The sequence below is a fragment of the Mycobacterium gordonae genome (assembly GCF_001417955.2).
Taxonomy (GTDB): domain Bacteria; phylum Actinomycetota; class Actinomycetes; order Mycobacteriales; family Mycobacteriaceae; genus Mycobacterium; species Mycobacterium gordonae_B.
This window is the reverse complement of record NZ_LKTM01000293.1, coordinates 1-50987: the sequence shown is the minus strand read 5'-3', so window position 1 is coordinate 50987 and position 50987 is coordinate 1. Positions and strand designations below refer to the sequence as shown.

At 67.9% G+C, this 50987-nt stretch carries 41 protein-coding genes and 1 pseudogene; 26 read left to right on the top strand and 16 right to left on the bottom strand.

Features of this window, described 5'->3' with window-relative positions; translation table 11 throughout:
• Nucleotides 1-275: 275 nt before the first annotated feature.
• Entirely contained in the window at nt 276-1070 is a 795-nt protein-coding gene (locus AO501_RS19765; protein ID WP_055579314.1) for a DUF2470 domain-containing protein, read from the bottom strand.
• 83 nt (nt 1071-1153) lie between these two features.
• On the opposite strand from AO501_RS19765, the gene pheA reads away from it, so the two are divergent.
• Together pheA and AO501_RS19755 are read left to right on the top strand one after the other, a co-directional pair.
• Nucleotides 1154-2083: a prephenate dehydratase gene (pheA, locus tag AO501_RS19760; RefSeq protein ID WP_055579317.1), complete on the top strand. Its 930-nt coding sequence runs from the start codon at nt 1154-1156 to the stop codon at nt 2081-2083.
• Complete coding sequence (locus AO501_RS19755) at nt 2080-2784, top strand: histidine phosphatase family protein (protein WP_055579313.1); 705 nt, start codon at nt 2080-2082, stop codon at nt 2782-2784. The genes pheA and AO501_RS19755 overlap by 4 nt, the downstream gene beginning before the upstream one ends.
• On the opposite strand, the gene AO501_RS39525 is transcribed toward AO501_RS19755, so the two are convergent.
• From AO501_RS39525 to AO501_RS19745, 3 genes and pseudogenes are all read right to left on the bottom strand, one after another.
• Nucleotides 2761-2976, bottom strand: coding sequence for a hypothetical protein (locus AO501_RS39525; protein WP_082658733.1), 216 nt, complete (start codon nt 2974-2976; stop codon nt 2761-2763). The two genes, AO501_RS19755 and AO501_RS39525, sit on opposite strands and share 24 nt — an antisense overlap.
• A pseudogene (locus tag AO501_RS19750) lies at nt 2973-3400 on the bottom strand (metallopeptidase family protein). The gene AO501_RS39525 and the pseudogene AO501_RS19750 overlap by 4 nt, the downstream one beginning before the upstream one ends.
• Nucleotides 3401-3403: 3 nt before the next feature.
• Nucleotides 3404-4786: a septum formation family protein gene (locus AO501_RS19745; protein WP_156452689.1), complete on the bottom strand. Its 1383-nt coding sequence runs from the start codon at nt 4784-4786 to the stop codon at nt 3404-3406.
• A gap of 89 nt (nt 4787-4875) precedes the next feature.
• Between AO501_RS19745 and serS the strand changes: the two genes are divergently transcribed.
• Nucleotides 4876-6135, top strand: coding sequence for a serine--tRNA ligase (serS, locus tag AO501_RS19740; protein WP_055579310.1), 1260 nt, complete (start codon nt 4876-4878; stop codon nt 6133-6135).
• Nucleotides 6136-6240: 105 nt separating this feature from the next.
• Entirely contained in the window at nt 6241-7338 is a 1098-nt protein-coding gene (locus AO501_RS19735; protein WP_063892896.1) for a sensor domain-containing diguanylate cyclase, read from the top strand.
• A gap of 18 nt (nt 7339-7356) precedes the next feature.
• Here the strand turns inward: AO501_RS19735 and AO501_RS19730 are convergent, their stop codons facing one another.
• Nucleotides 7357-7854: a DUF2834 domain-containing protein gene (locus tag AO501_RS19730; protein WP_055579308.1), complete on the bottom strand. Its 498-nt coding sequence runs from the start codon at nt 7852-7854 to the stop codon at nt 7357-7359.
• 80 nt (nt 7855-7934) lie between these two features.
• Here AO501_RS19730 and AO501_RS19725 point away from each other — a divergent pair, with 80 nt between their 5' ends.
• Nucleotides 7935-8570 carry a TetR/AcrR family transcriptional regulator gene (locus tag AO501_RS19725; RefSeq protein WP_055579307.1) on the top strand — a complete coding sequence of 212 codons (636 nt, stop codon included), beginning with the start codon at nt 7935-7937 and terminating at the stop codon, nt 8568-8570.
• 47 nt (nt 8571-8617) lie between these two features.
• Entirely contained in the window at nt 8618-10186 is a 1569-nt protein-coding gene (locus AO501_RS19720; protein ID WP_055579306.1) for a phytoene desaturase family protein, read from the top strand.
• Between the two features lie 80 nt (nt 10187-10266).
• On the opposite strand, the gene AO501_RS19715 is transcribed toward AO501_RS19720, so the two are convergent.
• Genes AO501_RS19715 through AO501_RS19705 form a run of 3 tightly spaced genes read right to left on the bottom strand, consistent with a single transcriptional unit; the run spans nt 10267 to nt 12925 of the window.
• Entirely contained in the window at nt 10267-10605 is a 339-nt protein-coding gene (locus AO501_RS19715) for a hypothetical protein (RefSeq protein WP_055579305.1), read from the bottom strand.
• The gene (locus AO501_RS19710) at nt 10602-12152 is read right to left on the bottom strand and encodes an MBL fold metallo-hydrolase (RefSeq protein ID WP_055579304.1); all 1551 of its coding nucleotides are present in this window, start codon (nt 12150-12152) and stop codon (nt 10602-10604) included. Before AO501_RS19710 ends, AO501_RS19715 begins: the two co-directional genes overlap by 4 nt.
• Nucleotides 12153-12199: 47 nt before the next feature.
• Nucleotides 12200-12925 carry a phosphotransferase gene (locus AO501_RS19705; protein ID WP_055579303.1) on the bottom strand — a complete coding sequence of 242 codons (726 nt, stop codon included), beginning with the start codon at nt 12923-12925 and terminating at the stop codon, nt 12200-12202.
• 49 nt (nt 12926-12974) lie between these two features.
• On the opposite strand from AO501_RS19705, the gene AO501_RS19700 reads away from it, so the two are divergent.
• The 7 genes from AO501_RS19700 (at nt 12975) to AO501_RS19670 (ending at nt 18621) form a co-directional block, all read left to right on the top strand.
• The gene (locus AO501_RS19700; RefSeq protein WP_055579302.1) at nt 12975-13754 is read left to right on the top strand and encodes a lysophospholipid acyltransferase family protein; all 780 of its coding nucleotides are present in this window, start codon (nt 12975-12977) and stop codon (nt 13752-13754) included.
• Between the two features lie 3 nt (nt 13755-13757).
• A complete protein-coding gene (locus AO501_RS19695) occupies nt 13758-14513 on the top strand; it encodes a lysophospholipid acyltransferase family protein (protein ID WP_055579301.1) in 756 nt (251 codons plus the stop codon).
• A gap of 19 nt (nt 14514-14532) precedes the next feature.
• A complete protein-coding gene (locus tag AO501_RS19690) occupies nt 14533-15336 on the top strand; it encodes a lysophospholipid acyltransferase family protein (protein WP_055579300.1) in 804 nt (267 codons plus the stop codon).
• A gap of 23 nt (nt 15337-15359) precedes the next feature.
• Nucleotides 15360-16202: a Cof-type HAD-IIB family hydrolase gene (locus AO501_RS19685; protein WP_055579299.1), complete on the top strand. Its 843-nt coding sequence runs from the start codon at nt 15360-15362 to the stop codon at nt 16200-16202.
• 70 nt (nt 16203-16272) lie between these two features.
• On the top strand, nt 16273-16965 hold the full coding sequence (locus AO501_RS19680) for a hypothetical protein (protein WP_055579298.1): 693 nt from the start codon (nt 16273-16275) through the stop codon (nt 16963-16965).
• Nucleotides 16962-18128: a glutathionylspermidine synthase family protein gene (locus tag AO501_RS19675; RefSeq protein ID WP_055579297.1), complete on the top strand. Its 1167-nt coding sequence runs from the start codon at nt 16962-16964 to the stop codon at nt 18126-18128. The genes AO501_RS19680 and AO501_RS19675 overlap by 4 nt, the downstream gene beginning before the upstream one ends.
• A 34-nt stretch (nt 18129-18162) precedes the next feature.
• On the top strand, nt 18163-18621 hold the full coding sequence (locus AO501_RS19670; RefSeq protein ID WP_055579296.1) for a DUF350 domain-containing protein: 459 nt from the start codon (nt 18163-18165) through the stop codon (nt 18619-18621).
• A gap of 98 nt (nt 18622-18719) precedes the next feature.
• Here the strand turns inward: AO501_RS19670 and AO501_RS19665 are convergent, their stop codons facing one another.
• Nucleotides 18720-20195 (bottom strand): PE family protein, encoded by a 1476-nt coding sequence (locus AO501_RS19665; RefSeq protein WP_055579316.1) that lies wholly within the window; start codon nt 20193-20195, stop codon nt 18720-18722.
• Nucleotides 20196-20275: 80 nt separating this feature from the next.
• Nucleotides 20276-21589 carry a cytochrome P450 gene (locus AO501_RS19660; RefSeq protein ID WP_055579295.1) on the bottom strand — a complete coding sequence of 438 codons (1314 nt, stop codon included), beginning with the start codon at nt 21587-21589 and terminating at the stop codon, nt 20276-20278.
• Nucleotides 21590-21661: 72 nt separating this feature from the next.
• Here AO501_RS19660 and AO501_RS19655 point away from each other — a divergent pair, with 72 nt between their 5' ends.
• Both AO501_RS19655 and AO501_RS36135 read left to right on the top strand, forming a co-directional pair.
• Nucleotides 21662-22681: an AraC family transcriptional regulator gene (locus AO501_RS19655; RefSeq protein WP_055579294.1), complete on the top strand. Its 1020-nt coding sequence runs from the start codon at nt 21662-21664 to the stop codon at nt 22679-22681.
• Between the two features lie 47 nt (nt 22682-22728).
• On the top strand, nt 22729-23361 hold the full coding sequence (locus tag AO501_RS36135; protein WP_082658732.1) for a hypothetical protein: 633 nt from the start codon (nt 22729-22731) through the stop codon (nt 23359-23361).
• On the opposite strand, the gene AO501_RS40290 is transcribed toward AO501_RS36135, so the two are convergent.
• From AO501_RS40290 to AO501_RS19640, 3 genes are all read right to left on the bottom strand, one after another.
• Nucleotides 23248-25278, bottom strand: a complete 2031-nt coding sequence (locus tag AO501_RS40290; RefSeq protein ID WP_063892895.1) for an alanine racemase — start codon at nt 25276-25278, stop codon at nt 23248-23250. The genes AO501_RS36135 and AO501_RS40290 overlap by 114 nt on opposite strands.
• A gap of 9 nt (nt 25279-25287) precedes the next feature.
• Nucleotides 25288-26904, bottom strand: a complete 1617-nt coding sequence (locus AO501_RS19645; protein WP_197419905.1) for an LGFP repeat-containing protein — start codon at nt 26902-26904, stop codon at nt 25288-25290.
• A 236-nt stretch (nt 26905-27140) separates the two neighbouring features.
• Complete coding sequence (locus AO501_RS19640; protein ID WP_197419903.1) at nt 27141-28091, bottom strand: hypothetical protein; 951 nt, start codon at nt 28089-28091, stop codon at nt 27141-27143.
• 234 nt (nt 28092-28325) lie between these two features.
• On the opposite strand from AO501_RS19640, the gene glf reads away from it, so the two are divergent.
• The 11 genes from glf to AO501_RS19585 all read left to right on the top strand — a co-directional run bounded on the left by glf (nt 28326) and on the right by AO501_RS19585 (nt 47764).
• A complete protein-coding gene (gene glf, locus AO501_RS19635; RefSeq protein WP_055579291.1) occupies nt 28326-29519 on the top strand; it encodes a UDP-galactopyranose mutase in 1194 nt (397 codons plus the stop codon).
• Nucleotides 29516-31420, top strand: a complete 1905-nt coding sequence (locus tag AO501_RS19630; protein ID WP_055579290.1) for a glycosyltransferase — start codon at nt 29516-29518, stop codon at nt 31418-31420. The genes glf and AO501_RS19630 overlap by 4 nt, the downstream gene beginning before the upstream one ends.
• Nucleotides 31413-31952: a phosphatase PAP2 family protein gene (locus AO501_RS19625; RefSeq protein WP_055579289.1), complete on the top strand. Its 540-nt coding sequence runs from the start codon at nt 31413-31415 to the stop codon at nt 31950-31952. Before AO501_RS19630 ends, AO501_RS19625 begins: the two co-directional genes overlap by 8 nt.
• 11 nt (nt 31953-31963) lie before the next feature.
• Entirely contained in the window at nt 31964-32899 is a 936-nt protein-coding gene (locus AO501_RS19620; protein WP_371935028.1) for a decaprenyl-phosphate phosphoribosyltransferase, read from the top strand.
• A complete protein-coding gene (aftB, locus tag AO501_RS19615; protein WP_371934987.1) occupies nt 32886-34865 on the top strand; it encodes a terminal beta-(1->2)-arabinofuranosyltransferase in 1980 nt (659 codons plus the stop codon). The genes AO501_RS19620 and aftB overlap by 14 nt, the downstream gene beginning before the upstream one ends.
• A gap of 391 nt (nt 34866-35256) precedes the next feature.
• Nucleotides 35257-36300 carry a diacylglycerol acyltransferase/mycolyltransferase Ag85A gene (ag85A, locus tag AO501_RS19610; RefSeq protein ID WP_055579286.1) on the top strand — a complete coding sequence of 348 codons (1044 nt, stop codon included), beginning with the start codon at nt 35257-35259 and terminating at the stop codon, nt 36298-36300.
• A gap of 168 nt (nt 36301-36468) precedes the next feature.
• Nucleotides 36469-37374, top strand: a complete 906-nt coding sequence (locus AO501_RS19605; protein WP_055579285.1) for an alpha/beta hydrolase-fold protein — start codon at nt 36469-36471, stop codon at nt 37372-37374.
• A 180-nt stretch (nt 37375-37554) separates the two neighbouring features.
• The gene (locus AO501_RS19600) at nt 37555-38568 is read left to right on the top strand and encodes a cutinase family protein (RefSeq protein ID WP_055579284.1); all 1014 of its coding nucleotides are present in this window, start codon (nt 37555-37557) and stop codon (nt 38566-38568) included.
• Nucleotides 38569-38957: 389 nt separating this feature from the next.
• Nucleotides 38958-40847, top strand: a complete 1890-nt coding sequence (gene fadD32, locus AO501_RS19595) for a long-chain-fatty-acid--AMP ligase FadD32 (RefSeq protein WP_055579283.1) — start codon at nt 38958-38960, stop codon at nt 40845-40847.
• Nucleotides 40848-40867: 20 nt separating this feature from the next.
• Entirely contained in the window at nt 40868-46180 is a 5313-nt protein-coding gene (gene pks13, locus AO501_RS19590; protein ID WP_055579282.1) for a polyketide synthase Pks13, read from the top strand.
• A complete protein-coding gene (locus AO501_RS19585; protein WP_055579281.1) occupies nt 46181-47764 on the top strand; it encodes an acyl-CoA carboxylase subunit beta in 1584 nt (527 codons plus the stop codon). It abuts the gene before it with no gap.
• A 30-nt stretch (nt 47765-47794) separates the two neighbouring features.
• On the opposite strand, the gene AO501_RS19580 is transcribed toward AO501_RS19585, so the two are convergent.
• The 3 genes from AO501_RS19580 to AO501_RS19570 form a co-directional block, all read right to left on the bottom strand.
• On the bottom strand, nt 47795-48241 hold the full coding sequence (locus tag AO501_RS19580; RefSeq protein WP_082658731.1) for an FHA domain-containing protein: 447 nt from the start codon (nt 48239-48241) through the stop codon (nt 47795-47797).
• A gap of 207 nt (nt 48242-48448) precedes the next feature.
• Entirely contained in the window at nt 48449-50236 is a 1788-nt protein-coding gene (locus tag AO501_RS19575) for an acyl-CoA dehydrogenase family protein (protein ID WP_055579280.1), read from the bottom strand.
• A 29-nt stretch (nt 50237-50265) separates the two neighbouring features.
• Nucleotides 50266-50766, bottom strand: a complete 501-nt coding sequence (locus AO501_RS19570; RefSeq protein WP_055579279.1) for a hypothetical protein — start codon at nt 50764-50766, stop codon at nt 50266-50268.
• Nucleotides 50767-50987 lie beyond the last annotated feature (221 nt).

The window sequence follows — 50987 nt, the reverse complement described above, 5'->3', positions numbered from 1 at the left end:
CAATCAACGGCAGTTCATGTCGGCGCTGCTGCACCGGGCCGGCAGCCCGGCGGTGTGGCTCAACCCGTGGCGTTGGTGTGGGGCGGGGCGGCGGTTGGGCGGCGGCTCGTTGTGGTGTGCGTGATCCGCGTGGTGGCGGTGCGACCCGGCGAATGACCTGAGACGGTTCCGGCGGGACCGCCTGCCCCGGCGGGGGCTGGCTCGGCCGGCGCAATCGGGGCGGTTCGGGTGGTCGATCGCCGTTCACCCGGCTAACTTACGTCGCCGGCGGCGCTTTATCGGCGTGCGCGCAGTCCATTGACGAACGGACATCCCATCAGAACGCGGATGGCCTGGCGCAGGCCGTTCATGTCATCGACCGGCTTGTGGAACGGCAGCCGGATGTCGCGGTCGCCGTCGTTGCCCTCTACGCGGAAGCGCACGCCGTAGCGGTCCAGCCCGAGGGGGCGTACGTGACCGCGGCGCAGCGGCGTGGGCAGCCGGGACACCAGCCGGGCGATCACGTCGTCGTGCGCGGTGGCGAGGTGCCACAGCAACGTCGACTCAATTTCGCAGAACGGGTCGGGCCGAGCGGCGAGCAGGTCGCGGACCGAAACCGGCTCGGCGCCGGTCGCGTCGGTCACCACCACGGAGTCGATGATGAGGCGCAACAGGGTGTAGCGAGGTTCATCGACATCCGACGGCGTAGAACTGGGTCTGTCCACCTGGAGCAGCGTCGGGTCCGGGTCCTCGGTGGCGATCAGGTCCAGTATTTTGGCCACCGCGCCACGGGGAATCCGGTGCAGCCGACCGCGCACCCACACCAGCGAACGAACGGGTTCGCGCACCGGAAGCGGCGCGTAGTCGGTCAATTCCAGCAAACTCTGAGTCCCGCACTCCAGACCATCGGCGCCGGCGCGGGGGACGGCCACCGCGAAGGAGCCGTCGTACAGCAGGTGGTGCACGGGCGTGGCCACCGGCTCCCGGCCCTCGATCGCCAGCAGGGCGCCGTCGGCGCGTGAGCAGGCGCTGCGTATGCGCTCTGCGGTGGTGGGTGTCGGATGTGCGACTGCGAGCACCGGTACCTCCATGCTAGTTAGGTAAGCCTAAGATAACTTAGCGCGGCGGTCGGAGCAAGGGCGGGTGACGCGGCCGCGCCGTTAGGGTTGTGGGCGTGGCCCGCATCGCTTACCTCGGTCCGGAGGGGACGTTCACCGAGGCTGCACTGCTGAAGATGACCGCCGACGGGCTCGTCCCCGACCATGACCCGCAGCCGCTGCAGCCGTTGCCGGTGGACAGCACGCCCGCGGCCCTGGATGCCGTGCGCGACGGAAGTGCGGATTACGCCTGCGCACCGATCGAGAACTCGATCGACGGGTCGCTGGCACCCACCCTGGACAGCCTCGCCATCGGCTCACCGCTGCAGATCTACGCCGAGACAACCCTGGATGTGGCGTTCGACATCGTCGTCCGGCCCGGCCGCACCGCCGCAGACGTGCACACGCTGGCCGCCATCGGCGTGGCTGCGGCGCAGGTCCGCCGCTGGCTCACCGCCAATCTGCCCGGCGCCGAACTCAAGCCGGCCTACTCCAACGCCGACGCCGCGCAACAGGTGGCCGACGGACTGGTCGATGCCGCCGTCACCTCGCCGCTGGCCGCGGCCCAGCGCGGCCTGCAGGCGATCGCCGCGGGTGTGGTCGACGAATCCAACGCACGCACCCGGTTCGTGCTGATCGGCCGCCCCGGCCCGCCGCCGGCGCGCACCGGCGCCGATCGCACGGCAGCGGTGCTGCGGATCGAGAATGTCCCCGGCGCGCTGCTGCAGGCGCTGACCGAGTTCGCCATGCGCGGCATCGACCTGACCCGCATCGAGTCCCGGCCCACCCGAACCGGGCTGGGCACCTACATGTTCTTCGTGGACTGCGTCGGCCATGTCGACGACGATGCCGTCGCCCAGGCACTCATGGCGCTGCACCGACGTTGTGCCGATGTGCGTTACTTGGGTTCCTGGCCGACGGGCCAGGCTGCGGGGGTACTGCCGCCGTCGGCGGACGAGGCGTCGAGCTGGCTGGCGGGGCTGCGAAACGGGGAGATACAGCGATGAGCGGCCGGTTGGTGTTGGTGCGGCACGGGCAGTCCTTCGGCAACGTCGAACGCCGGTTGGACACCCTGCCGCCCGGAGCGGCCCTGACGCCGCTGGGTCGTGATCAGGCACGGGCGTTCGCCCGGGGCGGGCACAGTCGCCCGACCATCCTGGCGCACTCAGTGGCCGTCCGCGCGTCGCAAACGGCGGCCGTCATCGCCACGGAACTCGATCTGGCGGCGCAGGAGGTGGCCGGCATCCACGAGGTGCAGGTCGGTGAGCTGGAAAACCGCAACGACGACGAGGCGGTCGCCGAGTTTCAGTCCATCTACAAGCGGTGGCATCTCGGCGAAAGGGACGTGGCGCTACCCGGCGGTGAGACCGCCAACGACGTCTTGGAGCGGTACGTGCCCGTGCTCACCGAGCTGCGCATGCGCTACCTGGACGACGATCGCTTCGACGGCGACATCGTGGTGGTCAGCCACGGCGCTGCGATCCGGCTTGCGGCGGCGGTGCTGGCGGGAGTGGACGGTGCCTTCGTGCTGGACAACCCCTTGGACAACGCCGAATCGGTGGCGCTGGCGCCGATCACCGACGGACGGTGGAGTTGTGTGCGCTGGGGTGCGTTGACGCCGCCGTTCTACCCGGAACCCGGGCCCATGGACCTGGCGAAGGACGCCGGGAAAGACCCAGTCGCGTCAAGCACCGATCCCATGCGCTGACCTGATCACCTCGCCGGACGATTCCGCGCAGGCGCAACCGATCACGTCGCAGTCGACGACGAACTCGTGGGTGAACAACTCCGGGGCGACGCAGTCCGGGTCGGTGCATTCCGGCCTGCCCAGCCAGTGACGAATAACAGTGCCGTGGCAGTGATCTAAGCCTGCCCGGCAGTCGCGGCAGCCTGTGCTCATAAGCCGTTCATAGCACCGGGCGCCGACAGAACAGGGTTGCCGCGCCTGGTTCAGGCCCGGTAAAAGCCGGCGATCACGCCCAGCCCAGCTCGTCGAGCCGGTCGTCGTCGATGCCGAAGTGATGCGCGATCTCGTGGATCACCGTGATCGCGACCTGCTCGACCACGTCGGTGTCGGACTCGCAGACATCCAGCAGGGCGTCTCGGTAGATGGTGATGGTGTCCGGCAGTGCTCCGGCGTAGTCGGAGTCGCGCTCGGTCAGCGCCACCCCTTCGTAGAGCCCGAGCAGGTCGTCCTCGTGGGCATGACGGTCGGCGACCAGCACCACGACGTTGTCCATGGCGGCCGTCAGTTCCATCGGGATCAGGTCCAGTGCGTCGGAGACCAACTCGTCGAACCGCCGCGGGTCCATCCGCACGGCCACGGGCTAACCCGGTGGTGGCTCGTTGGCCGGTGCACCTTCGGGCGCCTGCGCCGGTGCCGGGGCACCGCCGTCAGCCGGTGGCGGCGCCTGGGCCGGCTGGGTTGCCGAAGGCGCCTGGCTCGCCGGGGACGACGGTGCGCGCGGGGGCGTCACCACCGGCTGTTGGTTGGGCAGGTGCTGATCGCCGGGCGGGGTCGCCGGCGTCTGCTGCTGAGGTTGTTGCTGCTGCGGCTGCTGGGCGGGCAGCTGCACCGGGATCTGCGGGAGCGTGAGCCGCTCCTGCGGGATGTCAGGTGGGGGGACCGGCGCCTGGCCGTTGATCAGCAACGGCCCCTTGGCGCTGTTGAGCAGCGTGGCCCAGCCCCCGTTGCCCAGAGTGGCGCCGATGTTGCATGCGACCTCGCGGCTGCCCGCCGACCAACTGGGCAGCGAGATCGTGGGGTAGATCAGGGTCAGCGTGGTCGTCCGCAGCTTGATGGGCGCGAGGTAGGCGTCCGTCATCTTCGTGCAGGCATCCTTGATGAAACCGTCCTGCTCGGCCTCCGGGGGCAGCGCGTTGGGGAACTTCTCGGCCAGGTTGACCGTGCCGGTGACCTCCATGGCATGCGGGGCCGAGCAGTCCACCGGCACGTCGACCGGCTGGTTGGTGGTCGGATCGATGCCCAGGCAGGTGCCCGCCGGCCAGACTTTGGACTGGTCGATGTCGGCGATCTTGCCCTTGAAGGCCACCTGTTCGTTGTTGGGGCCGGGCAACTGCAGGCCGCAGAGCATGCGGCGCTCGCCGTTCTGGCGCCAGGCCCGGTCGCCCGACCACAGCATGCTGACGGTGAACTTGCTGTTGGGGTCGAACTTCGGGCCGAGATATCGGCGCACGGCCGGATCGCACTGCTCGGCGTTGATCTGCTGGATGCGGGCCGGTGACGGGGGCGCGGCACTGGGGCCGTACTCCGAGCCGGGGAAGGTGCGCATGTCGACGGACTCGGCGACCTCGAAGCGGTGGTCGTCGGCGCAGTTCACGATGCTGGCCGACTCCGGCGTGCCGTCCGGCCAGTTCAGGCAGTCGCCGCTGGTGGCGCGGGCGAACGCGGCGTTGCCCTTGCTTCCGGTGCTGGGCACCGGGTTGCTGTCGATGAAGCCGGCCAACCGTCCGGGGCCGGTACCCACGGCGGGCAGCGCGGTCACCAGGCCGGCGATCAGCAGGCCACCCAGAGCGGTGAGCAGCAGGCCACGCCTGGTTGCGGAGGCCTGCAGAGAGCGCGGCCAGCGGAAACCCTCCGGCGACGGCTCGGACGCGTCGGCCGCCTGCGGTTCCTCGGCAGCCGACGACTCTGCCGCTTCGTCGGCGGCAGGCTCGGGTGCCGGTTCTTTCTCGGGCGCGTCCAACATCGGGTCCATTCTGACAGGACCGACTGTGAGGCGTGAAAATCGTTGCGCATGTGAGATCGGGCGGAGACCCGGGAAGTAGTCTTGCGGCCGTGATCGACCTCAAGCTCCTCCGGGAGGAGCCCGATGCCGTACGACGCTCGCAACTCAGCCGCGGTGAGGACCCGGCCCTGGTAGACGCGTTGTTGACCGCGGACACGGCGCGCCGCGCGGCGATCTCGGCCGCCGATTCGCTGCGTGCCGAACAGAAGACCGCGAGCAAGAGCGTGGGCAAGGCCTCCCCGGAGGAACGCCCGGCGCTGTTGCAGCGCGCCAAGGACCTCGCCGAGCAGGTCAAAGCCGCCGAGGCGGACCAGGCCGCGGCCGAGGCGGCGTTCACCGCGGCGCACATGGCGATCTCCAACGTCATCATCGAGGGGGTCCCGGCCGGGGGAGAGGACGACTACGCCGTCCTGGAAATCGTCGGTGAGCCGCCGACGCTTGCCGACCCGAAGGACCACCTGGAGCTCGGCGAATCGCTGGGCTTGATCGACATGCAGCGCGGCGCCAAGGTGTCGGGTTCCCGGTTCTACTTTCTGACCGGCCGCGGTGCGCTCCTGCAGTTGGGACTGCTGCAACTGGCGCTGCGGGTGGCCGTGGAGAACGGTTTCATCCCGATGATCCCGCCGGTCCTGGTGCGCCCCGAGGTGATGGCGGGCACCGGCTTCCTGGGCGCTCACGCCGACGAGGTGTACCGGCTCGAGGCGGACGACCTGTATCTGGTCGGCACTTCGGAGGTGCCGCTCGCCGGCTATCACTCGGGCGAAATCCTGGACCTGGCGGGCGGGCCGCTGCGGTACGCCGGCTGGTCGTCGTGCTTCCGTCGCGAAGCGGGCAGTTACGGCAAGGACACCCGCGGGATCATCCGGGTGCACCAGTTCGACAAGGTGGAGGGCTTCGTCTACAGCCGGCCGGAAGAGGCCGAGGCCGAACACCAGCGGCTGCTGGGCTGGCAGCGCGAAATGCTGGGGCTGATCGAGGTGCCGTACCGGGTGATCGATGTGGCCGCGGGCGATCTCGGCTCGTCGGCCGCGCGCAAGTTCGACTGCGAAGCCTGGGTGCCGACCCAGGCGACGTATCGCGAGCTGACCTCGACGTCGAATTGCACCACCTTCCAGGCACGCCGGCTGGCCACGCGCTACCGGGACGCCAACGGCAAGCCGCAGACCGCAGCCACGCTGAACGGCACGCTGGGCACCACGCGATGGCTGGTGTCGATCTTGGAGAACCACCAACAGCCCGACGGCAGCGTGCGCGTTCCGGCGGCGTTGGCGCCGTTCGTGGGCACCGAGTTACTGGAACCGGCCGGCTGAGCAATAACAAATGGCAAATTTGGGCATTCTGTCCCGACTGTCATTTGCTGAACCGGGCCGGCGGCGGCGCTGCGACTCCCCGGAGCCTTCAGTGGGGGGAGCGCGATGGGGAGGCTCGGCGTGTGGTGGCGGCAGCCTGATCACTTCGATCACCTGGCGTCACTGTTGCAGTCCCGCGGTATGGCAGGCCGGACCCGCGCCACGATCGCGCTGATCGGCGCCTCGCTGGCCGTCCTCATCCTGGCGACGATCTGGAGTCAGACCGGACCTCGCGGGCCTGCGCAGCTGGTCTGTGCGCTCGCCGCGGCCGCCGGAGCCGCGCTGGGCGCGCTGCTGTGGACGCTGCGCTGGCCCACCCGCGCGCAGGCCGTGGGGTTCTCGGTGCTCTCCTCGTCCAGCATCGGGCTGGCCGCGATGGCGCAGAGCGATCCCCTGGTGGCCATCCTCGCGTGCACGATCCTGGCAACGATGGCCGGATACATCGCGGTGTTCCACGGGCCGCCGCTGATGCTCTTCAACCTCGCCATCGCCGCACTGGCGGGAGCGGTACAGGCCATGCGCATCTCGGTCGGATCGGGCGTGGTCAGCGCGCTCTGCGCCTACACCGTGGTCCTGACGCTGAACCTGTCGGTGCCGTTCGGCATCCAGGCGGTGGCCCAGATGCTCGGCGTCGACGCCATGCGGGCCGAGCGGGACCAGCTCACCGGGTTGCTCAACCGTCGGGCCTTCCACCGGCGCGCATCGCGGCATCTGCAGCGCGACCCGGCCTTGCGGGATCAACTGGTGGTGACGGTGATCGATCTCGATCGCTTCAAGCAGCTCAACGATCGGCACGGCCATAGCACCGGCGACGCCGCGCTGGTGGCGGTTGCGCGGGCGCTGCGGGAGTGCACCGACGACACCGCACTGCTGGCCCGGGTGGGTGGGGAGGAGTTCGTCATCGCCGACGTCTGCGACCCCGACGAGGTCCGTCTGCGGGCGCAGCGGCTGTGCGACGCCATCGCCGCGCTGCCGTTCGACCTCACGGCCAGCGTCGGCACCGCCGTGATCGATCGGCAGCCGGGCTTTGCACTCGACGCTCGCACCTCACTCGACGAGCTGATCTGCGCGGCCGACGCCGCGATGTACGTCGCGAAACGCCGCGGCGGCAACCAGACCTGGCACCACGAGAGCGATTACCGCAGCGACGGCGTCAGCGCCTAGCTGTACCTAGCCGGTCGCTCAGGCCGCAACCTTCGGCGCCCTCACGGTGGCGGCCCGTTCGTGCCGGTGCTGGCGCTCGATGGTGGCGAAGTAGAACGCGAACGCGAACGCGAAGCTGGTGAACAGGCTGCTGACGAAGAACAGCCACGGCCGCTTGAAACCGCGCCGATAGCCGTCGGTGATGGAGAACAGCGGCAACAGGATCACGTTGGCGATCGTGTAGTCCTGGCTGGCCGAGCCGGCGGCCGGGTTGGTGAACATCAGCTGGATGTACTGCGTCCAGCTACCCGGACCCCAGAGTGGGTTGTGTACGCCCATGTGGGCGTACTCCTGCACGAAGCGGATGTTGAAGTACCAGCCGAGCGCGATCGACGCGATGCCGACGACGTAGTACACGACTTCCAGCGGTGAGAACGCCGGCCCGACGGCCGGCCGCGCATAGACCTGCCGGTTGGAGGAGACAATCCAGAAGACGACGGCGATACCGAGGACGGCGTGCGCGATGAGAGACACCATGGCCGCAGTCTGGTCCGGCAAGCGAAGTTTTGTCAATATTGTCATAACTAATTCTTGAGTTGCTGCGGTACCTTACTGCCATGGTCAGGCCGGCTCAGACGGCGCGCAGCGAACGCACGCGGGAGGCGCTGCGTCAGGCGGCGGTGGTGCGATTCCTGGCCCAGGGTGTGGAGGACACGTCGGCCGAGCAGATCGCTGCCGATGCCGGAGTTTCGCTGCGGACCTTCTACCGCCACTTCAGCTCCAAGCACGACCTGTTGTTCGCCGACTACACCGGATTGAACTGGTTCCGGGCCGCGCTGGACGCCCGTCCCGTCGACGAGGCGGTGATCGACTCGGTGCAGGCGGCGGTCTTCGCCTTCCCCTACGACGTCGAAGCCGTCACCAAGATCGCGACCTTGCGCGGCGGCGAACTGGATCCCGGCCGCATCGTCCGGCATATCCGCGACGTCCAGGCCGACCTGGCGGACGCCATCCAGGAACAGCTACTCCGTCGCGGCTGCACCAATGGCCATACGGGTGATGCGAGATTGCGCAGCACGGTGATCGCCCGGTGTATCGCGGCGGCGATCTTCGGGGCGATGGAGGCCTGGATGCTGGGTGCCGACCGGTCGCTCGGCGAGCTGGCGAGGATGAGTCACGTGGCTCTGGAGTCGCTGCGGTCCGGACTGAGCGATTGCTGGGCCACCTGGGCAACGGGTCAAGTTTCGTCATAATTGACAAAACTTCGCGAGCGTGCCAGCCTCCCACTCAGGAGGTCGGCATGTCTGAAACTGGGAACGAGTTCGACGCGATCGTCATCGGAGCGGGCCACAACGGGTTGACCGCGGCGGTGCTGCTGCAACGGGCGGGGCTGCGGACCGTCTGCCTGGACGGCAAGCTCTACGCGGGCGGCATGGCCTCCACCGTGGAACTGTTCGACGGCTACCACTTCGAGATCGCCGGCTCGGTGCAGTTCCCCACCTCGGCGGAGGTCATCAGCGAACTCGGCCTGGACGCGCTGCCGACGGTGGACCTCGAGGTGATGTCGGTGGCGCTGCGCGGAGTCGGCGACGATCCGCTGGTCCAGTACAGCGACCCGATGAAGATGTTCGCCCACCTCAACGAGGTGCACGGCGCCGATGCGGTGGCCGGGATGGGCGGTCTGCTGATGTGGGCCCAGGCACCCACCCGAGCGCTGGGCCGCTTCGAGGCGGGGACGCCGCCCAAGACCTTCGACGAGATGTATGCCTGCGCCACCAACGAATTCGAGCGCTCCGCGATCGACGACATGCTGTTCGGCTCGGTCACCGACGTGCTGGACCGCTACTTCCCGGACCGCGACAAGCACGGCGCGATACGGGGATCGATGACGGTGCTGGCCGTCAACACCCTCTACCGCGGTCCGTCCACGCCCGGTAGCGCCGCCGCGCTGGCGTTCGGGCTCGGCATCCCCGAAGGCGACTTCGTCCAGATGAAGAAGCTGCGCGGCGGCATCGGCGCGCTGACCGCACATCTGGCTCAGGTGCTGGAGGACAACGGCGGTGAGGTGCGGTTGCGGTCCAAGGTCACCGAGATCCTGGTGGCTGACGGCAAGGTGGCCGGGGTGCGCACCGAGGGCGGGGAGACCCTGACCGCACCGATCGTCGTCTCCTCCGTGGCACCCGACGTCACGGTCAACGACCTGATCGATCCGTCGGTGTTGCCCGCCGAGATCCGGGAACGCTACGGCCGCATCGACCACCGCGGCAGCTACCTGCAGATGCACTTCGCGCTGGAGGAGGCGCCGCAGTTCAGCGCTCCCTACGAGGCGCTCAACGACCCGACCATGCAGGCGTCGATCGGCATCTTCTGCACACCGGAGGAAGTCCAGCAGCAGTGGGAGGACTGCCGCCGCGGCATCGTGCCGGCGGACCCGACGCTGGTGCTGCAGATCCCGTCGGTGCACGATCCGGACCTCGCGCCCGAGGGCAAGCACGCCGCATCAGCGTTCGCGCTGTGGTTCCCCATCGAAGGGGGCGCCGACTACGGTCAGGCCAAAGTCGAGATGGGGCAACGGGTCATCGACAAGATCACCCGGCTGGCACCGAATTTCGAGCGCAGCATCATCCGGCACACCACCTTCACGCCCAAGCACATGGGCGTGATGTTCGGCGCCCCCGGCGGTGACTACTGCCACGGCCTGCTCAGCTCCGATCAGATCGGGCAGAATCGGCCGGGCCCCAAAGGCTATATCGGACAGCCGATTCCGGTGCAGGGTCTGTATCTGGGCAGCGCCGGATGTCACGGCGGCCCGGGAATCACGTTCACCCCGGGTTACAACGCCGGGCGCGCGGCGCTGGAAGACCGCTAGCCGTTCAGCCGTCGCGCCGAGCGTGAAGCTGGCCGCACGTTCGGCGACGAGCGTGAAGCTGGCCGCGCGTTCGGCGAAGGTCAGCCGCGCTTGTCGAGCAGTTCGTCCAGGCAGGCGAGGAACTCGTCGGGACGCGCCGGGGTGAAGGCGGGCTGCGAGCCCGGTATGTCGAGGGTGATCAACGTCGACTTCAGCGGCCGGTAGAGATCCAGCGGCAGCCAGCGGCGCAGGTCCGGGCTGCCCCAGACATTGAACCGGACGGTGAGCAGGCCGAGCGGCTCGGCCTTGTATCCGCGGATCTGGTCCAGCCCGATGACTTTCGCGGTGCCGGAGGGAAAGTGGTAGCGGCGCAACGTGATCGCCATCTGGTCCAGCTGGACGGCGCCGTCGTCGTAGCACAAATCCGAGACGGTGCTCATGCCCGGCTGCTCCGCAACTCGTGGCCACGGGTAGTCAGGCAGCGTCCATCCTCCAGTCGCCATTGCCAGCCATGCAGGTTGCACGTCAGCGTATTGCCTTCGACCACACCGAATTTCGATAGATCGGCCTTCAGGTGGGGGCAGCGCCGCTGAATCTCCCAGCCGTCCAGCGTGATCGAGGCCGAATCGTCGTGGCTCTCGGCGAACCAGCCGTCGGCGTAGGCGATCCGTTCATCGGTCAGGCACTTGAAGAACGTGTACAGGTATTCGTTGTAGCCACCGACGCGCCAGGCCCGGAACCGGGTCGACAGGAAGATGGTGTTGACCCAGTCCGGCTCGTTGTCGCGCAGCACCGTGCGCACCAGCTCCGGCGCGATCTCGAACCCGTAGCGGAACTTCTCGTCCGGGATGGCCTCCCGCACCGCCCGTTTGGGAAAGTCCAGGATCACCGTCTCCGGACCGATCACCAGTTCCACCGGATACCCGATGCCGTCACAGATCTCGTTGCTCTGCAACATGATCGGCTCGAACAACGCCCGCAACGGCTCCAGCAGCGGTTCGCCGGTGGCAGGCGCCCAGCCGGCTTTCTCGGCGGCCAGCACCGGCGCCATCCGCGCTGCATAGTCGGCGATGTAGTCGGCTTTGCCGGTCATGAAAATCGCCTCCACCTCTTCGGTGGGCAGCGGGTGCTGCAGCGAATTGAGTTGCGGGCCGGTGAAATCGGCGACCGACCCGGGCATCATCAACAGGCCGCGGTCGTGGCCGTGGCGGCGCATCTGGTCCAGGAACACCATCTGATCGGGGAAGATGTTGGCCGGGTCGTGGCGGTCGTCGTTGAGCTGACGCAGCGCCGGGTCCAGGAAGGCCGGCGGGCCGGCCGACGGCACCACCCACGTCGCGCCCACCTGCGAGATGTACTGCCGCGCCCGGTCCATGCCCCGCTGGCGCTTCTGGGTGGCGAACGCCTCCTTGGCGCGGGCCGGCATGTCGTAGACCATCGGGTACCAGATCGCACCCGAGTACTGCAGCAGGTGGACGTCGATGTGGCCGAAGTCGGCGGCGAGCACGTCCAGGTCGACCGGACGCGCGTCGTTCATGTTGAATACCGTGGTCTCACCGTCGGAGACCACCAGCGCCGAGTCACCGATCGGGCCGTCAGCCGGTGCCCGCAGCGCGATGATCATGATGTCGAGGTCGCCCTTGGGCCCGGACACCTGGTGAGACACCGAGTCCGTCGTCTCGAAGAACCGGTGGAATCCCAACTTCTCGAACTCGTGCCGCAGATCCGGCACCGGGAAGTCGGGCAGCAGCACGACCGCGTCCTTGTTGACGTGGGCATCCAGCAGCGCGGCGTCGAAGTGGTCCTTGTGCAGGTGCGAGACGTACAGGTAGTCACAGTCGCCCAAGGCGTCCCAGTCCAGGCCGCTATTGTCTGGGAACGGGAACCACGACCCGAAGTAGGCGGGGTTCACCCAGGGGTCGCACAGGACGTTGCCCGCCCGGGTCTGGATCAGAAAGCCGGCGTGGCCGACGCTGGTAACCTGCACAAATACCTTCCCGGACCGTATCGGAGACGCCTCGAGTTTAGCTTGCGTCAGAGGTCCGGGTCCTCCCACAAGCGCCGGTAGTAGTCGATGCGCAGGGGGTCCGGGTCGACGCCGTAGGCGGCGAAGAACTCCGCCTCCCAGTTCTGGCCGGGGTAGTTCCAGCCCAGCGACAGCGTTGCCACGGCCAGGTCGGCCCACCGGTCGGCGACCCCGAGTTCGCCCAGGTCCACATGCCCGCAATAGCGGCCGACGTCGTCGATCAGGGTGTTGGGGGCGCAGGCGTCACCGTGGCAGACCACCAGCCGGTCGATCGGCGGCGGATCCCCGAGGTTGGCCCGGTGAGCGGGATGCAGCACCGGCAGCCGGGCGGCCACCGACCAGTCGAACGGGCACGAGGTAACCGGCAGGCGGTCGTGCATTGTGCGCAACCCCACAGCGATCGCGGCGACCGCGGTGGCGGGGTCGGCCTGCCAGCGGGGGTGCACGGCGGACACCCCGGGCAGCCCGGCGGTGCGCAGCCAGGCGGCACCCTCGTCGACCCCGAAATCGATCACGGCCGGCACCGGGAGGTAGGGCGCGGCCCAGCGCAACCGCCGCACCTCGCTGGTGAAATCGGCCGAGTGGACACCACCCACTTTGATGAACTCGGCGCCGTCGGCCACCCGGAAGGTGAGGTCGCCGAGCTCGTTGCGCCACACCGCGCGCACCCGCCGACCGGCCGCGAGTCGGCGCACCAACCCGGGGACCGGTGGCGGCGACAACGGAAAGGACAACGCTCACCTCTCTGTCTGTGCATTCGCCGGAGCACTAGGCTGAATTGCTGTGGAACCTGCATACGGCACAGCCATCACCCTCGCCCGAATGATCTTCCGCCTGCAGGGTCTCAAGATCACCGTGACCGGCGTGGAGAACTTGCCGACAAGTGGTGGCGCCGTCGTCGCAATCAACCACACGGGTTATCTCGACTTCACTCTGGCGGGTTTGCCGGCCTACAAGCAGGGCCTGGGCCGCAAAGTGCGATTCATGGCCAAGCAGGAGGTGTTCGACCACAAGATCTCGGGCCCGCTGATGCGGTCCTTCCGGCATATCCCGGTGGACCGGGACAGCGGCGCCGCGTCGTACGCGGCGGCCGTGGATAACCTCAAGGCCGGCGAGCTGGTGGGCGTGTACCCAGAGGCGACGATCAGCCGCAGCTTCGAGATCAAGGAATTCAAGACCGGCGCCGCGCGGATGGCGATCGAAGCCGGCGTGCCGATCGTTCCGCACATCGTCTGGGGCGCTCAGCGGATCTGGACCAAGGGCCACCCCAAGAAGATCTTCCGGCCCAAGGTGCCGATTCAGGTGATCGTCGGTGAGCCGATCGAACCGACGCTGTCCACCAATGAACTGACCACCCTGTTGCACTCCCGGATGCAGCACCTGCTGATTCGCGCTCAGGAGCAGTACGGGCCGCACCCGGCCGGGGAATTCTGGGTGCCGCGGCGGCTGGGCGGCGGCGCGCCGTCGCTGGCCGAGGCGGCCCGTATGGACGCGGAGGAGGCGGCGGCAAAGGCGGCGCGTCGCGCGGAGCGGGCCCACCCCACCGGGGCCGCGGAGCAGTGATCGATGGCGGAGCCCATTTACCGCGCCTGCGAGGTCCTGGCCCAGTTCCTGGTCCGGGCCACCGGGACGCGGATCACGTTCATGGGCGAGCAGAACATTCCTGCGCAGGGCGGCGCCGTGGTCGCCATCAACCACACCAGTTACGTCGACTTTCTGCCGGCCGGCCTGGCCATGCGCCGGCGGCACCGTCGGCTGCGGTTCATGATCAAGGCCGAGATGCAGCGGGTGAAGGTCGTCAACTTCCTCATCAAGCAGAACGGTGCGATTCCGGTGGATCGGAGCTCCGGCGCCGATGCCTACGTCTCAGCGGTGCACGCGTTGCAGGAGGGCGAGCTGGTCGCGGTCTATCCGGAAGCCACGATCAGCCGCAGCTTCGAACTCAAGGACTTCAAGACGGGTGCCGCCCGGATGGCCATCGAGGCCGGCGTGCCGATCGTCCCGCTGATCGTCTGGGGCGCGCAACGCATCTGGACCAAGGGACTGCCAAGACAATTGGGGCGCAAGAAGGTGCCGGTCACCGTAGCCGTCGGCCCACCGCTGCAGGCCGCCCCGGACGTCGCGCGCACCAACGATGTGTTGCGCGAGTCGATGACCGTCCTGCTGGAAGAGGTGCAGCAGGATTATCCTCGTCCGGCCGGCGAGCTTTGGCTGCCGCGCCGGCTTGGCGGCGGGGCGCCAACATTGGACGAGGCCGCGCGAATGGACGCTGAGGAGACGGCGGCGAGGGCCGCACGCCGGACACCGCGTCAGTCACGGTAGGGAAAAAGGAGACCCAAAGATGGCCGAGCCAGTCTTCCGGATGCTGGAGTATCTCGTTCCGACCGCTATGGCGTTGAACGGAAACAAGATTACGTACCACGGTCTGGAGAACATCCCGTCGCAGGGCGGCGGCATCATCGCGCTCAACCACACCAGTTATGTGGACTGGATCCCCGCGTCGCTTGCGGCCAAGGAACGCAAGCGCCGGTTGCGGTTCATGATCAAGGCCGAAATGCAGGAGGTGAAGGCGGTCAACTATGTGATCAAGCACATCCAGCTGATCCCGGTGGACCGCAGTATGGGTGCCGATGCCTACGCGGTCGCCGTGCAGCGGCTGCGGGAGGGCGAACTGATCGGGGTGCATCCTGAGGCGACGATCAGCCGAAGCTTCGAACTCCGGGAGTTCAAGACCGGCGCCGCGCGGATGGCGGTGGAGGCGCAGGTGCCGATCATTCCGATGATCGTCTGGGGCGCACACCGGATCTGGCCCAAGGACCATCCGAAAAAGCTGGTGCGCAGCAAGATTCCCATCACCGCGGCAATCGGGCCGCCGTTGGCTCCGGGAGGCGACCACGAAGCGCTCAATGCCACTCTCCGCCAGGCGATGCAGGCGATGCTCTATTGGGCGCAGGAGAATTATCCGCACCCGCCGGGGGAGCCCTGGGTGCCACGCCGGTTGGGCGGGAGCGCGCCGACCCCGGACGAGTCCAAAGAATTCCGCATCGCCGAGCTCGCCGAACGAGCCCGCAAGCGGGCGCAGTACGACGATGCGGCGAAGAAGCGACAGAAGGCGGGACCCACTGACAACGCCGGCCGCCCGTAACCACGCCCCGGCCCAGGGATCCGATGCCTGAGCCGACCTCGCCCTCATCGCCGAACAAACCCGCGCTCATCGGGTGCGACGTCGACGGCACCCTGCTCAATGAGGAAGAAGCGCTCAGCGCGCGCACGCGTGCCGCGGTTCAGGCCGCGGTGGCCGGGGGCACCCACTTCGTGCTGGCCACCGGCCGTCCGCCGCGCTGGATCAGGCCGGTGGTGGAGGCCCTCGGGTTCGCGCCGATGGCGGTCTGCGCGAACGGCGCGGTCATCTACGACCCCGAACACGACAAGGTGTTGTCGGCGCAGACGCTGTCCGTAGACACCCTGGCGGCCCTGGCTGACATCGCGCGGCGGGTCATCCCGGGGGTAGGGCTTGCGGTCGAGCGGATCGGCGAGCGCGCCCACGACACCGCCACCCCGCAATTCATCAGCTCGCCCGGCTACGAGCACGCCTGGCTGAACCCGGACAACACCGAGGTGTCGTTCGACGACCTGCTGAGTGCGCCGGCGATCAAGTTGCTGATCCGTAAGGCCGGAGCCGTCAGCGCGGATATGGCTGCGGCGCTGGCCGGGCACCTCGGCGAGGAAGGCGATCTGACCTACTCCACCAACAACGGCCTGCTGGAGATCCTGCCGAGGGGCATCAGCAAGGCCACCGGCCTGCGCGAGGTCGCCGAACCGCTGGGCATCACCGAGGCGGAGGTGATCGCGTTCGGTGACATGCCGAACGACGTGCCGATGCTGCTGCAGGCCGGGCTCGGCGTGGCCATGGGGAACGCGCACCCCGAAGCGCTGGCCGCTGCCGATGAGGTGACGACGCCCAACAGCGAGGACGGTGTGGCGCGCGTGCTGGAGCGCTGGTGGTCTTAGTCACGGCGGCCGGGAAGATGTGGGAGACTGCCCGCGTGTTCAGGAATGCGGGCGGCCGGAGGGGACGCTAATGGATTCCGAATCAGACCCGCCCGAGGACGGCGGGGCCGAGGAGACCAAGCCCGAAGAGACCAAGCCCGAGCCGAGCGAACCGGCTCCGGATCGTCCGCGCCGGAGTTCGTTGGGTGCGAACCGTCCGTTCAAGGAGCCGCCTGACAAGGTGCCGGACGGCACGCCGCTGCTGAAACCGCTGGGCAGCATCCAGTTCCAGGACGCGGCGACGACCAAGCCGAGGCCCCCGACGCCGGCCGAGTTGCGCGCCCGGAAGAAGCACGAAGAAAAGCAGCGCGAGCTCGAAGAGGCGCGTGAGGCCGCGGAAGCCAAGCGACAGAAGCAGAAGCGCATCCTGATGGGTTCCGCGGCCGCCGTCGGGGTGGTGGGTCTGGTGGCCGGCGTCGGGTACTGGCTGTTGAGGCCCGACAACGTGACGGCGCAGTGCGTCCAGGATGACCCCAATGGCCAGCCGGTGATCGTCCCGGACAGCTACTGCACCGGCCATACGCCGGGCATGAACGGCTTCTTCTTCTGGGGCGGGCATTCCTACCGCTACTACTACGGCAGCTCGGGTTCGGTCGGTCAGCGCCCGATCGGTGGATCGACCAGCATCCCGAAGGGCGCGAACGTCACCACGAAGTCGGGCACCACCATCCAGCGCGGCGGCATCGGGGGCAGTGGCGGCAAGGGCGGGAGCGGCGGCTCGTGAAACGCGCCAGGTCCCAGCCGCGGCCGAATTGGCAGTCGATCGTCGAATCACAGGGGCTGGTCTACGGGACTCCGGCGCGCGACGCCCGCGGCGCCGACCGGCCGTACTGGGACGAGTCGGTCTATTACGAGTTCGAGATGGACGAGATCCTGGCGCTGGAGGCCGACGTCGAGCTGCTGCACTCGATGTGCCTGAATGCCGTCGAACAAGTGGTCTTGATGGAGCGGTACGCGGATTTCGGTCTGCCGGAATGGAGTTGGCCGCACGTCGCCGAATCATGGCGCCGCTCGGATCCACATGTGTACGGCCGCTTCGACTTACGCTATGACGGCCGGCGCCCCGCGGTGCTGCTGGAATACAACGCCGATACGCCGACCACGCTGTTGGAAGCCGCGATCCTGCAATGGTATTGGCTGAAGGACAAGTTCCCCGACGACGATCAGTGGAACTCGTTGCACGAACAGCTGGTCGATCGCTGGAAGATGGTGCGGGATCTGTTGCCCAGCAACGAGTTACACTTCGCCTGGTCGGGCGTGGAGGCCACCGGCGAGGACCAGATCACGACCACCTATCTGCAGGAGACCGCGGCCGAGGCCGGTTTTCAGACGGTCGGGTTGTTGATCGAGGACGTCGGCTGGGACTCCGCGCTGGAGCGTTTCGTCGATCTCGAGGAAGACCCGATCCGGGCGATCTTCAAGCTGCACCCGTGGGAGTGGGTGCTCGACGATCAGTTCGGCAAGTACGTGGTGCAGACGCTGCCGCAGACCATGTGGATCGAACCGTTGTGGAAGACGTTGCTGTCCAACAAGGCGATCCTGGCCGTGCTGTGGGAGATGTATCCGGGGCACCCGAACCTGTTGCCCGCCTATCTGGACGACCCGCACGAACTCACCGAGTACGTGCGCAAGCCGAAGCTCGGACGTGAAGGTGCGAACGTCACCGTCGTCGGCGCCGGCATGGAGACCGCGACCGGCGGCTTCTACGGCGAAGAGGGATTCGTCTATCAGTTGTTGGACCCGTTGCCCGAGTTCGACGACATGCGGCCGGCTCTGGGGGCCTGGGTGGTCGGCGACACCGCTGCGGGGCTTGGCATCCGCGAGACGGCCGGACTCATCACCGATGATGGCGCGGCGTTCGTTCCACACCGAATTCCCCTGAGATGAACCTTCCTTTTGAGATGAACGGAGCTGATCTGCGATGACGACGACGATTGTTGCGCTGCCGCATTCGGATTACTGGAGTTGGTTGGGGCGGGGCGCCGGCGCCATCGTGCTCTACTCGATCCTGGGCCTGGTGCTGATGATCATCGGCTTCTACGCCATCGATCTGACCACGCCGGGCCCGCTGCGCAAGATGGTCAACGCGGGCAAGCCGAACGCCATCCTGGTGGCCGCGGCCGGGATGGTCAGCATGGCTTTCATTGTGGTGATTGCGATCTACTCGTCGTCGGGCAACTTGCGGGAGGGGCTGTTGGCGTCGGCGGTCTTCGGGCTGGTCGGCATCGCCGCCCAGGTGGTGATGATGCGGATCGCGACCGTGGTGATCGGCATCGACATGGATACGCTGTTCCACTCCGACGAATTCAGCTACGACGCATTGATGGTGGCGGCGGCGCAGTTCGCGCTCGGGATCGTGGTGTCGGTAGCGATTCTCTGAGCGGGTGGCCTGTCACAGGAGCCACTTTGGTACCTGGAAGCCGGGCGCACATGGCTCGGAAATGTGATACCGCGGGCGATATCAGATTCGAGGGGATGTCATGCCGCGGGTTTGATCGCCAGGGCCAGCTGCTGGGGCGTGTAGTTCACCAGCAAGGGCGCGAGTCCCATGAATGGCGTGCCGAAGACGGTGACATCGAACGGGTTGACGATGCCCGGTAGATGGGGGTCGACCGTGGCTGTAACCGGGTGTGGTGCGACGAGAATTCCGTCGACCGGCAGATGCAGTGTGATTGTCACGCTCTGGGGGGGCAGCCCGAATGGAAGGTTCGTCGGGACCTGGATCACGCTGTCAACGGTACTGTGCGCGTTGAAGAATCCATTCAGTATGTTGGCGGGGGCATCGATGAGGGTGCTGGCCGCCCCCACGAAATCGCCTGTCGCTAAAGCGCCTTCGAAGGTCTGAAAGCTGCTCGCCATTGCGTTCAGGGCTGAGAACGGCGCACCGGCCGCCGCATAGGTGAACACCAGCGGCAACCCGAAGTACGCGCTCAGCGTTCCGGTTGCGGTCAGCGGTTGGTTGAGAATTGCCGTAATGCTCGGCAATGTCAGGGTATTGAGTACGTTGGTGAAATTCTGCCCTATGTGACGCAGCAACGGTGGGCTGGTCAGGTTGGTCAGGAACTGCGCCTCTTGGCTGGGCAGGTTCATGATGGTGAAAAAGTCGCCGAGCGGGCCCAGCACCTTCGGACTCAGGGTCGCGGTGAACCCGATGGGTAGGTTCGCGGTGACGGTCACCGGGCCGGGGTCGAATCCGGTCACCAAGAGGTGTTCAAACGCCAGCCCTACGTCGGATACCGCACCGGTGTAATCGCCGGCCAATAGCGCACCGAAGGCGACCTGCATTTCGGCGCCGAATCGCGGCAGACCGGCCACCAGCGTGCCCATCCCGTTCACCGCAGAGGTCACGAATGTCTGCGCGAAGCCGATCTGGGTGGCGATGAACTGCTGGATGTACTGCGCCGCGGGGAAGGTCGCGAACTGCTGGATAGCCGCTTCGATCGCCGCCGGCAGGTTCGGCAGGTTGGCGGGGATGTTCGCGACAGCAGTCGCGATCTGCTGCGCATAGCCCACTTGGTTGGCCAGGAATTGGCGGAAGAACGGGAACGGGTTCGCCGCCCAAGCGCTGCCGAGGGCTTGCAGGTTGGCGGTGGTATTGGCGATGAGCTGCCCGTAGGCGCCACCCGGAACGGCCGGGGCCGCGCTGGGCGCGTTCCCGAGAACGGCTGCAGCGTTTGCTATTTCGGCGCTCACGTACGCCGACGCGCTACCGTTCAGCAGGCGCAGGAAGTCGGCGTGATACGAGGACACCTGCGCGCTGACGGCTTGAAACTCCTGACCGAAACCGCCGAACGCTTGCGCGATGGCCGCCGAAACCTCGTCTGCGGCGGCGGCCGCGATCCCGGTGGTGGGCATCGTTGCGGTCGTCGTCGCCGTCTGCAGTGACGAGCCGATACCCGCCAGATCTTCGGCGGCAGCCGTGACCCAGTCCGGCGTAGTGACCAAGTAAGACATGGCCGAATCCCCTCGAATGACTTCCCCGCCGATCCGAGCGTAATCCCAGGCGAAGCCCGAGCGCGGGAGATTCGCCGAACTCAGCGGCGGGTCAGCCGCACCGGCACCGAAACGGGTCCTCGCAGCGACGGCGTGATGCTCCACCTGACGGGCCCGGCCAGTTCCAATCCGTCCACCTCGTCCAGGAGGCAATCGATGGCCGTGGCCGTTTCGAGCCGCGCCAGATGAGCTCCCAGGCAGAAGTGCAGTCCGTGCCCGAACGCGAGATGTCCGGTGGTGTTGCGGTGGATGTCGAAGCGGTCCGGGTCGCCGAACTTGGCGGGATCCCGGTTGGCCGCCCCGTAGAACAGCAAAGCCCTTGCGCCCTTGGGGATTACCGTGCCGCCGACTGGGTAGTCAGCGGTAGCCGTCCGGGTCACCCACTGCACCGGCGAACCCCACCGCGCCGTCTCTTCGACCGCTGCGTACAGACGGCGGCGGTCGGCCTTCAGTTCGGCGAACAACTCCGGGTCCTCGGCGAGCCGGATCAGCAGCATGCCCAGCAGGTTGGTGGTCGTCTCGTTGCCTGCCACCAGCAGGACGAGCACATAGAGAAACGCCTCATTATCGGTGAGTTCGCCCGCAGCAACGGCCACCTGCAGGCGAGTTAGCAGGTCATCAGCGGGTTCTGTTGCACGCGTCCGGATTTCGGTGTCGGAGAAACTGCGCAGTCGCAGGTAGGCCTGCATCGCCGAGCCCATCATGCGCACGATCTGTGGCAGCGACCGCGGGGCGAATACCTGCGCGAACTTCTCTGACACCGCGCGAAACCCCGGCCACTGATCCCGCGGTATACCCAGGATGTTGGCGATGACGTTGATGGGCATCGGGATGGTCAGCGCCGGAACGAGATCCACGACGTCACCTCGCCTGAGCCCCGCGATTGCCTCGTCGGCCAGCGCGCGGATGTCCGTCGTCCACGCCTGGACTGCACGCTTGGTGAACACGGGTGCCACGATGTGGCGCAGCCGAGTGTGATCCGGCGGGTCGGTGAAGACCACCATGTTCGCCACGAACGATCGCAGCGCGATGCCGTCTCGCGAGGTGAAGGTGGCGTTGTCGCGGACCGCGGAATGCACATCGTCGTAGCGCCCCAACATCCAGACGCCGAGACGTTCGTTGATCACCACGGGGTGCTCCCGAATTCGCCGATAGTCGGGAAAGGGATCGGCGATGTTGCGGACGAGTGTGGGGTCGAACGTCGTGCGCGGTATCGAGGCGGGGGCGGAGTTGGGGCGGGGCCGGCGCAGATCCCGGTACCCCCCGGTGGCGACTGGACGCCACAGGTCGGCCACCGAACTGCGGGCCGCCGAGACGAGCGCCAGTGGTGCGGGCCGGAGCAAGTCGGTCGCCATGCAACGACGCTAAAGCCCGGGTCGCAGCCTGATAATGGCCGATCCAGACAGACATTTGATATTTTCGGACGCATGCCTGGCGCCGTCGCCCCCATGTGGGACGTCGCGCTGTCCTCGGCAACCGGCCGGCACATTCTGGAAACCGCCCGGCGGCGTGGCCTCGACCCGACGGTGTGCCTGGCAGGAACCGGAATGACGGCGGAGCAACTGCAGGACCCGGCCACCGAGATCTACGCCAGCCAGGAGCTGACGATGATCCGCAACCTGATCGGCCGCCTCGGCGACCAACCGGGGCTGGGTATGGAAACCGGGATGCAGTACAACCTCGCCGACACCGGGATTTTCGGATACGCGCTGATGGCCAGCCCCACCTTCGGTGACGCCATCGACGTCGCCTGCCGTTACGCCGCCCTGGCGGACTCCTATGTGTGCCTGGAAGCTCCCGAAGTGACCGCCCCCGAAGCCGTCATCATCTTCGACGACAGTCAGATTCCACGGGACATCCGGCGGTTCGTCAGCGAACGCGATTTCGCGATCATGCTGCGGCTGCTGCCGCTGCTGTTGGGGGCCAACACCACGCCGGTGACGGTGCGGATGGAGTTGGCGGACCTGGAAATGCCGGTCGACACGGTGACGTTGGACAACTTGACCGTCGTCGTCGGCACCGGGCCGCGCAACGCGCTGATCCTGCCGTCCGACCTCGTCGAGCGGAGCATGCCGGCAGCCGACGCGCAGACGGCGGCGATCTGCATCCGCCAGTGCGAAGAGTTGCTGAACCGGCGACGCACCCGGCGCGGGTTCTCGGCGACCGTCCGGACCCGGTTGATCCAGGACTCGGCGGAGATTCCGTCGATGACGACGGTCGCGAAAGAGCTGTGTATCACCGAGCGCACCCTGCACCGCCGGCTGGCCGGCGAAGGCACCAGCTATCGCGCACTGCTCGACGAGGTGCGCGCCGCACTGGCCGGCGAACTCTTGAAATCCGGGCTCACCGTCGAGGAGACCGCACAACGGCTCGGATACTCCGAAACGGCCGCCTTCACCCGCGCCCACATCCGGTGGAACGGGCATCCGCCCAGCCGGCGCCGATGACTTAAGCCTCTGCCCGGCTGCCGCGGGCGTGACTAGCCTCAGCATCCATGGGTAACCGCAGGCCGCTGCTCGGCGCGCTGATGGCGGCGGGCGGCGTCGCGGGCTTGTACAACTGGCTGGGCCGCCCGGTGATGTACAACTGGGGCGCCACCGACGAGGAAGTCGTTGCCGAACTCCCCGGCGACGAACTCGTCCAGCCGGGGGCCGTGCGCACCACCCGCGGGATCACCGTGGCCGCGCCGCCGGCGGCGATCTGGCCGTGGCTGGCACAGATCGGCGAGGACCGCGGCGGCTTCTACAGCTACGACTGGCTGGAACGCCTGGTGGGCACCCGGATCCACAACGCCGACACCGTCCACCCGGAGTGGCAGAACGTGAAAGTCGGCGACCCGGTCTGGCTGGCCCGCCGCTACGGCAGCAACGGGTGCCAAGTGGTCGCGGCGGTGGAACCCGAGTCGCATCTGGTGTTGATGTCGCGTGCGGACTTCGAGCGGGTGCAGCGCGGCGAGAAGGCCGTCGCGTCCTGGGCGTTCTATCTGCGCCCGCAGAATGGCGCCACCCGCCTGCTAGCCCGTGGCACCGGGGGCGTGGCCGGGATGGCCTTCTTCGACATCCCGCACTTCGTGATGGAACGCGGGATGCTGCGCGGTATCGGCAAGCGCGCCGCTTGTGTGCGCTGATACGTTGTCCCGCAGTGTCTTTGGCGGGACGGTATTCGCGATCAGCGAGGTGCCGTCGATGGTGCGCGGGCGGTAGGTGAGGGTGGGCAGCCGTTCGGTCATGATGGCCACCGGGTCGGCGAGGCATTCCGGAAGCCCGGACAGGAATGCCCACTCGTGCTCGTCACTGCCGAAATAGACCACGGTGTCGAAAGTTTCGTGGAATCGATGCCAGGACGAAAGCAACGTCGCATTACGCCACAGCGTGGGGCAACCCGCCTGGTCGACCACCACGCGACCGATCTCGCGGCACTTCCGCAGGAAGCCGGTGTCGTACAGGCGGTTGTGCTGCGCGGGCTCCGAGCGCTCGTCGGGCAGGTCCACCACCACGATGTCGTAGGGCGTCGTGGCCCGGTCCACGAAGTCCCAACCGTCCCGGTAATGCATGGTGATCGGTCCGAGTCCCTCTTCTGCCCTGCGCAATTCGTCGGGGGAGTACCCGTAGGGCAGGTGCTCGGCGCACAACCGCACCGCATCGCGATCGATGTCGACGTGGTCGACGTGGGTGGCGCCGGCGGCGACGGCCATCTGACTCACCACGCCCTCCCCGGAGCCGATGATCAGGACCCGCTCGATGTGACCGGCGAGCAACAACGCGGGCACCAGCAGTGCTTCGTGGTAGACCAGCTGACTGAACTCAGTGCTCTGGCGTTCGCCGTCGCTGAACAGCGCCATGCCCTGCTCGGTGCGGCCGATCACCAGCTCCTGGTAAGGGGTTCGCACGTCACAGATCACCTCGGACAGCGTCCAGTTCCGGGTGAGCCCCGGTGCCAGCGGTTCCACTATCGTGCGGCCCAGACCGCAACGCGGATCGAAATACGTTGGCAGCGGCGGGAACCCGTTGAACCAGACGGAGGCATAACTTCCGGTGTACGCGCCGGTGTCGCAGATCTCGACCTCGTCACCCGCGCGCAGCGTGACCGGCAGCGCACAGCGCTGATACAGCACGTCGTCACCGTCGCACGTCGGCCCGGCCAGCACGGCGTCTGCGACCGCATCACCGTCGCGCCGGGTCCGCAGTCGGTAACGGATGTACTCGTTCTCGGTTTCGGCGAGACCGCTGTAGCGGCCGACGTCGAGGTACACCCAGCGCCGACCGTCGGTTCCGGTCCGAACGGCCACCACCTCGCACGCAATGGTGCCGGCGGAGCCGACGATCACCCGACCCGGTTCCAGGACCAATCGTGGTGGCTGCGAACCGAAATGCCGACTCATCGCCGATGAGATGAGCTCGGCGACCACCTGGAGATCCGGTGCGGCGCCGGCGTACGGAAGGGGGAAACCGCCGCCGGCGTTGACCGTCGCCAGCCCGCCGACCGCGTCGAATACCGAAGCGGCACTCGCGATACCAAGTTCCCACGCGGAGACGTCGAGTTGCTGCGAGCCGACGTGAAAGCTGACGCCCTCGGCGACCAGACCCCAGGACCGGGCGCGGTTGAGCAGTTGGGCGGCATGGGCGGGAGCGCATCCGAATTTGTGGCCGAACGGAGTCACCGACGATGGAAACGCCGGGGCTATCCGGCATTCCACCCCGGCTCCGGGCGCATGTTCGGCCAGTACGGCAAGGTCGTGTTCGGTGTCGAAGGCGAACAGTCGCACCCCTCGCGCATAGGCTGTCGCCACCGCTTCCGGTTTCTTGACGGTATTGCCGAATGCCAGCCGATCACCGTCGATCTCCGCGGCGAGGCAGGCATCGGCCTCGCCCACCGAGGCGACGTCGAAAGCGGATCCCTCGGCGGCCAACAGTCGCAGGATGGGTTCGGCGGGGTTCGCCTTGACCGCATAGCGGATGCTCGCATCCGGCAGCGCCGACCGCAGCGTCCGGAAATTGTCGCGCACCCGATCGAGATCGATCCTCAGATAGGGCGTTTCGGGCACCCCAGCAGACTAGTTGGGCGGGTGCGACGGCAACGAGAAGTGTTCCGGCGGCACGTTCGGGCCGCTGGGGGGCTGCGTCGAGAGTGGCGTCGTGACACCGTCGAGAACCTGGGTCATGTTGCCGGTCAGCCGTTCGAAGTTCAGCGTCCCGTGCACGAAGTTCTGGCTGATCCGCAGCGGCTCCTGGATCTCCGCGCTGGTCGGCAGCCCGAGCGGGCCGTGCTCGTAGCTCTGCGCCGCCCAGGCGTCATAGATGGCGCCGGTGATGGGTTGCACGCCGGTGGCCGGCGACCAGTACATGGCACCCTTGGCGAAGGTGACGAATCGCGATCCGTCTGCGCCGTCGGCCTCCGGCGATGTGGGGGCACCCAGCACGCTGGTCATCCCGCCCATCGCCTGCCAGTGCTCGTAGATCGCGCCGCCCTCCAGCGCCTTGATCAACTCTTCCGGGGGGTCGTTGAAATGCGCTGCGATGTCCCGGATCTCGTCCATCAGCGCGTAGGCGGCGTTGCCCGGGCAGTCGGTGTTGCCGACGTCGCGGTGGGTGAAGATGGTCGGCAACTTGGCTATCGCGCCGCCCGGGTAGGTGGTGTAGGAGCTGCCGGCGGAGACCAGTTCCACCATGCCCTTCGGGTCGACCTCGGCCAGCCCGAGACGCCACCCCAACAGCCGTCCGACGGTGCGGATCTGCACCGGGGTGGGCGCCACGTCGTCGAAGTTGCCGAGCATGGCCACGCCCCAGGTCTCCCGGTTGAATCCGCCGGTGTGGAACGCCTCGACCGGCTTGGTGAGCCCGCCGGCGCTGCCTTCGAATACCTGTCCGTACTTGTCGACCAGGGCGTTGTACGCGATGTCGCACCAGCCCAGGGTCTTGCTGTGGTAGGTGTAGATCGCCTTGACGATGCCGGCCGACTCCAGCGGCGAGTAGTCGTTGCTGCCCGCGGTGTGGTGGATCACCGCCGCCCGCACACTGCGGTCGTATTCCGGGCTGCCGCAGCGCAGCGACTCGTCGGCACCCCACTCCGCCCGGCTGATGATCTGCGGCGCCTGGCCCGGCATGGTGACCCCGGTCGGCGGCGTCCAGTGGGTCTCCGCGGGCGCCTGCGGCGGCGAGATGAGGATCGCGTTGATGTTCTGGCCGAACGGCTGTTCCTTGGTGGCCGGCCGGTAGCCCAGATCACCGGCGTGCGACGGAGTCGGAGGCGCCTGCGTCACCGGGGCGTCGACCGGCCTGGTGACGGCGATTTCCACCGCCGTCGTGGTGCCGACGAACACCGGGTCGGTACTGCGCGGCTCCGCCGCCACACCGTTGGGTGCGGACGTCTGGTATTCGGTCTGGTACCACGGCCCCCACGACCCGTCGGGCTTCTTGGCGCGCACGCGGGCCGACGTGCCGGCCAGGTCGCCGGTGAGTGCGACCAGCGAGAACGGCGTGTCCTGGGTCAGTTCACGGACGGTGACGCCGCCACCGAGGCCGACCAGCGGCTGCTCGGCGAGTTGAGTGTCGCGCGCCGGGGGCGGGACGTGGCTCGCGGCGGGCGGGCGCATCAGCACCCATGACACGATGACGACCGTCGCCAGGGCGGCGGTGAGCAACATCGTGGGTGCGCGACCGCGGGACACCAGGCGATGTTACGTGTGTGCCTGATGTTTCTTCTGAGGCGACACGGCCTTTCCGACGAGCAGACGCGAAATCACCCCGGAGCGTGCGCTCCAAGGGCGATTTTGTGTCTGCTCGCGGGGGGAAAGCGGGGGGAAAGTGCTCCAAGCTGTCGACGACACCGCAGAGGATTTGGGACTGGGCGGGTTGCCGGGACCCGATCCAGAGCCGACTCTGCGGTGCCGTCACGTGACAGGCTTCGTTAAACCGGTGGCGCCCCCGCCACCGCTGCCGCCGGTATTGCCGGCACCGCGGCGGCGGGTGCCCCCGCCGCGGGTAGGGCCGGCACGGCGGGTACCCCGGGCACGCCCGCGGTAGGCAGGACCGGCGCCAGGCCGGCTGCGCCGGGCAGCGCCGGTGCCGCACCGGCGGCCGCCGGAGCACCGGCTGCGCCACCCTGCACCTGCTGCATGATCGCCGGCATGATCAGACCCTTCAGCAGGTCGATCGCCTGGCTCGCGCCCAGCTGGTTGGCCGCCTGCATCAGGTCGCTGACCAGGCCGCCGCCACCGCTGCTTCCGCCGGCCGGCGAGACCGGCGACAGGCCGGTGCCGCCACCGCCGAGTCCGGAGGTGTCTCCCAGGATCGGGTACGTGCCGTCAGCGCCCGGGTCCAGCCCGACTGGCGCGCTGATCGGGACCTCACCGGTGGCGGTGGCCGGGCTCAGCGCCGACGGGCTCGTCAGGCCGGGGGCCACACCGGTGGGGCTGGTCAGCGCAGGGTTGACACCCGTGCCGGTGGCAGCCGTCGGAGGGGTCAGCCCCGGCAGGGCGCCGGGCGTCGTCGGCGTCAGGCCCGGGCTGGCCAGGCCGGGAGTCGTACCCAGCCCGGTGGTGCCCAGGCCCGGGCTGGCCAGCCCGGGAGTGGTGCCCAATCCGGTGGTGCCCAGGCCGGTGCTCGCTCCGCCGGTACCGCCGAGCGCGGGGACCGGCGGCAGGTTGACTCCGAACTGCGACAGGCCCTGGGACAGGGCGGAGATCAGCTCGTTGGGCAGGTCGGCGACACTGGCCGCCCGCTTGAACTCGTGGTGCTCCACCGGCTTGACGTCGGCGGTCGATTCGTAGACAAGAAAGTAAGCACACGGACTTGCGACGGCCAGGGCGGCGACCGCGCTCATAGTCTTCGAGAGCTTGCGTCGGCGTCGGTTCGGCACGGAAGTCTCCTCAATCTGGATTATGTGGAGCGGGGTCGGAGACCCACATGACCGATGGTACGAGTGAGAATGGTGTGACTACTGTGGCGATATCGAATCGTGAGGTGAGTGGTTCGAAGGTGTGACGTTGACCCGACGGCACGCCGCTCTTCTGGCCGGCACCTGGGAAAACCCGGGCCGGGCCGACCCGCCAAGTCGGGTTTTGGCAGCAAGGTCGGATACCCTAGGCAACCGATGACCGCACGTTATGACCTATATGTCGTCGGCTCCGGATTTTTCGGCCTGACGATCGCCGAGCGCGTGGCCACCCAACTCGACAAGCGCGTTCTTGTTGTCGAGCGGCGCCCGCACCTCGGCGGTAACGCCTATTCCGAACCGGAACCGCAGACCGGGATCGAAGTCCACAAGTACGGCGCGCACCTGTTCCACACCTCCAATAAGAAGGTGTGGGACTACGTGCGGCAGTTCACCGACTTCACCGGCTACCAGCACCGGGTGTTCGCCATGCACAACGGCCAGGCCTATCAGTTCCCGATGGGCCTGGGCCTGGTGTCGCAGTTCTTCGGAAGGTATTTCACCCCTGAAGAGGCACGCGCCCTCATCGCCGAGCAGGCGTCGGAGATCGACACGGCCGATGCGCAGAACCTGGAAGAGAAGGCCATCTCACTGATCGGCCGGCCGCTGTACGAGGCCTTCGTCAAGGGCTACACCGCCAAGCAGTGGCAGACCGACCCCAAAGAGTTGCCCGCGGCCAACATCACCCGCCTGCCGGTGCGCTACACCTTCGACAACCGCTACTTCAGCGACACCTATGAGGGCCTGCCGGTCGACGGCTACACCACCTGGTTGCAGAACATGGCCGCCGACGACCGCATCGAGGTGCGGCTGGACACCGACTGGTTCGACGTCCGCGACGAGCTGCGTGCGGCCAACCCAGACGCTCCGGTGGTCTACACCGGACCGCTGGACCGCTACTTCGACTACGCCGAAGGGCGGCTGGGCTGGCGGACACTGGACTTCGAACTCGAAGTTCTTCCGTTCGGGGATTTCCAGGGCACCCCGGTGATGAATTACAACGACCCCGACGTGCCCTACACCCGCATTCACGAGTTCCGCCACTTCCACACCGAGCGCGACTACCCGACCGACAAGACGGTGATCATGCGCGAGTACTCCCGGTTCGCCGAAGACGACGACGAGCCCTACTATCCGATCAATACCGAGGCCGACCGCGCCCTGTTGGCCGCCTACCGGAACAGGGCGAAGTCCGAGACCGCGACAGCCAAGGTGCTGTTCGGCGGACGCTTGGGCACCTACCAGTATCTGGATATGCATATGGCCATTGCCAGCGCTTTGAGCATGTACGACAACGTCCTCGCGCCGCACCTGCGCGACGGCGCCCCCCTGGTGGCGGAGGCTGCTTCATGACCGCCGTCAGCCTGCTGTCGCGCATCATCCTGCCGCGTCCCGGCGAGCCCCTCGACGTGCGAAAGCTGTACCTCGAGGAGTCGACCACCAACGCCCGCCGGGCCCACGCCACCAGCCGCACCTCGCTGCAGATCGGCGGCGAGTCCGAGGTGTCGTTCGCGACCTACTTCAACGCGTTCCCGGCCAGCTACTGGCGGCGCTGGTCGACCTGCACGTCGGTGGTGCTGCGCGTCGAGCTGGCCGGCACCGGGCGCATCGACCTCTACCGGACCAAGGCCACCGGGGCCCGGATCTTCATCGAGGGACGCGGATTCAGCGGCTCCGATGACAACCCCGCCGCGCTCGAGATCGAGGTCAGCCTGCAGCCGTTCGAGGACGGCGGCTGGATCTGGTTCGACATCACCACCGACTCCAAGGGCACGCTGCTCAACGGCGGCTGGTACGCGCCCACCCCGGCACCGGGGACGGCCAACGTCGCCGTCGGCATCCCGACCTTCAACCGGCCCGCGGACTGCGTCAACGCGCTGCGCGAACTCACCGCCGACCCGTTGGTCGACGAGGTGATCGGTGCGGTGATCGTGCCGGATCAGGGTGCCCGCAAGGTGCGTGACCACCCGGATTTCGCGGCCGCGGCCGAGGGACTGGGTGCGCGGCTGTCCATCCATGACCAGCCCAACCTGGGTGGTTCCGGCGGTTACAGCCGGGTGATGTATGAGGCGCTGAAAAACACCGACTGCCAACAGATCCTGTTCATGGACGACGACATCCGCATCGAGCCGGACTCGATCCTGCGGGTGCTGGCGATGAGCCGGTTCGCCAGAACCCCGATGCTGGTCGGCGGGCAGATGCTCAATCTGCAGGAGCCGTCACACCTGCACATCATGGGCGAGGTGGTGGACCGGTCGAACTTCATGTGGACCGCCGCGCCGCACGCCGAGTACGACCACGACTTCGCCGAGTACCCGCTCTACGACAGCGAGGACAAGAGCAAGCTGCTGCACCGGCGCATCGACGTCGACTACAACGGCTGGTGGACGTGCATGATCCCGCGGCAGGTCGCCGAGGAGCTGGGTCAGCCGCTGCCGCTGTTCATCAAGTGGGACGACGCCGACTACGGCCTGCGGGCCGCCGAGCACGGCTATCCGACCGTCACGCTGCCCGGCGCCGCGATCTGGCATATGGCCTGGAGCGACAAGGACGACGCCATCGACTGGCAGGCCTACTTCCATCTGCGCAACCGGTTGGTGGTCGCCGCGATGCACTGGGACGGTGACGTCTCCGGGCTGGTCCGCAGCCACCTCAAGGCGACGCTCAAACACCTTGCCTGCCTTGAATATTCGACGGTCGAGATTCAGAACCGGGCGATCGACGACTTCCTGGCCGGCCCCGAGCACATCTTCTCGATCCTGGAATCTGCGCTGCCGGAAATCCGCCAGATGCGGACCGCCTACCCGGATGCGGTGGTGCTGCCGGCGGCCAGCGAGCTGCCCGCGCCCCTGCACAAGAACAAGGTGATGAAGCCGCCGGTGAACCCGGTGGTGATCAGCTACCGGCTCGCCCGGGGCATCCTGCACAACCTCAAGGCCGCCGACCCGGCCCACCACGAGCGCCCCGAGTTCAACGTGCCCACCCAGGACGCGCGCTGGTTCCGGCTCTGCACGGTCGACGGCGTCACCGTCACCACCGCCGACGGCTGCGGCGTGGTCTACCGGCAGCGCGACCGGGCCAAGATGTTCTCGCTGCTGCTCGCGTCGTTGCGCCGCCAGCGCCAGTTGGCGCGCCGCTTCGACGAGATGCGCCGGGTCTACCGCGAGGCGTTGCCCGTGCTGTCCAGCAAGCAGAAGTGGGAGATGGTGCTGCCCGTGAACGCCTCGGCCGACGCCACCGCCCGCCATGGATGAACCGGCCGAGCCGCCGCGCGGTGAAGTCGCAGCGATGGTGGCCGTCCAGTCGGCGCTGACGCAGCGCCCCGGAGTACTCCCGACCACCCGCGCGATGTCGCATTTCGGTGAGCACAGCATCGGCTGGCTGGCGATCGCGCTGCTCGGGGCCGTCCTCGACCCGCGCCGGCGCCGCGACTGGGTGGTGGCCGGCATCGGCACCTTCGCCGCGCACGCCGCCGCCGTGGTGGTCAAGCGGGTGGTACGGCGCGAACGGCCGCATCACCCGGCCGTCATGGTCAATGTCGGCACCCCCAGCAAGCTCAGTTTCCCGTCGGCGCACGCGACGTCGACGACGGCCGCGGCGATCCTGCTGGGCCGGGTTACCGGCCTGCCGCTGCCGGTGCTGTTGGTACCGCCCATGGCGCTGTCGCGAATACTGCTGGGTGTGCACTATCCCAGCGACGTCGCCGCCGGCGTTGCTCTCGGTGCCGGGGTTGCCGCCGCAGCCGTCCGGGTGGACAGCGCGGCCCGACGAAGGTTGGTTCGATGAGCGACGATCTGATGGAAGTCAGCGGGGCCCCGAAAAACCTGGTGACCGGGGTGATCAAGGCGATCCGCCCGCGGCAGTGGGTCAAGAACGTGCTGGTGCTGGCGGCACCGCTGGCCGCGGCGGGCAGCGGCGACCACACCCGCCGACGCGACGCGGCCGGACACGTCGTCCCCTACGACTGGGGCGCCATGGGCGTCAAGGTCGCGATCGCCTTCGTGGTGTTCAGCCTGGCGGCCTCGGCCATCTACCTGATCAACGATGTGCGCGACGTCGAGGCCGACCGGGAGCACCCCACCAAGCGGTTCCGGCCCATCGCCGCCGGCGTCGTGCCGCCGTGGCTGGCCTACACGCTGGCCGTGGTGCTGGGCGCCGCCTCGCTCGGACTGTCCTGGTGGCTGACGCCCAACCTGGCCGTGGTCATGGCGGTCTACCTGGTGATGCAACTCGGGTACTGCTTCGGCCTCAAACACCAAGCGGTGATTGACATCTGCATCGTGTCCTCGGCGTACCTGATCCGTGCCATCGCGGGCGGCGCGGCGACCGGCATCCCGCTGTCCCAGTGGTTCCTGCTGACGGCGGCGTTCGGGTCGCTGTTCATGGTGGCCGGCAAGCGGTACGCCGAGCTGCAACTGTCCGAACGCACCGGCGCCCAGATCCGCAAGTCGCTGGAGAGCTACACCAGCACTTATCTGCGGTTCGTCTGGACGCTGTCGGCGACCGCGGTGGTGATGTCCTACGGCTTGTGGGCATTCGAGCGCGACCGCTACTCGGGTTCCTGGTTCGCGGTCTCGATGATCCCGTTCACCATCGCGATCCTGCGCTACGCCGTGGACGTCGACGGAGGGCTCGCCGGGGAGCCCGAGGACATAGCGCTGCGCGACCGCGTGCTGCAGCTTCTGGCCCTGGCGTGGATCGCAACAGTTGGTGCTGCTGTTGCTTTCGGCTAGCGAAAGATTCAAGGCCCTCCAGGCGGCGGCCCTGGCCCGGCGTCCGTCCGTCCGCCGGGTCAAGTGGCCGGTGTTCCCCTACACCACCACGGTGCGCGTCAGCCTGTGGGTGAGTGTCGCGCTGGTCGCGCTGTTGTTCGGCTGGGGTGCCTGGCAGCGCCGCTGGATCGCCGACGACGGGCTGATCGTGCTGCGCACCGTGCGAAACCTGTTGGCCGGCAACGGACCGGTGTTCAACGCGGGTGAGCGGGTGGAGGCCAACACCTCGACCGTCTGGACCTACCTGCTCTATGTGTGCAGCTGGGTGGGCGGGCCGGTCCGGCTGGAGTACGTGGCGCTGGCGGTGGCGCTGACGCTGTCGGTGCTGGGCATCGTGCTGTTGATGCTGGGGACGGGGCGGCTGTACGCGCCCAGTCTGCGTGGCCGCCGCGCGATCGTGCTGCCGGCCGGCGCGCTCGTCTACATCGCCGTGCCCCCGGCGCGTGACTTCGCGACGTCCGGCCTGGAGAGCGGGCTGGTGATGGCCTACGTCGGCCTGTTGTGGTGGATGATGGTTTGCTGGGCGCAGCCGCTGCGGGTGCGCCCGCAAAGCCCGTGGTTCCTCGGTGCGCTGGCGTTCGTCGCCGGCTGCAGCGTGCTGGTACGCCCCGAGTTGGCGCTGATCGGCGGCGCCGCGCTGATCATGATGATGATCGCGGCCCGCACCTGGGCACGCCGCGGGCTGATCGTGCTGGCCGGTGGGCTGCTGCCGGTCGCCTATCAGATCTTCCGGATGGGGTACTACGGGCTGCTGGTCCCGGGCACCGCCCTGGCCAAGGACGCGGCCGGGGACAAGTGGTCGCAGGGGTTGATCTACCTCGCCAACTTCAACGCGCCGTATTCCATCTGGATACCGGTCGTGCTGCTGGTGCCGCTGGGCATCGTGTTGCTGGTGGCCCGGCGCCGGCCCTCGTTCATGCGCCCGACGCTGGCACCTGGCTACGGGCGGGTGGCCCGTGCGGTGCAGAGTCCCGCCGCGGTGGTGACGTGGATGGTGGTCAGTGGACTGCTGCAGGCCCTCTACTGGATCCGTCAGGGCGGCGACTTCATGCACGGACGCGTGTTGTTGACTCCGCTGTTCTGTTTGCTGGCGCCGGTGGCCGTCATCCCGGTGGTGATTCCCGACGGCAAGGATTACTCGAGGGAGGCCGGCTTCTGGCTGGCCGGCGGCGTGAGCGCGCTCTGGCTGGCGGTGGCCGGGTGGTCGCTGTGGGCGGCGAACTCACCCGGCATGGGTGACGACGCCACGCACGTCAGCTACTCGGGCATCGTCGACGAGCGGCGCTTCTACGCGCAGGCGACCGGCCGCGCGCATCCGCTGACCGCCGCGGACTACCTCGACTACCCGCGGATGGCGGCGGTGCTGGTGGCGCTCAACAACACCCCCGACGGTGCGCTGCTGCTGCCGTCGGGCAACTACACGCAGTGGGACCTGGTGCCGATGATCCCGCCGGGCAGCGCGCCCGGCATCCCCGCGGACCAGAAGCCGCAGCACACGGTGTTTTTCACGAACCTGGGGATGCTGGGCATGAACGTCGGGCTGGACGTCAGGGTGATCGACCAGATCGGATTGGCGAACCCGCTGGCGGCGCACACCGAGCGGCTCAAGCACGGCCGCATCGGCCACGACAAGAACCTGTTCCCGGACTGGGTGGTGGCCGACGGGCCGTGGGTGAAGTGGCCGCCGGGCATTCCTGCCTACCTCGACCAGCAGTGGGTCGCCGAGGCCGAGGCCGCGCTGAAGTGCCCCGCGACACAGGCCGTGCTCAATTCGGTGCGAGCCCCGATGACCGTGCGCCGGTTCGTGTCCAATTTCCTGCACGCCTATGAGTTCACGCAGTACCGCATCGACCGGGTGCCGCTCTATGAACTGGTCAAGTGCGGGCTCGAGGTGCCCAAGGTGCCGCCGACGCCGCCACGCGAGTGAACGGTGGTCTCTGAGGCGAAACCGGCATCCACGCGACGCCGCCGGTCAGAATTTTTCTAAGAATCCTTAATCGGCGCGTCGGCGCGGTCGACCCGGCGCTCGGCGAAGACGTACAGCAACATCACATGTGAGCCGTTACCAGCGTGCACCCGGCGATTGGCACATGCGAAAACACGATTTCCGGGCGCCGATCGCGGCTCCGGTAACACCGCGAATCGCCGTCGGATACCGCCGTGCGGGGCGTCCCGGAGGAGAGCGGGAGCCTCAAGGTGTGGTTGACTACGGGTGCACTGCAGCGCCGCGTGCGTGCAGTCTGACCCAATTCGGGACGCTCCCCAGGCACAGCGATGCGTAAGGGTGTGCCCACAAGGATGAGGATGAGGAAGCAAGGATGAAGCTTGTTGACAGGTTTCGTGGCGCCGTGACGGGTATGCCGCGCCGCCTGATGGTGGGTGCCGTTGGTGCGGCGCTGCTGTCTGGGCTGGTGGGCTTCGTCGGTGGCTCCGCGACCGCGAGTGCGTTCTCGCGTCCGGGGCTGCCGGTGGAATACCTGCAGGTGCCCTCGGCGGCGATGGGACGCAGCATCAAGATCCAGTTCCAGAGCGGTGGAGCCAACTCGCCGGCGCTGTACCTGCTCGACGGCATGCGCGCCCAGGACGACTACAACGGTTGGGACATCAACACCCCGGCATTCGAGTGGTACAACCAGTCGGGCATTTCCGTGGTCATGCCGGTCGGCGGCCAGTCCAGCTTCTACAGCGACTGGTACAACCCGGCCTGCGGTAAGGCCGGCTGCACCACCTACAAGTGGGAGACCTTCCTGACCAGCGAGCTGCCCGCCTACCTGGCCAGCAACAAGCAGGTCAAGCCGACCGGCAGCGCCGCGGTTGGTCTGTCGATGGCCGGTTCGTCGGCGCTGATCCTGGCGGCCTACCACCCCGACCAGTTCATCTACGCCGGCTCGCTGTCGGCGCTGCTGGACCCGTCGCAGGCCATGGGCCCGTCGCTGATCGGCCTGGCCATGGGTGACGCCGGTGGCTACAAGGCGTCCGACATGTGGGGCCCCAAGGAGGACCCGGCGTGGCAGCGCAACGACCCGTCGCTGCAGGTCGGCAAGCTGGTCGCCAACAACACCCGCCTGTGGATCTACTGCGGCGACGGTAAGCCGTCGGACCTCGGTGGCAACAACCTGCCCGCCAAGTTCCTGGAGGGCTTCGTGCGGACCAGCAACCTGAAGTTCCAGGAGGCCTACAACGGCGCTGGTGGCCACAACGCGGTGTTCAACTTCGACGCCAACGGCACGCACGACTGGCCGTACTGGGGCGCGCAGCTCAACGCCATGAAGGGTGACCTGCAGAGCACGCTGGGTGCGACCCCCGGCGCTGGTCCCGCCACCGCGGCCGCGGTCGGTGTGAACCAGGGCGCCGGCAACTAATCGCGACTGCGATAAACAACCGTCTGAGGGCGGCGACCCATCCGGGTCGCCGCCCTCAGCGTTAGCTCCCCTTTGTCCGCCTCCCCCTTATCCTGCTGAGCCGGGTGTGGTTAGCTACCTTGCGGGCTAGGTTCTGTCGTGCGCAGCGTCACACCATGGAGGGTGGACATGAGGGGTCTGTCGTTAGTGCTACGGCTGGTGTGCGTTGCCGTGCTGTCGGTGGCGTTCGGGGCCGTGACGGCGTCGCTGGGTTCGGCGGGCACGGCCCGGGCGGCCGGTTTCGAGACGCTGATGGTGCCTTCGGGCGCGATGGGCCGCGACATCCCGGTGGCCTTCCTGGCGGGCGGGCCGCACGCGGTCTACCTGCTCGACGCGGCCGACGCCAATCCGGACGTCAGCAACTGGGTGACCGCGGGCAACGCGATGAACACCCTGGCCGGCAAGGGCGTTTCGGTGGCCGCACCGGCGGGTGGGGCGTTCAGCATGTACACCAACTGGGAGCAGGACGGCAGCAAGCAGTGGGACACCTTCCTGTCCAGTGAGCTGCCCGACTGGCTGGCCGCCAACAAGGGCCTGGCGCCGGGCGGGCACGGCGTGGTCGGTGCGTCGCAGGGCGGCTATGCCGCGCTGGCGCTGGCCGCCTTCCACCCGGACCGCTTCGGGTTCGCCGGTTCGATGTCCGGCTTCCTCTACCCGTCGAACACCTTCACCAACGGCGCGATCCTGGCCGGTCTGCAGCAGTTCGGCGGGGTGGACGGCAACGGCATGTGGGGAGCGCCGCAGCTGGGCCGCTGGAAGTGGCACGACCCGTTCGTGCACGCCGCGCTGCTGGCCCAGAACAACACCCGCGTCTGGGTCTGGGCCCCCACCAACCCGGGCGCCAGCAACCCCGCCGCCATGCTCGGCGCCGGCGGTGAGGCGATGGGCAACAGCAAGGCCTTCTACCAGCAGTACCGCGACGTGGGCGGGCACAACGGCCACTTCGACTTCCCGGGCGGCGGCGACAACGGCTGGGGCTCGTGGGCCGGGGTGCTGGGCGCCATGTCGGGCGACATCTCCGGCGCCATTCGCTGACCACATTTGCTCGACGCTCGGCCCGGTACCCTCTAGGGAGTGCAGCAGAGGGCGGTACGTCCGCATCACCACGCTGCGCGGGTGAGTAGGGCGCGAAGGTGCGTTACCTGGTAAAGCACTTGCCCGACCCATTCGCCGGGACCCGATGAGGGTCCTACCGGACTCTGTTAGCGGGAGAAGATGGCCAAGAACAGCGCGCGTCGCAAACGCCACCGACGGCTTGCCTGGGCGGCGGCCGGCTCGATGGCCCTGGTGGTGGCCCTCGTCATCATCGGCGGGGTGATGCTGTTGCGTCACCAGGACGTCCCGCCCAGCGCGGTGCCCCCGGGCGTGCTGCCCCCCGGGCCGACGACCTCGCACCCCAAGAAGCCGCGGCCGGCCTCTCAGGACGCCTCCTGCCCCGACGTGCAACTGATCTCGGTGCCGGGCACCTGGGAGTCCTGGCCGACCGACGACCCGTTGAACCCGACCCAGTTCCCGAAGGCACTGCTGCTCAACGTGACCGGCCCGATCGGCCAGCAGTTCGGCGGCGGCCGGGTGCAGACGTACACCGTGCCCTACACGGCCCAGTTCCGTAACCCGCTGAGCGCCGACGGCCAGATGAGCTACAACGACAGCCGCGCCGAAGGCACCCGGGCGACGGTCAAGGCGATCACCGACATGAACAACCGCTGCCCGCTGACCAGTTATGTGATCGTCGGGTTCTCCCAGGGCGCGGTGATCGGCGGCGACGTGGCCAGTGACATCGGCAACGGCCTGGGTCCCGTCGACGAAGACCTGGTGCTGGGTGTGACGTTGATCGCCGACGGCCGGCGCCAGGAGAGCGTGGGCAACAACATCCCGCCGACTCCGCCGGGCGTGGGCGCCGAGATCACGCTGCACGAGGTGCCGGTGCTGTCCGGACTCGGCCTGACGATGACCGGCGCCCGTCCGGGCGGCTTCGGCGACCTCGACAGCCGGACCAACGAGATCTGCGCCGAGGGCGATCTGATCTGTGCCGCCCCCAAAGAGGCGTTCAGTCCCGCCAACCTTCCGACCACGTTGAACACGCTGGCCGGAGGTGCCGGGCAGCCCATCCATGCGATGTACGCCACCACCGACTTCTGGAATTCCAACGGCCTGTCCGCGACCCAATGGACGCTGAATTGGGCCCAGGGCGTGCTGGATAAGGCGCCGCACCCCAAGCACGGCTGATTGTGCTCGGGCCGATTCGATAGCTCGGCTATCAGACACGGCCTCGGTGTGAGGGTGGTGGCCGCGATCAGGCGTACCTTGTGATTTGGTCTGCCGCCCCCGGCCCCTTAACATTAAGAGAAAATTAAGAGCATGTGGTTGACCCGGGTGGGTCAAAGTTGGCTGCGACAGGCGCCGGTGCGAAGCGGGCGCGGGTCGCAGCTGGGCCGCGCGCAGATATTTCAGCCGGCATGGCCGGCGACCAGAGGACTACCGTCGGCGCACGCCGGCACGTGGAGAGAGACCGTCGGCGCGAGCCGGCACCTAGAGAGACCGTCGGCGCCAGCCGGCACTTAGAGAGACCGTCGGCGCCAGCCGGCACCTAGAGAGTTTGTGACAGGAGAGGCGTCATGGCGTACCACAACCCGTTCATCGTGAACGGCAAGATCAGGTTCCCGTCCAACACCAACCTGGTTCGTCACGTCGAGAAGTGGGCGAAGGTGCGCGGCGACAAGCTGGCGTACCGCTTCCTGGACTACTCCACCGAGCGCGACGGTATCGAACGCGACATCCTGTGGTCGGAGTTCAGCGCCCGCAACCGCGCCGTCGGCGCCCGCCTGCAGCAGGTCACCCAGCCGGGTGACCGCATCGCCATCCTCTGCCCGCAGAACCTGGACTACATGGTGTCCTTCTTCGGCGCCCTGTACTCCGGCCGGATCGCCGTCCCGTTGTTCGACCCCTCCGAGCCGGGTCACGTCGGCCGCCTGCATGCGGTGCTCGACGACTGCACCCCCTCGACGATCCTGACCACCACCGAGTCCGCCGAGGGTGTCCGCAAGTTCATCCGCGCGCGTTCGGCCAAGGAACGCCCCCGCGTCATCGCCGTGGACGCCGTGCCCACCGAGGTGGCCTCCACCTGGCAGGAGCCGGATGCCGACGAGACCACCACCGCGTATCTGCAGTACACCTCGGGTTCCACCCGCACCCCGACGGGCGTGCAGATCACGCACCTGAACCTGCCTACCAACGTGGTGCAGGTGCTCAACGCGCTGGAGGGACAGGAAGGCGACCGCGGGGTCAGCTGGCTGCCGTTCTTCCACGACATGGGCCTGATCACGGTGCTGCTCACCTCGGTGCTCGGCCAGAGCTTCACCTTCATGACGCCGGCCGCATTTGTGCGCCGCCCCGGCCGCTGGATCCGCGAGCTGGCGCGCAAGCCCGGGGAAACCGGCGGGACGTTCTCCGCCGCGCCGAACTTCGCCTTCGAGCACGCCGCGGTGCGCGGTCTGCCCCGCGACGACGAGCCGCCCCTGGACCTGAGCAACGTCAAGGGCATCCTCAACGGCAGCGAGCCGGTGTCGCCGTCGTCGCTGCGCAAGTTCTTCAAGGCCTTCGAGCCGTACGGCCTGAAGCCCGAGGCGGTCAAACCGTCCTACGGTCTGGCAGAGGCGACGCTGTTCGTCTCGACCACCCCGATGGACGAGTCGCCCACCGTCATCCACGTCGACCGCGACGAACTGAACAAGCAGCACTTCGTCGAGGTGTCCGCCGACTCACCGAAAGCTGTCGCGCAGGTCAGCGCGGGCAAGATCGGTGTCGACGAGTGGGCCGTCATCGTGGACCCCGAGACGGCCAGCGAGTTGCCGGACGGGCAGATCGGCGAGATCTGGCTGCACGGCAACAACCTGGGCATCGGCTACTGGGGCAAGGAAGAAGAGACCGCCAACATCTTCAAGAACATCCTGAAGTCGCGGGTCAGCGAGTCGCACGCCGAGGGTGCTCCCGACGACGGCCTCTGGGTGCGCACCGGTGACTACGGCACCTACCACAACGGGCACCTCTACATTGCGGGCCGGATCAAGGACCTCGTCATCATCGACGGCCGCAACCACTACCCGCAGGACCTCGAGTTCACGGCGCAGGAATCCACCAAGGCGTTGCGGGTGGGCTATGTCGCCGCGTTCTCGGTGCCGGCCAACGAGTTGCCGCAGAAGGTCTACGACGACCCGCACGCCGGGCTGAAGTTCGACGCCGAAGACACCTCCGAGCAGCTGGTGATCGTCGGCGAGCGTGCCGCGGGCACGCACAAGCTCGAGTACCAGCCGATCGCCGACGACATCCGTGCGGCCATCGCCGTCGGGCACGGGGTGACCGTGCGCGATGTGCTGCTGGTCCAGGCCGGCTCGATTCCCCGTACCTCCAGTGGCAAGATCGGCCGCCGCGCCTGCCGCACGGCCTACCTGGACGGCAGTTTGCGCAGTGGCGTCAACTCCGCGACAACCTTCGCCACTTCTGAATGATCGACTGAACAAGGTAGCTGATGTCTGACGTAAGCCAGGAGAACTCACCCTCGCAGAACGCCGCAATGACGGTCCCCGAGATGCGCAAATGGCTGCGCGAGTGGGTCGGCAAGGCCGTCGGGAAGTCGCCGGACTCCATCGACGAATCGGTACCGATGGTGGAGCTCGGTCTGGCCTCGCGCGACGCCGTCGCGATGGCCGCCGACATCGAGGACCTGACCGGCGTCACGCTGTCGGTGGCGGTGGCGTTCCAGCACCCGACCATCGAGTCGCTGGCGACCCGGATCATCGAGGGCGAGCCGGAAGCGGCTGAGGACGACTCGGATGGTGTCGACTGGACGCGCACGGGCCCCGCCGAGCGGGTCGACATCGCGATCGTCGGCCTGTCGACCCGACTGCCGGGCGACATGAACACCCCGGACGAGACATGGGCGGCGCTGATGGAAGGCCGCGACGCCATCACCGACCTGCCCGAAGGGCGCTGGTCGGAATTCCTGGAAGAGCCGCGACTGGCCGAGCGCGTCGCCAAGGCCCGCACCCGCGGCGGCTACCTCAAGGACATCAAGGGCTTCGACTCCGAGTTCTTCGCGGTGGCCAAGACCGAGGCCGACAACATCGACCCGCAGCAGCGGATGGCGCTGGAGCTGACCTGGGAGGCGCTCGAGAACGCCCGCATCCCGGCGTCCAGCCTGCGCGGCGAGGCCGTCGGCGTCTACGTCGGTGTCACCAATAACGACTACGGCTTCCTGGCCATCTCCGACCCGACCGTCGCGCACCCGTACGCGATCACCGGTAACTCGGGTGCCATCATCCCCAACCGGGTGTCGTACTTCTTCGACTTCCGCGGTCCGTCGGTCATGGTCGACACCGCATGCTCGAGTTCGCTGGTGGCGATCCACCAGGGCGTGCAGGCGCTGCGCAACGGCGAGGCCGACGTCGTGGTGGCCGGCGGCGTCAACGCGCTGGTCACCCCCGCGGTGACGCTCGGGTTCGACGAGATCGGCGCCGTGCTGGCGCCGGACGGCCGGATCAAGTCGTTCTCCGCCGACGCCGACGGCTACACCCGCTCCGAAGGCGCCGGCATGCTGGTGCTCAAGCGGGTCGACGACGCCCGCCGCGACGGCGACCAGATCCTGGCCGTCATCGCCGGCAGCGCGGTCAACCACGACGGCCGCTCCAACGGCCTGATCGCCCCCAACCAGGACGCGCAGGCCGAGGTGTTGCGCCGGGCCTACAAGGACGCCGGGATCGACCCGCGCAACGTCGACTACATCGAGGCGCACGGCACCGGCACCATCCTCGGTGACCCGATCGAGGCGGAGGCGTTGGGCCGCGTCGTCGGCAGGGGACGTCCCGCCGACCGGCCCGCGTTGCTCGGTGCGATCAAAACCAACATCGGGCACCTGGAGTCGGCCGCCGGCGTGGCCAGCATGGCCAAGGTGGTGCTGGCGCTGCAGCATGACAAGTTGCCGCCGTCCATCAACTTCGCCGGCCCCAGCCCCTACATCGACTTCGACGCGATGCGGCTGAAGGTGGTCGACCAAGCCACCGACTGGCCCCGTTACGGCGGCTACGCGCTGGCCGGTGTGTCGAGCTTCGGTTTCGGCGGCGCCAACGCGCACCTGGTGGTGCGTGAGGTCTTGCCGCGTGACGTGATCGAGCGCGAACCGGAGGAGCCGGCCGCCGCGCCGCAGGCCGCCGTGGTGTCCGCCGGGGGCGAGCTCACCGAAGGGGTCGGGCACTCGCTGCGCTTCGACGAGTACGGCGAGATCATCGACGACGACGCCGCGCCCGCCGCCGAGGGCGAATACGAACTGCCGGGTGTCACCGACGAGGCGCTGGCGCTCAAGGAAGCAGCGCTGGAAGAGCTTGCGGCACAGGAACTTCCGGCGCCCACGATCCCGCTGGTGATCTCGGCGTTCCTGACCTCGCGCAAGAAGGCCGCCGCCGCCGAACTGGCGGACTGGATGGAAAGCCCCGAAGGACAGGCGTCGTCGCTGGAGTCGATCGGCCGCTCGCTGTCGCGCCGCAACCACGGCCGCTCCCGTGCGGTCGTGCTGGCTCACGACCACGAAGAGGCCATCAAGGGCCTGCGCGCGATCGCCGAGGGCAAGCAGCGGCCGAACGTGTTCAGCACCGACGGCCCGGTGACCAACGGCCCGGTCTGGGTGCTCGCCGGTTTCGGCGCGCAGCACCGCAAGATGGGCAAGAGCCTCTATCTGCGCAACCCGGTGTTCGCCGAGTGGATCGAGAAGGTCGACGCGCTGGTTCAGGACGAACTGGGCTACTCGGTGCTCGAGCTGATCCTGGACGACTCGCAGGACTACGGCATCGAGACCACCCAGGTCACCATCTTCGCGATCCAGATCGCCCTCGGCGAGCTGCTCAAGCATCACGGCGCCAAGCCCGGCGCGGTGGTCGGACAGTCGCTCGGTGAGGCGGCGTCGGCGTACTTCGCCGGCGGTCTGTCGCTGCGCGACGCGACCCGGACCATCTGCTCGCGCTCGCACCTGATGGGCGAGGGCGAGGCGATGCTGTTCGGCGAGTACATCCGGTTGATGGCGCTGGTGGAGTACTCCGCCGACGAGATCAAGACGGTGTTCTCGGACTTCCCGGATCTTGAAGTGTGCGTCTACGCCGCACCCACCCAGACCGTCATCGGCGGCCCGCCCGAGCAGGTGGACGCGATCATCGCCCGCGCGGAATCCGAGGGCAAGTTCGCCCGGAAGTTCCAGACCAAGGGCGCCAGCCACACCCAGCAGATGGACCCGCTGCTGGGCGAACTGGCCGCCGAGTTGCAGGGCATCAAGGCGATGAGCCCGACCTGCGGCATCTACTCCACCGTGCACGAGGGCCGCTACATCAAGCCCGGCAGCGAGCCGATCCACGACGTGGACTACTGGAAGAAGGGGCTGCGGCACAGCGTCTACTTCACCCACGGCATCCGCAACGCCGTCGACAGCGGGCACACCACCTTCCTGGAACTGGCGCCCAACCCGGTGGCGCTGATGCAGGTCGGTTTGACGACGGCCAGCGCTGGGCTTCACGATGCCCAGCTCATCCCGACGCTGGCCCGCAAGCAGGACGAGGTCGAGTCGATGATCTCGACCATGGCGCAGCTGTACGTGCACGGCCACGACCTGGACGTGCGCACGCTGTTCACTCGGGCCAGTGGCCCCGAGGATTACGCCAACATTCCGCCGACCCGGTTCAAGCGCAAAGAGCACTGGCTCGACGCGCATTTCGCCGGGGACGGCTCGATACTGATGCCGGGCGCGCACGTTGCCCTGCCCGACGGTCGCCACGTGTGGGAGTACTCCCCGCGGGAAAAGACGCCGGATCTGGTCGCGCTGGTCAAAGCCGCCGCTGCGGCGGTGCTGCCGGACGCTGTCCTGACGGCGTCCGAGCAGCGCGCGGTGCCCGGCGAGGGCGCCCGGTTGGTGACGACGCTGACGCGTCATCCCGGCGGTGCTTCGGTGCAGGTGCACGCCCGCATCGAGGAGTCCTTCACGCTGGTCTACGACGCGCTGGTCGCTCGCGGTGGCTCCGAGGCGGTACTGCCGGTGGCTGTGGGCGCCGGCACCGCGATCGCGGCTTCCGAGTCCACGTCGGTGGCGGTCGTCGAAGAGGACGACGCCGAGACGCTGACCGACAGCCTGACCAACCGGTACCTGCCGTCGGACGTCGGCCGGTGGTCTGCCGATTCCGGTGAGACGATCGCCGAGCGGCTGGGCACCATCGTGGCGGCGGCCATGGGATACGAGCCCGAGGACCTGCCCTGGGAGGTGCCGCTGATCGAGCTCGGCCTGGACTCGCTGATGGCGGTGCGGATCAAGAACCGCGTCGAATATGACTTCGACCTGCCACCGATTCAGCTGACCGCGGTGCGCGACGCCAATCTCTACGCCGTGGAGAAGCTGATCGAGTACGCGATCGAGCACCGCGACGAGGTTGAGCAGCTGCACGAGTACCAGAAGACGCAGACCGCCGAGGAGATCGCGCGGGCGCAGGCCGAGTTGCTCAGCGGCGCGTCGCCGGCCAGCCTGGTGGCGCCGGCGCCCGACCCGCAGGCGGAGCCCCAGACGCAGGCCGAGCCCGTGTCCGAGGCACCCCCGCCGTCGGACGTGCCGATCCCGCCGCCGCCGACCAATCCCACCGGGCCCGGCACCAACGGCGCCGCCGGCAACGGGGAGAAGCCGACGGCAGGTGCACTCAGCCAGGAGGCCGTCGCCAAGGCGCTCAACTCCGACGTCCCGCCGCGGGACGCCGCCGAGCGCGTCGTCTTCGCGACCTGGGCGATCGTCACCGGCAAATCCGCGGGGGGCATCTTCAACCCGTTGCCCAAGCTCGACGACGAGAAGGCCGCCAAGATGGCCGAGCGGCTCTCCGAGCGCGCTGAAGGGCCGATCACGGTTGAGGACGTGCAGAGCTCGGAGAACATCGAGGCGCTGGCGGAGAAGGTGCGCAACTACCTGGAGGCCGGCGTGATCGACGGCTTCGTGCGCACCTTGCGGCCGCGCCAGGAGGGCAGCTCGCGGACACCGGTCTTCGTGTTCCACCCGGCCGGCGGCTCCACGGTGGTGTACGAGCCGTTGTTGAACCGGTTGCCGGCGGACACGCCGATGTACGGCTTCGAACGTGTCGAGGGGTCGATCGAAGAACGTGCCGCGCAGTACGTTCCGAAACTGGTCGAACTGCAGGGCGACGGACCCTACATCCTGGCCGGCTGGTCGCTGGGCGGGGTGTTGGCCTACGCCTGCGCGATCGGGCTCAAACGCCTCGGCAAGGACGTGCGCTGGGTCGGCCTGATCGACGCGGTGCGTGCCGGCGAGGAGATCCCGCAGACCAAGGAAGAGGTCCGCAAGCGCTGGGACCGCTACGCCAAGTTCGCCGAGAAGACGTTCAACGTCACCATCCCGGCGATCCCCTACGAGCAGCTCGAGGAACTCGACGACGACGGCCAGGTGCGGTTCGTGCTGGACGCCGTCAGCCAGAGCGGCGTGCAGATCCCGGCCGGGATCATCGAGCATCAGCGCACGTCGTACCTGGACAACCGGGCGATCGACACCGCCGAGATCCAGCCGTTCGATGGCCACGTCACCCTCTACATGGCCGATCGATACCATGACGACGCGATCATGTTCGAGCCGCGGTACGGCATCCGCAAACCGGATGGCGGCTGGGGTGAGTACGTCGCCGACCTCGAGGTCGTGCCGATCGGTGGTGAGCACATCCAGGCCATCGACGAGCCGATCATCGCCAAGGTGGGCGAACACATGAGCCGCGCGCTGGACGACATCGAAGCTGAACGCGGTAGTGAGGTGGGGAAGTAAGTGACTGAAGTGGCTCCGGAGCCGGCTCCGATCGTCGTGCATTCCACCGCCGAGAAGCTGGCCGAGCTACGAGCTCGCCTGGAGGTGGCGAAGGAGCCGGGCGGCGAGAAGGCGGCCGCCAAGCGCGACAAGAAGGGCATCCCCAGCGCACGGGCCCGCGTGCACGCACTGGTCGACCCGGGCACCTTCTTCGAGATCGGGGCGCTGTGCAAGACCCCGGGTGACCCCAACGCGCTCTACGGCGACGGGGTGGTCACCGGTCACGCGCTGATCGACGGCCGTCCGGTCGGGGTGTTCTCGCACGACCAGACGGTCTTCCAGGGCACCGTCGGCGAGATGTTCGGCCGCAAGGTCGCCCGTCTGATGGAATGGTGCGCCATGGTCGGCTGCCCGATCGTGGGCATCCAGGACTCCGGCGGGGCCCGTATCCAGGACGCGGTCACCTCGCTGGCGTGGTACGCGGAGCTGGGCCAGCGGCACGAGGCACTGTCCGGCGTGGTGCCGCAGATCTCCCTGATTTTCGGCAAATGTGCCGGGGGAGCGGTCTATTCGCCGATCCAGGACGACTTGCTGGTCTCGGTGCGCGACCAGGGCTACTTCTTCGTCACCGGTCCCGACGTGATCCGCGAGGTCACCGGCGAGGACGTCACCCTCGACGAACTCGGCGGCTCCGACGCGCAGGCCCGCTACGGCAACATCCACCAGGTGGTGAACTCCGAGGCCGAGGCCTTCCAGTACGTGCGGGACTTCTTGTCGTTCCTGCCGTCGAACTGCTTCACCAAGCCGCCGGTCATCAACCCCGGATTAGAACCCGAGGTCACCCCGACCGACCTGGAGCTGGACACGATCATCCCGGACTCCGACAACGCGGCCTATGACATGCACGAGATCCTGCTGCGCATCTTCGACGACGGCGACTTCCTGGAAGTCGCCGCGCAGCACGGGCCGGCCATCATCACCGGTTACGCCCGGGTCGACGGGCGTCCGGTGGGCGTGATCGCCAACCAGCCCATGCATCTTTCCGGGGCGATCGACAACGAGGCCTCCGACAAGGCGGCCCGGTTCATCCGGTTCTGCGACTCCTTCCAGATCCCGCTGGTGTTCGTGGTGGACACCCCCGGATTCCTGCCGGGCGCCGAGGAGGAGAAGCGCGGCATCATCAAGCGCGGCGGCCGGTTCCTGTACTCCGTGGTCGAGGCCGACGTGCCCAAGGTGACCATCACGATCCGCAAGTCCTACGGCGGCGCGTACGCGGTGATGGGGTCGCGGCAGCTGACCGCCGACTTCAACTTCGCCTGGCCCACCGCGCGCATCGCGGTGATCGGCGCCGAGGGTGCGGCGCAGTTGTTGGTGAAGCGCTTCCCGGACCCCACCGCGCCCGAGGTGCAGCAGATCAAAAAGGACTTCATCGAGGGCTACAACCTGAACATGGCGATTCCGTGGATCGCCGCCGAGCGGGGCTTCATCGACGCGGTGATCGACCCGCACCAGACCCGGTTGCTGCTGCGCAGGTCGATGCACCTGCTGCGGGACAAGCAGAACTGGTCGCGGCTGGCCCGTAAGCACGGGCTGATTCCGGTCTAGTCGGGCGGGGCTTGCGGGAGGCGCCCGCCGCTAGCTGCTCCTGATGAACACCAGCCGGTACTTTCCGATCTGGATCTCGTCGCCGTTGCTGAGCACCGCTGACTCCACCGGTTGGCCGTTGACGTAGCTACTGTTGAAGCTGCCGCAGTCGACGATGTGGAATTCGCCTTTCTCCCTTCGGAATTCGGCGTGTCTGCGGCTGACGGTGATGTCATCGAGATAGATGTCGCTGAGCTGATGCCGACCGGCCGACATGACGGGGCGGTCCAGCCGGATCTGCGATCCGGTGTTGGGACCCCGTGTCACGACGAGCATGCCGTAGCCCGGCGGCAGCGACTCGACATCCTCGGCTGAGAGCACATCGGCGACGGACGCCGACGCGCCTCCGAGGTCGGCGCGCCACGATGTGGTGGTGATATCCCCCGGAGCCTGGGGCGTGTTGTCCCGTGCGGCCTGAACGGTCAGCTGTCTGTTCATCGCCGTACCTCCAACACCATTGGCGAATTCCGATTCATCGGACCATTGGAACCGTGCGGCGCAATAGGGACCGAAGTCCCACGTTGGCGGGGATTTCGGCAATCGACGCGGGCTCGCGCCGGGCCAAGGCGCAACCACCGGCGACTGTGAATGCGCCGACGCGCCACGCCGGTGTAGCGTCGGGCAGTTCCCGGTCGGGGCCGGAGTTCAGCCGGCCGGCTCGCGAAGGTGGAGGGCCCCCTCGGCCAGTTCGTCGAAGCGGTCCAGCGCCTCGTCCCCCTCGACGTCGATGCCACGCAGCGGCCCCCGATCGGCGAGGTAGCGCTGGGCATACAGCCGCGCCACCAGTGCCTTGCGCTCACCGCCAACCGTCTCGCGTTCCCAGGCCGCCTGTTCCGTCAGCAGCGCGCCGGCGTACACATCACCCATGAACTGGGCGAGTGGAAACAGTCGCGCCTCGGCCACCGCGCCGTCCAGCTTCTCCCACGCGGTGACGGCCGCCTCCAGGTCGTCGATCCGGTCGGCCACCAGCCCCGTCGTCGGGTCGTCGTCGGAGACCGACACCGCGTCACGCAACCGGGTCAACAACGCCTCGTGAGCCCGGCTCTGCAGGATGCCGCGGCGCACGTCCAGACACAGGATGTTGTCCGGCCCCTCCCAGATGGTATTGACCTGACCGTCCCGCAAAAGCCTTGCCACCGGCCATGTTTCGATGTAGCCGTTGCCGCCGTGGATCTCGATCGCGTCGGATGCCGCGGTGATCCCGAGGCGGGCGACCTTGAGCTTGGTGACCGGCACCGCGATGCGTTGCCGGGTGCCGCGCGGCTGCCGGTGGTTCACCGCTCCGGTGCCGTCGAACACCAGTGCCTGGGCGGCTTCGACGTCGAAGATCAGCTCGGCGAGCTTGCGACGCATCAGCGGCTTGTCGATCAGCGCCCCACCGAAGGCGCGCCGCTGCCGCGCGTAGCAGAGCGACTCGACCAATGCGCGCCGCGCGTTCGCCAGCCCGAACAGCGCGATGCCGAGCCGCGCCGCGTTGGTCAGCTCCATCATCCGGCCCAGCCCCTTGCCGTCGGACGGGCCCGACTCGCCGGACGGCTCGCCGGAGAGCAGAAAGGCTTCCGCGTCCACGAATTCGACCTCTCCGGAGGCGACCGAGCGGGTGCCGAGTTTGTCCTTCAGCCGTCGCACCCGCACGCCATTGCGGGAGCCGTCCCGACGGGTGCGCAGCACCAGGAAGTTGGCCACCCCGCGACTCGAGTCCGGTGCGCCCTCGGGCTTGGCCAGGACGACGAACGCCTCCCCGGCGCAGTTCGACGCGAACCACTTGAAGCCGTTGAGCACCCACGCGTCTCCGGTCCGCCGCGCGGTCGTCTCCAGTGCGCCCAGATCCGACCCACCCGTGCGTTCGGTCAGCAATTGTGCCGTCTCGCCGGCCCACTCGCCCGAGTCGAACTTGGCGAGCACATGGTCGCGCACGTCGGCCGGCGCGTACGCGGCCACCAGAGACTGCACCATGCCGCCGCCGGTCCCCAGCGCGCAGCCCATCCCGATGTCGGCCTGGTTCAGCAGGTAGTTCGACGCGAACATGGACAGCGACGACCGGAAACCCGCAACTCGGCACGAATCCCGTAGCGCGCCCTGGGCATCCAGCACCGCCCGTTTGGCCGCGGTGAACGACGGCGGCATCACCACCCGGCTTACGTCGTGACCCCAGCGGTCGTACCGCTCCAGCCGCGGCGGGTTGCGGTCGGTTTCCTCGGCCCAGCGGGCGACCGGGCCGCCCATCAGGTCGCCGATCCCGTTCAAGTGGGGTTCGACCACGGCCAATTGGTCGGGCTTGAGGTAGTAGGACATCGTGAATTGCAGCGTGGGATCCGTGCGGTACCAATTGAGGCCGACGGCGCCGGCGTAGTCCTCGGTTCGATAGCGCTGCGACTTTTCCGGGGTGGAGAAGGGCAGCCGATCCACGGCCTCCGGCTCGTAATCGGTCATGCCGCGACGGTATTACAGGTTCGCCCGATTCAGACGGGAGCCACGAACTCCGAGGTGTAGTACTCGCCTGGGGCCTGGTTGTGCGGGTTCGGGGTGGTGACCATGACCCAGACTCCGGTGGTGCCCTGTTGCAGCGGGGCGTTGATGGTCACGTTCGCCTGACCCATCGGGTCGGTGTCGACGCCGGTGAAAGTCGTGCCCGGGTCACCGGGGCCGCAGGTCGCCGACGTCGGCCGCGGCACCTGGATGAGGCCGACGTCGTAGTGCATTCCGGGCTGGTTGGAGATCACCAGGTTGACGTCCGCGCTAACCGTCGAACCCGATGGGCGGAAGATGACGACGCCACGCCCCAGCGCCACCCGCGGCGCCTGGACCGCGGTCTTGACGGGGCTGCCGTCGCAGTTCCGCAATGTCGAACTGATCGGCACCGGGCCGGTGGCGGCGGCCATGCCCGTACCCAGCGTCAGTGTCGCAGCGCTCAGCACGGTCAATGTCGAAACAGCAGTCTTGAACCCGGTGAGTATTCGCATATGCCCGTCCATTCCACTCTGAATGCCGTTGCCGGAATGGATATTGACGATCGTTTGCGCAGCTAAACCTGCATTACCGTCAATTTGCTGGGCGTGGTCGCGGTGCGGGCGATCAGCCGGGCACCGGGATGCCCCCGGGGCCCGGATCGCCCCCGGTTCCCCCGGTTCCTCCTGCCGTGGTCCTGCCGCCCCTGCCCGTCTCGCCGAGGCCCCCATTGCCG

What these genes read in the sequence shown, in the direction of transcription:
- AO501_RS19765 (WP_055579314.1), bottom strand. Translation starts at nt 1,070, where the DNA reads ATGGAGGTACCGGTGCTCGCAGTCGCACATCCGACACCCACCACCGCA.
- AO501_RS19755 (WP_055579313.1), top strand. Translation starts at nt 2,080, where the DNA reads ATGAGCGGCCGGTTGGTGTTGGTGCGGCACGGGCAGTCCTTCGGCAAC.
- AO501_RS39525 (WP_082658733.1), bottom strand. Translation starts at nt 2,976, where the DNA reads ATGAGCACAGGCTGCCGCGACTGCCGGGCAGGCTTAGATCACTGCCAC.
- AO501_RS19745 (WP_156452689.1), bottom strand. Translation starts at nt 4,786, where the DNA reads ATGTTGGACGCGCCCGAGAAAGAACCGGCACCCGAGCCTGCCGCCGAC.
- AO501_RS19735 (WP_063892896.1), top strand. Translation starts at nt 6,241, where the DNA reads ATGGGGAGGCTCGGCGTGTGGTGGCGGCAGCCTGATCACTTCGATCAC.
- AO501_RS19730 (WP_055579308.1), bottom strand. Translation starts at nt 7,854, where the DNA reads ATGGTGTCTCTCATCGCGCACGCCGTCCTCGGTATCGCCGTCGTCTTC.
- AO501_RS19725 (WP_055579307.1), top strand. Translation starts at nt 7,935, where the DNA reads ATGGTCAGGCCGGCTCAGACGGCGCGCAGCGAACGCACGCGGGAGGCG.
- AO501_RS19720 (WP_055579306.1), top strand. Translation starts at nt 8,618, where the DNA reads ATGTCTGAAACTGGGAACGAGTTCGACGCGATCGTCATCGGAGCGGGC.
- AO501_RS19715 (WP_055579305.1), bottom strand. Translation starts at nt 10,605, where the DNA reads ATGAGCACCGTCTCGGATTTGTGCTACGACGACGGCGCCGTCCAGCTG.
- AO501_RS19695 (WP_055579301.1), top strand. Translation starts at nt 13,758, where the DNA reads ATGGCGGAGCCCATTTACCGCGCCTGCGAGGTCCTGGCCCAGTTCCTG.
- AO501_RS19690 (WP_055579300.1), top strand. Translation starts at nt 14,533, where the DNA reads ATGGCCGAGCCAGTCTTCCGGATGCTGGAGTATCTCGTTCCGACCGCT.
- AO501_RS19685 (WP_055579299.1), top strand. Translation starts at nt 15,360, where the DNA reads ATGCCTGAGCCGACCTCGCCCTCATCGCCGAACAAACCCGCGCTCATC.
- AO501_RS19680 (WP_055579298.1), top strand. Translation starts at nt 16,273, where the DNA reads ATGGATTCCGAATCAGACCCGCCCGAGGACGGCGGGGCCGAGGAGACC.
- AO501_RS19670 (WP_055579296.1), top strand. Translation starts at nt 18,163, where the DNA reads ATGACGACGACGATTGTTGCGCTGCCGCATTCGGATTACTGGAGTTGG.
- AO501_RS19665 (WP_055579316.1), bottom strand. Translation starts at nt 20,195, where the DNA reads ATGTCTTACTTGGTCACTACGCCGGACTGGGTCACGGCTGCCGCCGAA.
- AO501_RS19660 (WP_055579295.1), bottom strand. Translation starts at nt 21,589, where the DNA reads ATGGCGACCGACTTGCTCCGGCCCGCACCACTGGCGCTCGTCTCGGCG.
- AO501_RS19655 (WP_055579294.1), top strand. Translation starts at nt 21,662, where the DNA reads ATGCCTGGCGCCGTCGCCCCCATGTGGGACGTCGCGCTGTCCTCGGCA.
- AO501_RS36135 (WP_082658732.1), top strand. Translation starts at nt 22,729, where the DNA reads ATGGGTAACCGCAGGCCGCTGCTCGGCGCGCTGATGGCGGCGGGCGGC.
- glf (WP_055579291.1), top strand. Translation starts at nt 28,326, where the DNA reads ATGACCGCACGTTATGACCTATATGTCGTCGGCTCCGGATTTTTCGGC.
- AO501_RS19630 (WP_055579290.1), top strand. Translation starts at nt 29,516, where the DNA reads ATGACCGCCGTCAGCCTGCTGTCGCGCATCATCCTGCCGCGTCCCGGC.
- AO501_RS19625 (WP_055579289.1), top strand. Translation starts at nt 31,413, where the DNA reads ATGGATGAACCGGCCGAGCCGCCGCGCGGTGAAGTCGCAGCGATGGTG.
- AO501_RS19620 (WP_371935028.1), top strand. Translation starts at nt 31,964, where the DNA reads ATGGAAGTCAGCGGGGCCCCGAAAAACCTGGTGACCGGGGTGATCAAG.
- ag85A (WP_055579286.1), top strand. Translation starts at nt 35,257, where the DNA reads ATGAAGCTTGTTGACAGGTTTCGTGGCGCCGTGACGGGTATGCCGCGC.
- AO501_RS19605 (WP_055579285.1), top strand. Translation starts at nt 36,469, where the DNA reads ATGAGGGGTCTGTCGTTAGTGCTACGGCTGGTGTGCGTTGCCGTGCTG.
- AO501_RS19600 (WP_055579284.1), top strand. Translation starts at nt 37,555, where the DNA reads ATGGCCAAGAACAGCGCGCGTCGCAAACGCCACCGACGGCTTGCCTGG.
- fadD32 (WP_055579283.1), top strand. Translation starts at nt 38,958, where the DNA reads ATGGCGTACCACAACCCGTTCATCGTGAACGGCAAGATCAGGTTCCCG.
- pks13 (WP_055579282.1), top strand. Translation starts at nt 40,868, where the DNA reads ATGTCTGACGTAAGCCAGGAGAACTCACCCTCGCAGAACGCCGCAATG.
- AO501_RS19580 (WP_082658731.1), bottom strand. Translation starts at nt 48,241, where the DNA reads ATGAACAGACAGCTGACCGTTCAGGCCGCACGGGACAACACGCCCCAG.
- AO501_RS19575 (WP_055579280.1), bottom strand. Translation starts at nt 50,236, where the DNA reads ATGACCGATTACGAGCCGGAGGCCGTGGATCGGCTGCCCTTCTCCACC.
- AO501_RS19570 (WP_055579279.1), bottom strand. Translation starts at nt 50,766, where the DNA reads ATGCGAATACTCACCGGGTTCAAGACTGCTGTTTCGACATTGACCGTG.